56 protein-coding genes and 1 pseudogene (1 of these 57 cut by a window edge) are annotated in these 56,686 nt (G+C 68.1%); 24 read left to right on the forward strand and 33 right to left on the reverse strand.

Annotated elements, in window-relative coordinates; genetic code table 11:
• The 4 genes from NY1_RS36835 to rimP all read right to left on the reverse strand — a co-directional run.
• Positions 1-300, reverse strand: a 300-nt coding sequence (locus tag NY1_RS36835) for a translation initiation factor IF-2 N-terminal domain-containing protein (protein ID WP_174567258.1), incomplete at its 3' end; no start/stop codon positions are given.
• A 106-nt stretch (positions 301-406) separates the two neighbouring features.
• On the reverse strand, positions 407-760 hold the full coding sequence (locus NY1_RS42415) for a YlxR family protein (protein WP_157762717.1): 354 nt from the start codon (positions 758-760) through the stop codon (positions 407-409).
• Between the two features lie 123 nt (positions 761-883).
• The gene (gene nusA, locus NY1_RS36840; protein WP_067721831.1) at positions 884-1,912 is read right to left on the reverse strand and encodes a transcription termination factor NusA; all 1,029 of its coding nucleotides are present in this window, start codon (positions 1,910-1,912) and stop codon (positions 884-886) included.
• Positions 1,909-2,535, reverse strand: a complete 627-nt coding sequence (gene rimP / locus NY1_RS36845; RefSeq protein WP_067721837.1) for a ribosome maturation factor RimP — start codon at positions 2,533-2,535, stop codon at positions 1,909-1,911. Before rimP ends, nusA begins: the two co-directional genes overlap by 4 nt.
• Positions 2,536-2,846: 311 nt before the next feature.
• Between rimP and NY1_RS36850 the strand changes: the two genes are divergently transcribed.
• The 5 genes and pseudogenes from NY1_RS36850 to NY1_RS36865 all read left to right on the forward strand — a co-directional run bounded on the left by NY1_RS36850 (position 2,847) and on the right by NY1_RS36865 (position 6,066).
• A complete protein-coding gene (locus NY1_RS36850; protein ID WP_233434649.1) occupies positions 2,847-3,494 on the forward strand; it encodes a hypothetical protein in 648 nt (215 codons plus the stop codon).
• The gene (locus NY1_RS36855; protein WP_067721838.1) at positions 3,491-3,925 is read left to right on the forward strand and encodes a ferritin-like domain-containing protein; all 435 of its coding nucleotides are present in this window, start codon (positions 3,491-3,493) and stop codon (positions 3,923-3,925) included. Before NY1_RS36850 ends, NY1_RS36855 begins: the two co-directional genes overlap by 4 nt.
• A gap of 238 nt (positions 3,926-4,163) precedes the next feature.
• A complete protein-coding gene (locus NY1_RS36860; RefSeq protein ID WP_067721839.1) occupies positions 4,164-4,472 on the forward strand; it encodes a Uma2 family endonuclease in 309 nt (102 codons plus the stop codon).
• Between the two features lie 142 nt (positions 4,473-4,614).
• A pseudogene (locus NY1_RS45585) lies at positions 4,615-4,800 on the forward strand (three-helix bundle dimerization domain-containing protein); the annotation flags it as partial.
• Between the two features lie 129 nt (positions 4,801-4,929).
• On the forward strand, positions 4,930-6,066 hold the full coding sequence (locus NY1_RS36865; RefSeq protein WP_067721938.1) for a hypothetical protein: 1,137 nt from the start codon (positions 4,930-4,932) through the stop codon (positions 6,064-6,066).
• Here the strand turns inward: NY1_RS36865 and NY1_RS36870 are convergent.
• Positions 6,059-7,630, reverse strand: a complete 1,572-nt coding sequence (locus NY1_RS36870) for an MFS transporter (RefSeq protein ID WP_218028537.1) — start codon at positions 7,628-7,630, stop codon at positions 6,059-6,061. The genes NY1_RS36865 and NY1_RS36870 overlap by 8 nt on opposite strands.
• Positions 7,631-7,699: 69 nt before the next feature.
• Here NY1_RS36870 and NY1_RS36875 point away from each other — a divergent pair, with 69 nt between their 5' ends.
• On the forward strand, positions 7,700-8,149 hold the full coding sequence (locus tag NY1_RS36875; RefSeq protein ID WP_067721844.1) for a MarR family winged helix-turn-helix transcriptional regulator: 450 nt from the start codon (positions 7,700-7,702) through the stop codon (positions 8,147-8,149).
• Here the strand turns inward: NY1_RS36875 and NY1_RS36880 are convergent.
• The 3 genes from NY1_RS36880 to NY1_RS36890 form a co-directional block, all read right to left on the reverse strand.
• On the reverse strand, positions 8,132-9,097 hold the full coding sequence (locus NY1_RS36880) for a sigma-70 family RNA polymerase sigma factor (RefSeq protein WP_067721846.1): 966 nt from the start codon (positions 9,095-9,097) through the stop codon (positions 8,132-8,134). The genes NY1_RS36875 and NY1_RS36880 overlap by 18 nt on opposite strands.
• A 110-nt stretch (positions 9,098-9,207) precedes the next feature.
• The gene (locus NY1_RS36885; RefSeq protein ID WP_067721848.1) at positions 9,208-10,644 is read right to left on the reverse strand and encodes a DHA2 family efflux MFS transporter permease subunit; all 1,437 of its coding nucleotides are present in this window, start codon (positions 10,642-10,644) and stop codon (positions 9,208-9,210) included.
• Between the two features lie 156 nt (positions 10,645-10,800).
• Positions 10,801-12,558 carry a proline--tRNA ligase gene (locus NY1_RS36890; protein WP_067721850.1) on the reverse strand — a complete coding sequence of 586 codons (1,758 nt, stop codon included), beginning with the start codon at positions 12,556-12,558 and terminating at the stop codon, positions 10,801-10,803.
• 58 nt (positions 12,559-12,616) lie between these two features.
• Between NY1_RS36890 and yaaA the strand changes: the two genes are divergently transcribed.
• Together yaaA and NY1_RS36900 are read left to right on the forward strand one after the other, a co-directional pair.
• Positions 12,617-13,360: a peroxide stress protein YaaA gene (yaaA, locus tag NY1_RS36895; protein WP_067721851.1), complete on the forward strand. Its 744-nt coding sequence runs from the start codon at positions 12,617-12,619 to the stop codon at positions 13,358-13,360.
• Positions 13,361-13,387: 27 nt separating this feature from the next.
• Positions 13,388-13,762 carry an ankyrin repeat domain-containing protein gene (locus NY1_RS36900; protein ID WP_067721852.1) on the forward strand — a complete coding sequence of 125 codons (375 nt, stop codon included), beginning with the start codon at positions 13,388-13,390 and terminating at the stop codon, positions 13,760-13,762.
• An 83-nt stretch (positions 13,763-13,845) separates the two neighbouring features.
• On the opposite strand, the gene NY1_RS36905 is transcribed toward NY1_RS36900, so the two are convergent.
• From NY1_RS36905 to NY1_RS36915, 3 genes are all read right to left on the reverse strand, one after another.
• Positions 13,846-14,337 carry a carboxymuconolactone decarboxylase family protein gene (locus NY1_RS36905; protein ID WP_067721854.1) on the reverse strand — a complete coding sequence of 164 codons (492 nt, stop codon included), beginning with the start codon at positions 14,335-14,337 and terminating at the stop codon, positions 13,846-13,848.
• Positions 14,334-15,407 (reverse strand): NAD(P)H-dependent amine dehydrogenase family protein, encoded by a 1,074-nt coding sequence (locus tag NY1_RS36910; RefSeq protein WP_067721856.1) that lies wholly within the window; start codon positions 15,405-15,407, stop codon positions 14,334-14,336. Before NY1_RS36910 ends, NY1_RS36905 begins: the two co-directional genes overlap by 4 nt.
• Positions 15,408-15,487: 80 nt before the next feature.
• Positions 15,488-16,240 carry a sporulation protein gene (locus tag NY1_RS36915; protein WP_067721858.1) on the reverse strand — a complete coding sequence of 251 codons (753 nt, stop codon included), beginning with the start codon at positions 16,238-16,240 and terminating at the stop codon, positions 15,488-15,490.
• A gap of 70 nt (positions 16,241-16,310) precedes the next feature.
• On the opposite strand from NY1_RS36915, the gene NY1_RS36920 reads away from it, so the two are divergent.
• Positions 16,311-16,790: a nuclear transport factor 2 family protein gene (locus NY1_RS36920; RefSeq protein ID WP_067721939.1), complete on the forward strand. Its 480-nt coding sequence runs from the start codon at positions 16,311-16,313 to the stop codon at positions 16,788-16,790.
• A 94-nt stretch (positions 16,791-16,884) separates the two neighbouring features.
• On the opposite strand, the gene NY1_RS36925 is transcribed toward NY1_RS36920, so the two are convergent.
• The 5 genes from NY1_RS36925 to NY1_RS36945 form a co-directional block, all read right to left on the reverse strand.
• A complete protein-coding gene (locus tag NY1_RS36925; protein ID WP_174567256.1) occupies positions 16,885-17,334 on the reverse strand; it encodes a nucleoside deaminase in 450 nt (149 codons plus the stop codon).
• Positions 17,335-17,339: 5 nt separating this feature from the next.
• Positions 17,340-18,728, reverse strand: a complete 1,389-nt coding sequence (locus NY1_RS36930; RefSeq protein WP_067721866.1) for a purine-cytosine permease family protein — start codon at positions 18,726-18,728, stop codon at positions 17,340-17,342.
• 15 nt (positions 18,729-18,743) lie between these two features.
• A complete protein-coding gene (locus NY1_RS36935; protein ID WP_067721867.1) occupies positions 18,744-20,261 on the reverse strand; it encodes an APC family permease in 1,518 nt (505 codons plus the stop codon).
• Positions 20,262-20,451: 190 nt separating this feature from the next.
• The gene (locus tag NY1_RS36940) at positions 20,452-22,350 is read right to left on the reverse strand and encodes a glycoside hydrolase family 5 protein (RefSeq protein WP_084536057.1); all 1,899 of its coding nucleotides are present in this window, start codon (positions 22,348-22,350) and stop codon (positions 20,452-20,454) included.
• Between the two features lie 75 nt (positions 22,351-22,425).
• Complete coding sequence (locus tag NY1_RS36945) at positions 22,426-23,010, reverse strand: TetR/AcrR family transcriptional regulator (RefSeq protein ID WP_218028538.1); 585 nt, start codon at positions 23,008-23,010, stop codon at positions 22,426-22,428.
• A gap of 73 nt (positions 23,011-23,083) precedes the next feature.
• Between NY1_RS36945 and NY1_RS36950 the strand changes: the two genes are divergently transcribed.
• Positions 23,084-23,542 (forward strand): cupin domain-containing protein, encoded by a 459-nt coding sequence (locus tag NY1_RS36950; protein ID WP_067721868.1) that lies wholly within the window; start codon positions 23,084-23,086, stop codon positions 23,540-23,542.
• 12 nt (positions 23,543-23,554) lie between these two features.
• Here NY1_RS36950 and NY1_RS36955 read toward each other — a convergent pair whose 3' ends face one another.
• On the reverse strand, positions 23,555-23,752 hold the full coding sequence (locus tag NY1_RS36955; protein ID WP_067721869.1) for a hypothetical protein: 198 nt from the start codon (positions 23,750-23,752) through the stop codon (positions 23,555-23,557).
• Between the two features lie 142 nt (positions 23,753-23,894).
• Positions 23,895-25,487, reverse strand: coding sequence for a PucR family transcriptional regulator (locus NY1_RS36960; RefSeq protein WP_067721874.1), 1,593 nt, complete (start codon positions 25,485-25,487; stop codon positions 23,895-23,897).
• A 331-nt stretch (positions 25,488-25,818) separates the two neighbouring features.
• Between NY1_RS36960 and NY1_RS36965 the strand changes: the two genes are divergently transcribed.
• The 8 genes from NY1_RS36965 (at position 25,819) to NY1_RS37000 (ending at position 36,157) form a co-directional block, all read left to right on the forward strand.
• Complete coding sequence (locus tag NY1_RS36965; RefSeq protein ID WP_067721876.1) at positions 25,819-27,309, forward strand: CoA-acylating methylmalonate-semialdehyde dehydrogenase; 1,491 nt, start codon at positions 25,819-25,821, stop codon at positions 27,307-27,309.
• Between the two features lie 11 nt (positions 27,310-27,320).
• On the forward strand, positions 27,321-28,685 hold the full coding sequence (locus tag NY1_RS36970) for an aspartate aminotransferase family protein (RefSeq protein WP_067721878.1): 1,365 nt from the start codon (positions 27,321-27,323) through the stop codon (positions 28,683-28,685).
• 112 nt (positions 28,686-28,797) lie between these two features.
• A complete protein-coding gene (locus NY1_RS36975; RefSeq protein ID WP_067721880.1) occupies positions 28,798-30,285 on the forward strand; it encodes a gamma-aminobutyraldehyde dehydrogenase in 1,488 nt (495 codons plus the stop codon).
• A 212-nt stretch (positions 30,286-30,497) separates the two neighbouring features.
• Positions 30,498-31,691 (forward strand): ABC transporter substrate-binding protein, encoded by a 1,194-nt coding sequence (locus tag NY1_RS36980; protein ID WP_218028539.1) that lies wholly within the window; start codon positions 30,498-30,500, stop codon positions 31,689-31,691.
• Between the two features lies 1 nt (position 31,692).
• Complete coding sequence (locus NY1_RS36985) at positions 31,693-32,778, forward strand: ABC transporter ATP-binding protein (RefSeq protein WP_067721884.1); 1,086 nt, start codon at positions 31,693-31,695, stop codon at positions 32,776-32,778.
• Complete coding sequence (locus tag NY1_RS36990) at positions 32,778-33,677, forward strand: ABC transporter permease (protein WP_067721887.1); 900 nt, start codon at positions 32,778-32,780, stop codon at positions 33,675-33,677. The genes NY1_RS36985 and NY1_RS36990 overlap by 1 nt, the downstream gene beginning before the upstream one ends.
• A gap of 1 nt (position 33,678) precedes the next feature.
• Positions 33,679-34,554, forward strand: coding sequence for an ABC transporter permease (locus tag NY1_RS36995; RefSeq protein WP_218028540.1), 876 nt, complete (start codon positions 33,679-33,681; stop codon positions 34,552-34,554).
• Between the two features lie 184 nt (positions 34,555-34,738).
• Positions 34,739-36,157, forward strand: coding sequence for an NAD(P)/FAD-dependent oxidoreductase (locus NY1_RS37000; protein WP_067721889.1), 1,419 nt, complete (start codon positions 34,739-34,741; stop codon positions 36,155-36,157).
• 38 nt (positions 36,158-36,195) lie between these two features.
• On the opposite strand, the gene NY1_RS37005 is transcribed toward NY1_RS37000, so the two are convergent.
• A complete protein-coding gene (locus NY1_RS37005; protein WP_084536059.1) occupies positions 36,196-36,609 on the reverse strand; it encodes a winged helix-turn-helix transcriptional regulator in 414 nt (137 codons plus the stop codon).
• A gap of 69 nt (positions 36,610-36,678) precedes the next feature.
• On the opposite strand from NY1_RS37005, the gene NY1_RS37010 reads away from it, so the two are divergent.
• Complete coding sequence (locus NY1_RS37010; protein WP_067721890.1) at positions 36,679-37,149, forward strand: luciferase domain-containing protein; 471 nt, start codon at positions 36,679-36,681, stop codon at positions 37,147-37,149.
• Positions 37,150-37,179: 30 nt separating this feature from the next.
• On the opposite strand, the gene NY1_RS37015 is transcribed toward NY1_RS37010, so the two are convergent.
• Positions 37,180-38,307, reverse strand: a complete 1,128-nt coding sequence (locus tag NY1_RS37015) for a metallophosphoesterase (protein WP_067721891.1) — start codon at positions 38,305-38,307, stop codon at positions 37,180-37,182.
• Positions 38,308-38,390: 83 nt separating this feature from the next.
• On the opposite strand from NY1_RS37015, the gene NY1_RS37020 reads away from it, so the two are divergent.
• Entirely contained in the window at positions 38,391-38,876 is a 486-nt protein-coding gene (locus NY1_RS37020) for an Lrp/AsnC family transcriptional regulator (protein ID WP_067721892.1), read from the forward strand.
• A 3-nt stretch (positions 38,877-38,879) separates the two neighbouring features.
• Here the strand turns inward: NY1_RS37020 and NY1_RS37025 are convergent, their stop codons facing one another.
• The 3 genes from NY1_RS37025 to NY1_RS37035 all read right to left on the reverse strand — a co-directional run bounded on the left by NY1_RS37025 (position 38,880) and on the right by NY1_RS37035 (position 40,852).
• The gene (locus NY1_RS37025) at positions 38,880-39,569 is read right to left on the reverse strand and encodes a hypothetical protein (RefSeq protein ID WP_067721894.1); all 690 of its coding nucleotides are present in this window, start codon (positions 39,567-39,569) and stop codon (positions 38,880-38,882) included.
• Between the two features lie 114 nt (positions 39,570-39,683).
• Entirely contained in the window at positions 39,684-40,196 is a 513-nt protein-coding gene (locus NY1_RS37030) for a nitroreductase/quinone reductase family protein (protein WP_067721896.1), read from the reverse strand.
• A gap of 20 nt (positions 40,197-40,216) precedes the next feature.
• The gene (locus NY1_RS37035; RefSeq protein WP_067721950.1) at positions 40,217-40,852 is read right to left on the reverse strand and encodes an HD domain-containing protein; all 636 of its coding nucleotides are present in this window, start codon (positions 40,850-40,852) and stop codon (positions 40,217-40,219) included.
• Positions 40,853-41,006: 154 nt separating this feature from the next.
• On the opposite strand from NY1_RS37035, the gene NY1_RS37040 reads away from it, so the two are divergent.
• A complete protein-coding gene (locus tag NY1_RS37040; RefSeq protein ID WP_067721898.1) occupies positions 41,007-41,927 on the forward strand; it encodes an SMP-30/gluconolactonase/LRE family protein in 921 nt (306 codons plus the stop codon).
• Between the two features lie 48 nt (positions 41,928-41,975).
• Here NY1_RS37040 and NY1_RS37045 read toward each other — a convergent pair whose 3' ends face one another.
• Both NY1_RS37045 and cobA read right to left on the reverse strand, forming a co-directional pair.
• Positions 41,976-43,457, reverse strand: coding sequence for an MFS transporter (locus NY1_RS37045; protein WP_233037505.1), 1,482 nt, complete (start codon positions 43,455-43,457; stop codon positions 41,976-41,978).
• Between the two features lie 89 nt (positions 43,458-43,546).
• Positions 43,547-44,803 carry a uroporphyrinogen-III C-methyltransferase gene (cobA, locus tag NY1_RS37050; protein WP_067721902.1) on the reverse strand — a complete coding sequence of 419 codons (1,257 nt, stop codon included), beginning with the start codon at positions 44,801-44,803 and terminating at the stop codon, positions 43,547-43,549.
• A 196-nt stretch (positions 44,804-44,999) separates the two neighbouring features.
• Between cobA and NY1_RS37055 the strand changes: the two genes are divergently transcribed.
• Entirely contained in the window at positions 45,000-45,965 is a 966-nt protein-coding gene (locus tag NY1_RS37055) for a poly(ethylene terephthalate) hydrolase family protein (protein ID WP_067721904.1), read from the forward strand.
• Positions 45,966-45,983: 18 nt separating this feature from the next.
• On the opposite strand, the gene NY1_RS37060 is transcribed toward NY1_RS37055, so the two are convergent.
• Complete coding sequence (locus NY1_RS37060) at positions 45,984-47,336, reverse strand: DoxX family protein (RefSeq protein ID WP_067721907.1); 1,353 nt, start codon at positions 47,334-47,336, stop codon at positions 45,984-45,986.
• A gap of 329 nt (positions 47,337-47,665) precedes the next feature.
• Between NY1_RS37060 and NY1_RS37065 the strand changes: the two genes are divergently transcribed.
• Together NY1_RS37065 and NY1_RS37070 are read left to right on the forward strand one after the other, a co-directional pair.
• Positions 47,666-48,793 (forward strand): phosphotransferase family protein, encoded by a 1,128-nt coding sequence (locus NY1_RS37065; protein WP_067721909.1) that lies wholly within the window; start codon positions 47,666-47,668, stop codon positions 48,791-48,793.
• A gap of 14 nt (positions 48,794-48,807) precedes the next feature.
• Positions 48,808-49,908 carry an Rv3169 family protein gene (locus NY1_RS37070; RefSeq protein ID WP_067721952.1) on the forward strand — a complete coding sequence of 367 codons (1,101 nt, stop codon included), beginning with the start codon at positions 48,808-48,810 and terminating at the stop codon, positions 49,906-49,908.
• Positions 49,909-50,017: 109 nt separating this feature from the next.
• On the opposite strand, the gene NY1_RS37075 is transcribed toward NY1_RS37070, so the two are convergent.
• From NY1_RS37075 to mqo, 7 genes are all read right to left on the reverse strand, one after another.
• A complete protein-coding gene (locus NY1_RS37075; RefSeq protein WP_084536061.1) occupies positions 50,018-50,476 on the reverse strand; it encodes a cobalamin biosynthesis protein in 459 nt (152 codons plus the stop codon).
• Entirely contained in the window at positions 50,473-51,897 is a 1,425-nt protein-coding gene (locus tag NY1_RS37080; protein WP_067721911.1) for a cobyrinic acid a,c-diamide synthase CobB, read from the reverse strand. Before NY1_RS37080 ends, NY1_RS37075 begins: the two co-directional genes overlap by 4 nt.
• Positions 51,891-52,511, reverse strand: a complete 621-nt coding sequence (gene cobO / locus NY1_RS37085) for a cob(I)yrinic acid a,c-diamide adenosyltransferase (protein ID WP_067721912.1) — start codon at positions 52,509-52,511, stop codon at positions 51,891-51,893. The genes NY1_RS37080 and cobO overlap by 7 nt, the downstream gene beginning before the upstream one ends.
• Before the next feature lie 98 nt (positions 52,512-52,609).
• A complete protein-coding gene (locus tag NY1_RS43415) occupies positions 52,610-52,768 on the reverse strand; it encodes a hypothetical protein (protein ID WP_157762719.1) in 159 nt (52 codons plus the stop codon).
• Positions 52,769-52,812: 44 nt separating this feature from the next.
• Positions 52,813-54,975, reverse strand: a complete 2,163-nt coding sequence (locus tag NY1_RS37090) for a VWA domain-containing protein (protein WP_067721956.1) — start codon at positions 54,973-54,975, stop codon at positions 52,813-52,815.
• 205 nt (positions 54,976-55,180) lie between these two features.
• On the reverse strand, positions 55,181-55,630 hold the full coding sequence (locus NY1_RS37095; protein ID WP_067721914.1) for a GNAT family N-acetyltransferase: 450 nt from the start codon (positions 55,628-55,630) through the stop codon (positions 55,181-55,183).
• Between the two features lie 18 nt (positions 55,631-55,648).
• Positions 55,649-56,686 carry the 3' portion of a malate dehydrogenase (quinone) gene (mqo, locus tag NY1_RS37100; RefSeq protein ID WP_233434650.1) on the reverse strand. The gene runs 429 nt beyond the window's last position, so only the last 1,038 of its 1,467 coding nucleotides appear in the window; the start codon falls outside the window, past its right edge — the gene reads right to left on this strand; it ends in the stop codon at positions 55,649-55,651.

Genomic DNA, 56,686 nt, shown 5'->3' on the forward strand with positions numbered 1-56,686 from the left:
GGGGGCCGGGGCCGGAGCCGCCGGACGCGGACCCGGACGCGGACCGGCACCCGGGGTGGCCGGCTTGGCGGCCGGACGGGGGGTGCTGTCACCGCTGGGCTTGGGGGCCGCCGGCTTGGCGGCACCGGACGGGGCGCTCTTGGGTGCGAGCGACTCCCGCAGACGACGCGCGACGGGTGCTTCCACCGTCGAGCTCGCCGACTTCACGAACTCGCCCTGCTCCTTGAGCCGCGCGAGTAGTTCTTTGCTCGTGACACCGAGTTCTTTTGCCAACTCGTGCACGCGGGCCTTGCCTGCCACTGCTCTCCTCACTCAGAGGTCGAGCGTGGCAGCCCCTGAGGAAGGGTTACCCGCACGACCTCGACTAATTCCGATGGCCGATCATCGCTTGGACTTCACGGTTTGCTCATGAGTGCTCGTGCCTGTTCTCTACGTAATGCTCCAGGGCTGAGATATCCAGATGTCCGGACACTCGTAGTGCTCTGCCGAATGCTCGGCGCCGAACTGCTTGGCTCAGACAAGACGAAGTGGGGTGCAACCAGGCACCCCTTCCGGGAAGTCTGTGCCGCGGATCCGGAACGATCGCAATGCTCTGCCCTTCGGCTTCACCTTGCGCCACGACCCGCATCAGATCGGCGGTCAGCTCGCGTTTCCGACATCCTACGCAGGTCCGGACGGGTGCTGATCTTGTTTGCACCCGCTCGGCGCGCAGAGAATCTGGAGACTCGCGCTGAGCCTGCGTCCACTCTACCGCTCCCACGTCCCGATCTCCGCATCCGTACCCATTGGAAGTTACCAAGCTGTCATCCGAAGGGTCTGTTTCACAAATTTCGGGACCGACCGGGGCGGACCTTTTCAGCAAGATCAGCCCCGGGCCGGTGGATCAGCTCCGATGCGCTTCGGTGCGTACGGAACCGGCCACATCGGGGGCCGCATCACTGCGAATGTCGATCCGCCAGCCCGTGAGCCGGGCCGCCAGCCGGGCGTTCTGCCCTTCCTTGCCGATCGCCAGCGAGAGCTGGAAGTCCGGCACCACGACGCGCGCGGCGCGCGCCTCGGGGTCGACGATCGTGACGGATACAACTTTCGACGGGGACAGCGCATTCCCGACGAAGGCGGCCGGATCCTCGGCGTAATCGATGATGTCGATCTTCTCGCCGGCCAGTTCGCTCATCACATTGCGCACGCGCTGGCCCATCGGGCCGATGCAGGCGCCCTTGGCGTTCACGCCCGGCACCGTGGACCGCACCGCGATCTTGGACCGATGCCCGGCCTCGCGCGCCACCGCCACGATCTCCACCGAACCGTCGGCGATCTCGGGGACTTCGAGGGCGAACAGGCGGCGCACCAGGTTCGGGTGGGTGCGCGACAGGGTGATCTGCGGACCGCGCGGGCCCCGGCTGACGCCGACCACGTAGCACTTGATGCGATCGCCGTGCTCGTAGGTCTCGCCCGGCACCTGCTCGGCGGGCGGGATGACGCCTTCGGCCCCATTGGCTTCCGAGCCGATGCGCACCACGACCGTGCCGCGGGCGTTCATGCGGGCGTCGCGTTGCACGACGCCGCCGACGATATCGCCCTCGTGCGTGGAGAATTCGCCGAAGCTCTTCTCGTTCTCGGCGTCGCGCAGGCGCTGCAGCACCACCTGGCGGGCGGTGGTGGCGGCGATGCGACCGAAACCCTCAGGCGTGTCGTCCCATTCGGAGATGACATTGCCGTCGGCGTCGACCTCGCGGGCCATCACCCGGACCACGCCGGTCTTCTGGTTGATATCGATACGCGCGTTGGGCTGATGCCCCTCGGTGTGCCGGTACGCGGTGAGCAAGGCGGACTCGATCGCGGAGATCACGGTCTCCATCGAGATCCCCTTGTCGGCGACGATCGCGCGCAGGGCTTCGATTTCGATGTTCATTCCACGATCCCTTCGGTCGGTGAATCGGACGCTGCGTCAACTTCTTCTGCTCCGGGAACCTCCTGGGCGCCCGGCTGGGGGCGGCCCGGCGCCACTCCCCCCGCCAGTTCCAGTTCGGCGGCGCCGGGCGGATTGAACTCCACCTGCACCACCGCGGACTGGATGTCGGCCAGCGGCACCGTCACCCGGTGTGGCTTCCGCTTGCCGCCGAGGACCAGCGCCACCTCCGCCTCGGAGAGGACGCCCACGCGGGCCTCGAACGCGGGTTTGCCCTTCTCCTCCGGTGATTCGGCGCCGGGGCGTAGGACGATCTTCACCTTGCGGCCCTGGGCGCGTAGCCAGTGCCGGGGCAGGGTGAGGGGGCGATCGATGCCGGGGGTGGTGACCTCCAGGAGGTAGGGGGTCTCACCGAAATCACCGGCCTCGTCGAGGGCTTCGGAGATATCCGAACTCAGATCCGCGACGGCGTCCAAACTCGCGGAGCCGTCACTGTCCACCGTCACCTTCACCTTGGCATGCTCGGTACCGGCAGCCGAAATCGCGACGCCTTCGAGGTCGAATCCTCGGCGTTCGACGAGCTCAGCAACTAGCTGGCTCACCCTTTCCTCGGTCGGCATCGGCATGTGGGGCGGCTCCTGGTTCAGTTGTGACGGGTTGAGTTGTCGGTATCGATCCTGGTCGGGCACGGTCGGCGGGCCGGGACGCACCCGTTGCCGGGCACGGTCGGCGAAATACCGGTCCGAAGGTCTAGCGTAACGCGCTGAAAGAGTGTAAAGGACCAGCCAACCTGCTCGAGTTCCGCATGGTCGGCTCGGCGGCCCCGGCGGCGTGTCCAGCGGCGACGCGCCCAGGGCGCGGGGCATCGACCGAGATCACAGCCTATCCGACGGCCCTGACGCGGCGAACCGGTCGCGACGGCTGGCACGATGTAGCCGTGTCCAGCGTGCAGAGCGGCCAGCGTGCCGGTGTCGGGGTCCCCGGGGACCGAACAGGGGTGGGCGAGTTCACCGTGGCGGTTGCCGCGCGACGTGCGGACGGGCGCGCGCGTGGCGCCGGTCTGGCGGGCGGGCGTGCGCACGCCGCCGGCGGCTCGGGTCACGCGGTCGATCGCCGGGGCATGTTCCGGCTGGCCGGCGGGGGCGCGCTGGCCGTCGCCGCGGTGGGCACGCTGAGCGCCTGCGCCGAGGACCACACCCCGGACACGCCGGATCCCCTGCTCGCGCAAGAGGAATCGGCTCGCTACGACGCGGCCGCCGCGACGGCCGCCATCGCCACCACCCCCGATCGCGCGGGCGCGCTGCAGACCATCGCCACCCAGCGCACCGCCCACGCCGATGCCCTGCGCACCGAAATCGACCGCGCCATCGGCGTTTACGGTGACGGCACCACCCCCAGCTACCGCGTCGCCCCGGTCACCCCCGTCATCACCGCGCCGCCCTCGGTCGCCGACCTGCGCACCCGCCTCACCACCGCCCAGCGCTCCGCCACCGACCTGGCCGTCCAGCTCTCCGGTTACCGCGCCGGCCTGCTCGGTTCGATCAGTGCCGCCTGCGCCACCCACGCGGGGGTCCTGCTCGCATGACCAATACCGATCAGCAGGCGCTCACCGACGCGTTGAGCGCCGAATACTCCGCGGTCTACGCCTACGGCGTCATCGCCGCCTACGCCAACCACGACCGCGACCGCCTGGTAGCCGAGTACACCGCGGCCCACCGCGCCCGCCGCGACGCCACCATCGACGCCCTGAAGAACCTCGGCGCCCCCGTCCCCGCCCCCGACGCCGCCTACACCACCCCCTTCGTCGTCGACGACCCCATCCCCGCCGCCAAACTCGCGGTCACCGTCGAATCCGACACCGCCGTAGCCTGGCACTCCCTCGCCGAACGCGCCGACTCCCCCGACCTCCGCCGCACCGCCATCGAAGCCCTCACCGAATGCGCTGTGCGCCTGGCCACTTGGCAATCCATCCTCGGCACCAACCCGGCGACCGTCGCATTCCCAGGCAAGGCCTGACCGGTCTGGTTCGATCCATCCGAATCGTTGTGACGAATCCCCCTGCGGTGGCGTTCCATCCGATCCGAGGGGGATTCGATGACAAGCAGCGAACGACGGACCGATTCGGCGTTCGCCGTCGGTAGCATGACCGATATGCCGACCCCGCCCGTCGAGCGACCCGACCTTCCGGAGTACATGACCTGGGAGCAGCTCGAGCGACTTCCTGAGGAGATCGCAGGGGATCCGAGCCTCCGACGTGCTGATCGCGGGAGAGGTCCTGTCGCCCTCGAATACGGAGCGCGACATCGAAGCCAAGAAGGCGCGCTACGCGCGAGCAGGCATCCCGTGGTACTGGGAGGTAGCGCTCGGGCGCAACCCACGTCGCATCGCGAGCGTCCGCGCCTACGCCCTGGAGGTCGGCCACGGTCAGCTTCCGCTGGGTGTCGCGCCGCTGCGACCAGCCAACTACATCATCGCGGGCGAATGGAAACAGCCTGGCACAGAAGCCATCAGCATCGACCACCCGTTCCCCATCCAGATCCCTTGGGCCGAGCTCGAATTCTGAACCGGGCTGCGGGACGGAGCCGGCGGACTGGGATATCGGATTGCTCGGCTGAATTCTTTTCGTAATTCCCGGTATGGTTGGTTCGGCGCAGCGGTGAGCGGATTGTTCTGGTGCGCAGTCAATTCCGGTGTGAATCGAGGAGATGCTGGTGGCTGTCGATGCGGCCCGGGAGGAAAAAGCACTGTCGCAGGCGAAGGATCGCCTGGTGGACGCCTATGCGGAGGCACATACGACGGAGCAGGTGGAGGCTGTTTTCGGGGCGGCTCGGAAGCGGTTCGACGGGCACAGGATTCGGGAATTCATTCCGATTCTGGTGGAGCGGATTGTGCGCCGGGAACTCGAACCGGGCGGTACGGATAATGTTGTGACGCAGGTCGATTCCGTGAATTCGGAAACAATTCCTGCGGGGGACGATTCGAATTCGAATTCTCGTCACCTGGACGCAACCTTCGGCCGGATGGGATTGGCTGCGCGGCAGTATCTTCCGGAGGCGCTGACGCGGCGGAAGTGGGCGCTGCCGGCGCTGGCGGGCGGCGTCGTGGTGCTGGTGGTGGCGGGGCTCGCGATCGCGGGCGGCGGGTCGGATTCGACGCCCGCGCCGGTCGCGGGGTCCACGGCGGTCACCACGGTGCAGGGTGTGGTCGGCTCGGAGAAGCTGGCGTTCTTCAATGATCCGAAGGTGGCGGAGGCGCTGGCCGAGCACGGCCTGAAGGTGGAGGTCGAACCGGCCGGGTCGCGGCAGATCGCCACCACCGTCGATCTCGGCAAATACGACTTCGCGTTCCCGTCGAGTGCTTCGGCCGCGGAACGGATTCAGCGGCAGCGCAATGTGAGCGCCAAGTACACGCCGTTCTCCTCCCCCATGGCCGTCGCCACCTTCAAGCCGATCGTGGAGCTGCTGACCGCGGCCGGTGTGGTCAAGCCCGGAGCCACCCCGACCCTCGATGTGGAGAAGTACCTGGCGCTCGCCGAGCGGGGCGTGCAGTGGGATCAGCTGGAGGGCAACACCAGCTACCCGGTGAAGAAGAACGTGCTGGTGTCCACCACCGATCCCCGCACCTCCAACTCCGCGGCCATGTACCTGGCGGTGGCGGCCTACGTCGCCAATGACAATGCGATGGTGCGCGGCGCCGCGGCGGAAGACCATGCGGTGGCCCGGGTTTCGCGCCTGTTCACCCGCCAGGGTTACACCGAGAACAGCACCGACGGCCCGTTCAAGGAGTACCTGGCCAATGGCATGGGCCCGACGCCGATGGTGTGGATCTACGAGGCCCAGTACGTGGACGCCGCCGCGCACGGTCAGCTGAAGCCGGACATGGTGCTGATGTATCCGTCGCCGACCGTGCTGTCGCAGCACACGGTGGTGCCGTTGAACGGCAATGGCGATCGCCTCGGCAAGCTGCTCGCCACCGACGCCGACCTGCAGCGGCTGGCCGCCGAGCACGGGTTCCGCCCGAACGACGCGAGCCTGTTCACCAAGGTGGCGACCCAGGCTCAGGTGCCCGTGGTGCCGAATCTGATCGACGTGGTGGACGCGCCGAACTACGACACCCTGGAGCACCTGCTGGACGGGGTGGCGAAAGCCTTCAACTGACCGGTAGCGGTTCGGGTTCCGGTGCGGCGGTGACTCGTTCGGGGCGCAAGGCCACGGCGAGCACCGCCGCACCCGTCAGCGCGAAGGCCATGGTCCACAGCGCGCCGACGTGCAGGGCGTGGATGAAGGCGTCGTTCGCGGCGACCGTCAGTTCCGGCCGGTGCAGCGTGGTCGCGGCGTGCCGGGCGAGTTCGGCGGAGGTCGCGGCCGGTTCCCGTGCCGCCGTGGGCAATCCGGGCAATGCGGGTTCGATGGCGCGCCGGTACACGATCGACATGATGGTGCCGCCGATGGCGATGCCCAGCACGCTGCCGGTCTGGCGCACCGTATTGGTGACCGCCGATCCGGCCCCCGCGCGTTCCAGCGGCAGGGTGGCCATGAGCGCGGCCATGAGCGAACCGATCACCATGCCGATGGCCGAACCCTGCACGATGAACACCACTTCCAGCCAGGCGATCGGCGTGTGCAGGCCCATGAGGGCGTAACTGCCCATGGCGAGCGCGGCGACGGTCAGCGCGGTCGAGGTGACCGTGCGCAGCGAGTAGCGCCGCGTCAGCCGTACCCCCAGCGGCCCGCCGATGATGACGCCGAGCGCGCTCGGTGCGGTGGCGAGTCCGGCGTCCAGGGCCGAGAATCCGCGCGCGCCTTGCAGATAGAACGCGCCGTAGAACCCGGCCGCGGTCATGGCGAGGAAGAGCAGTCCGAGCGCCGCGCTGCCGCCGCCGAAGACGCGCTCGGCGAGCAGGCGGGGATCGAAACTCGGCTGGGCGCTGCGGAGTTCGACGAGCACGAACGCGCCCAGCCCGAGCAGCCCGCCCGCGATGGGCAGCCACACGTCCGGGCGGCCCCAGTCGGCGACCTGTCCGGCGCGGATCAACCCGTAGGCCAGTGCGCCCAGTCCGGTGATGGACAGCAGCAGTCCGGCCGGGTCGAGCGGCCGCCGCACCGGGCTGCGGAAGTTGGGCACCAGCGCGGCGATTCCGGCCAGTGCGATCGCGACCACGGGAATGTTCACCAGGAAGATCGAGCCCCACCAGAAGTGGTCGAGCAGTACGCCCGCGAGCAGCGGCCCGGCGGCCAGCCCGACTCCGGCGGAGGTGGAGAACAGTCCGATGGCGGTGGCGCGGGCCGGTCCGGTGAAGGTCCAGGTGATGATGGCCATCGTGGGCGGCATGATGAGCGCGCTGCCCGCCCCCATGACGGCGCGCGCGGCGATGAGCTGCCCGGCGTCGCCGGAGTAGGCGGCCCAGACCGAGGCGGCGGCGAAGACGAGCAGTCCGGTGACCAGCACGGTGCGATGCCCGAATCGGTCGCCGAGCGCGCCTGCGGCGAACATGAGCGCGGCGAAGACGAGGGTGTACGAGCCGGTGGCCCATTGCAGTTGGGCCGGTCCCGCGCCGAGTCCGCGCACCGGATCGGCGAGGGTTTCCAGGGCGGTGCCGAGAATGGTGTTGTCGAGCCAGATGAGCAGGGAGGAAAGCAGGAGGACGGCGAGGATGAGCTGCTGCCGGGATTTGGGCAGCGTCGCGGGCGCGGTCATGAGCACCTTCGATATGATTGGCAAGAACCTGACAATCCACAGCATGGATGATTGTCAGGTACCTGTCAATTCTCTGGAGAGAGGTTGCGCGCGTTGGGGTCCCATCGTGGTGAGATCGGTTCGCTGACCTTCCTGGTCCGCAGCGTGTGGCTGGGCATGCGCACGGCCATCGCGGAGGTGCTCACCGAATTCGGGCTGTCCACCTCGCAGTTCGCGACCCTGATGATGGTCACCAAGCACCCGGGCATGTCGGTGTCCGATATCGCCCGCGAGGTGGGCAGCACCCGGCAGGCCGCCAATGAGATGCTCGGCGGCCTGGAGGCGGAGGGGTTGATCGAGCGGCGGCCCAACCCCGCCGACAAACGCAGTCATCAGATCCATCTCACCGCGGCGGGCCGGGAACGGTTCGCCGCGGCACAGGTGTCGGTGACGCGCCGCGAAGCGGAGCTGGAAGCCGGACTGGCGCCCGAGCAGCAGGCCGCCATCCGGTCCTGGATGACCGGGATCGCGGCGGCCTGCGCGGCGTCAGAAGACCGGCGGTAAACCGAAGGGGCGGAACAGGTCCGGGCCGCCCAGGAACACGGTGACCTTGTCGATGAACGAACCGTCCAGGGTCAGTACGTGAATCGAGTGCGGCCGGTGCACGCCCTCCTCGTCGCGCAGGTAGAACGCCACGGCCGGTTGGGTATTGGCGGCCGTGGGCACGCTGCGCCAGCGGTCCGGATCGACGCAGATCTTGGACGCGAAGAAGGTGATGACGTCGTCGCGGCCCGCGAACCACACCAGGGCGGGCGGCATCTCGAGCACGGCGTCATCGCGCAGCAGGGCGGCCAGTTCGTCCATATCGGCCTTGCCGAACACGTCCATGTACCGGTCGACGACGGTCCGCTCGGCAGGGCTCAGGGTTTCGGTCATGCGATCGAGCATCGGTGCCGCCTTGTCGAGTTGCGCGTGCGCGCGTTGCAGTGCGCTGTTCACCGCGGCGGGTGAGGTTTCCAGCAGGTCGGCGACCTCGGCGGCGGACCAGGCGAGCACATCGCGCAGGATCAGCACGGCGCGCTGCCGGGCGGGGAGCAGTTGCAAGGCGGCGACGAATGCCAGCCGCACTCCGCTGCGCGCCGCCACCACCGCCGCCGGATCCGCCGAATTGCCCAGCAGCGCATCGGGAATGGGTTCCAGCCAGGTGATCTCCGGATGTTTCTGCGGACGTTCGATCATGGTTTCGCTGGGTCCGACCAGCCCGGTCGGCAGCGCCCGCCTCCCCCGCTGCTCGAGCGCCGTCAGGCAGACATTGGTCGCGATGCGGTACAGCCAGGTCCGCAGCGATGCGCGGCTCTCGTCGAACTTGTCCGCCGCTCGCCACGCTCGCAGCAGGGTTTCCTGCACCAGGTCCTCGGCATCGTGAATGGATCCGAGCATGCGATAGCAGTGTGCGAGCAGCTCGGGCCGATGCACCTCGGTGCGAGTAGTGAAATCAGTTCCGGCGCTCATGGACCGCGAATCTACCGAGGATGCGGCGCGGTGGGGGTCGGTGACGCTCATGCGAAAGCTCCCGGGGAAGGTCGGATCGGTCGGCGAACAGGGCGATTCCCGGTCCCCGCTCACGCGGTCACGCTCGGTTCGTTCGCTGGAACGGGGCGCGGCGGAGCTACGCCGGGCGGGCTCGTGGCGGCCGGTGCGCCGGACGGGATCAGAGCGCCGATGATCGAGCCCAGCAGCGCGAGCAAGGCGGCGGCGGTGATCGCGGCGGCGAAGCCGTCGGTGAATCCGGCGGGTGAGGACATGGCGCCGACGGACGCGAAAACCGCTGCGGGGACGGCGATTCCGAATGCGCCGCCGAGCTGTCGGAGCGCACTGTAGGTGCCGGAGGCCGCGCCGACCGCGGGCATGGGGACCGCGCGCAGAACGGCACTCTGGGCGGCCGGAATCGCCATGGAGACGCCGACCCCGGAGAGTACGAACGGGGCGATGAGGGCCGGGTACGGCAGGTCCGGGCGGGCCATGAGCGCGATCCAGGCGTAGCCGAGCGCGTGCATGAGCAGGCCGAGCACGACCAGCGGGCGCTCACCGAAGCGGTTGACCTGCCGGCCCGCGATCGGGGCGACCAGGAACAGGGTCACCGTCCACGGGGCCAGGCAGAGGCCGGTGCCGAGGGGGCCGTAGCCGAGCACCACCTGGAGGTATTGGGCGAAGAAGAAGGCGCCCGCGAAAATCGATGCGGCGAGCAGGAATCCGGCCGCATTGCCCGCCGAGAAGGCGCGGGCGGCGAAGAAGCGCATGGGAATCAGCGGCGCGGGAGTGCGCAGTTCCCAGCGCACGAACCCGAGTAACGCCGCCGCGCCGAGGATGAACGCGGTCAGGACTTCAGCACTCCCCCAACCGGATTCGTTCCCCCGGATCAGGCCCCACACCACACCGAAGGCGGCGATGCTGACCAGCGCGATCCCAGCGTAATCCAATCGCCTTGCCTCCCCGAAGCTTTCGGAGAGCCGAGTCAGCACCAAAGGCACCAGCACCGCCCCGATCGGCACGTTCAGCCAGAAGATCCACTGCCAAGCCAGCCCCTGCGTGATCGCGCCACCGACGAGCGGGCCGCCCAATGTGGCCAATCCGGTGACCGCCGCGAAGATGCCGAGCGCCCGCGTCCGCTGCTCCGGCGGGAACGCCGCCGACAGCACGGCGATGGCCACCGGCATGACGGCGGCCGCGCCGATCCCCTGCACGGCCCGCGCGGTGATCAACCACCCCAGGCTCGGAGCCAGCGCGCAGCCCGCCGAAGCGACCGCGAACACCGTGAGCCCACCGGCGAGTATTCGCCTGCGCCCGTACCGATCCCCCAGTGCCGCCCCGGCCATCAGCAGCACCGCGAAACTCAAGTTGTAGGCATTGACGGTCCACTCCAGTTCCCCGAGCGAAGCGCCCAAATCCAATTGAATGGCATGCGTAGCCGTGGTGACGACCAGTGCGTCGAGCACGATCATCAACCCGGCGAGTGAAGTCAGCGCCAATACCCAGCGCTGCGAAGCGGTCATGGTCATGTCGGAAGTCCTCCTCCGAAGGGTGTCGGAGGTACATACCGGCGACCTCGCCGCGATTCATCGCAGTGGGAGCAGATTTCCGTATTCGCCTGTCATCCCGGAATGACGAGAGGGCCGGGCACCTATAGGTGCCCGGCCCGGATCGCTTTCGAAGGGTCAGCCGCGAATCTTGGCGACCACGTCGGCGACGGCGGTCTCGGCCGGGAGTTCCTCGGCGGTGCCGGCGAACCGGTCGCGGAGTTCGATCTTGCCGTCGGCCCAGCCGCGGCCGACGACCACGACGTAGGGCATGCCGAGGAGTTCGGCGTCCTTGAACTTGACGCCCGGGGAGGCGGTGCGGTCGTCGAGCAGGACCTCGAGGCCCATGGCGTCGAGTTCGGCGGCGACCTGTTCGGCGCCGGCGCGGGCGCCTTCGTCCTTGTTGGCGATGACCACGTGGACGTCGAACGGGGCGACTTCGCGGGGCCAGCGCAGGCCCTTCTCGTCGTGCATCTGCTCGGCGAGGACGGCGACCATGCGGGAGACGCCGACGCCGTAGGAGCCCATGGTGAGGCGGACCGGCTTGCCGTTCTCGCCCAGCACGTCGACCTCGAAGGCGTCGGTGTACTTCTGGCCCAGCTGGAAGATGTGGCCGATCTCGATGCCGCGGGCGGCCTCCAGCACGCCGCGGCCGTCGGGCGAGGGATCGCCGTCGCGGACCTCGGCGGCCTCGATGGTGCCGTCGGGGGTGAAGTCACGGCCGGCGACCAGGCCGACGTAATGCTTGCCGGGCTCGTCCGCGCCGGTGATCCAGGCGGTGCCGGACACCACGCGCGGATCGACCAGGTAGCGAACACCGTTGGCCTGCAGCGCCTTCGGGCCGATGTAGCCCTTGACCAGCCACGGGTTGGCCTTGAAATCGGCTTCGTCGAGCAGTTCGACCTCGGCGGGTTCGACGGAGGCGCCCAGGCGCTTGTCGTCGACCTCGCGGTCGCCGGGGACGCCGATGCCGAGGATCTCGGTCTTGCCGTCGGGGTAGCGCAGCTTGACCATGACGTTCTTGAGGGTGTCGGCGGCGGTGACCGGACGGCCCAGCACCTTGTCGATGCCCGCGCCATTGGCCCAGTCGACCAGGGTGGCGATGGTCGGGGTGTTGGGGGTGTCGTGCGCGACGGCCTCGGCCTGGCCCTCGATGGGGAGTTCCGGCGGCGCGGCGGTGACCACGGCTTCGACGTTGGCGGCGTAACCGGATTCGCGGCAGATGACGTAGGTGTCCTCGCCGACGGGGCTGTCGGCCAGGAACTCCTCGGACGCCGAACCGCCCATGGCGCCGGAGGTGGCGGCCACGATCACGTACTTCACGCCCAGGCGATCGAAGATCTTCTGGTACGCCTCGCGGTGGGCGTTGTAGCTCTTCTTCAGGCCGTCTTCGTCGAGATCGAAGGAGTAGGAGTCCTTCATGATGAATTCGCGCCCGCGCAGGATGCCCGCGCGCGGGCGGCCTTCGTCGCGGTACTTGGTCTGGATCTGGTACAGCGTGACCGGCAGGTCCTTGTAGGAGTTGTACTCGCCCTTCACGGTGAGCGCGAACAGCTCCTCGTGGGTGGGGCCGAGCAGGTAGTCCTGGCCCTTGCGGTCCTTCAGGCGGAACAGGCCGTCGCCGTATTCGGTCCAGCGGTTGGTGGTCTCGTACGGTTCGCGCGGCAGCAGCGCCGGCAGCGAGATCTCCTGCGCGCCGATGGCGTTCATCTCGGCGCGCACGACATCCTCGACCTTGCGCAGGGTGCGCAGGCCGAGCGGCAGCCACGAGTACACGCCCGGGGCGATGCGACGCACGTAACCGGCGCGGACCAACAGCTTGTGGCTGGGCACCTCGGCGTCTGCGGGGTCGTCACGCAGGGTGCGCAGGAACAGGTGCGAGAGACGGGTGATCACGGCTGAACAGCGTAGCCGCTGTTCGCGGCATATCCGAAAGGCATTACTGTTTCGCCTCGTGCTGGTGCTGCTGCCTCCTTCCGAAACCAAGTCCGACGGTGGCTCGGGCGGTCCGCTGGATCTGGATTCGCTGTCGATGCCGCAGCTCACGGCGGTGCGCGAGAGACTCGTCACGCAATTGACGAAACTCGCCGCCGATCCCGACGCCTCGCGCACCGCGCTGGGTCTGGGCAAGGGGGCTGACGCGGAGATCGCGCGCAATGCCGCGCTGCGTTCCTCTCCGACGCGCCCGGCGCTGGATCGCTATACCGGGGTGCTCTACGACGCCCTCGACGCCGCCTCGTTCACGAAGGCGCAGCGCGCCAAGGCCGAAGCGCGGCTGGGCATCGGCTCGGCGCTGTTCGGCGTGGTGCGCGCGGGCGATCCGATCCCGGCGTATCGCCTGTCCGGCGGCTCGAAGCTGCCCGGTCTGCCCACCTTGCAGGCGGTCTGGAAGGAAGTGCTGCCCGAGGCGCTGCGCGCCGAGACCGGCGACGAGCTGACCGTGGACCTGCGCTCGGGCACCTACCAGAACCTGGGCCGCATCCCCGGCGCGGTGACCGCGACCGTGCTCACCGAACGCCCCGACGGTTCGCGAACCGTGGTGAGCCACTTCAACAAACACCACAAGGGCCTGCTGGCCCGCGCCCTGGTGCTGTCCCGCAGCGAACCCGCCGATATCAAGGGCCTGGCCAAGATCGCCGAAAAATCCGGTCTCCGAACCGAGATCGCTTCCCCCACCGAGCTCCTCATCCTCACCTGAGCCTGGTAGAAGTGAAGCGTGGAACCCATGGATCCTGAACTGGTCGAGCTGGCGAGCAAGATCTTCGACCTGGCTCGCAGCGGTGACGCGGTCACCCTGGCCCAATACCTCGACGCCGGCGTACCGGTGAACCTGACCAACGAGAACGGCGACACCCTCCTCATGCTGGCGGCGTACTACGCCCACCCCGCAGCGGTGAACGTGCTCCTCGAACACAAAGCCGACCCCAACTTCGGCAACGACAAGGGCCAAACCCCACTCTCGGGCGCGGTCTTCAAGGGCGAAGACGAAATCGTCAACGCCCTCCTCGCCGCCGGCGCCGACCCGAACGCCGGCGCCCCCTCCGCCCGCGACGCCGCCGAAATGTTCGGCCAAACCAAATACCTGAAGCTCTTCGGCTAGCCACGATCCGGCCGGATCGCCTGTGACACGCGGCTTTTCATCGATCCGCCGCGTGTCACCGACAACGTGAAATCAGGCCCCGGTCACTTGCCGGCCGCGTGGCTCGGCAGGACGCAGACGGCGTCCAGGCCGAGGACGTGGTTGAGGCGGCCGAAGGCCAGCCAGGAGCCGAGGCACATGGAGAGTTCGACGACTTCGGTTTGGGTGTAGTGCTTCAGCATGCGCTCGAAGAAGGTGTCGTCGAGGGAGTGGTGGTCGGTGGCGTAAAGTTCGGCGTATTCGGCGGCCAGGCGGGTGCGGTCGTCGAAGTTTTCGGTTGTGCGCCAGTTGGTTACGTCTTCTTCGAAGGATTCCTCGACTTTTTCGCCGTTGCGGTCGGTGCGCCAGTCGAGGCAGAAGAGGCAGCCGTTGATCTGGGCGATGCGCAGGCGGGCGGCTTCGAATTCGCGCAGGCCGAGGGTGGTGTGCTCGTAGACGGCGAGGGAGAAGCCCGCGGCGGCCACGCCGATGCCGGGGACCATTTCGCCCCAGACGTAACCGATCGGGTCCTTGCCCTCGGGAATGTCGATGATCATGGGTGGCTCCTGTCGAGTGTGCCGAAGGGCAGTGGGACGTCCAGGGCGTCGTAGAGCCCTGGTTCGGCAGTGGTCAGCCAGGGGATGGCCCCGGCCAATCTGCCTACGGCGGTGGCGTTTCCGCCCGCGGAGTGATTGCCGCCCTCCGCGGTGGCCTGGATGGTGACCTCGATGCGCGGGCTGCCCTCGATGATCACGCGGTGCGCGCCCGCGCCGGAATGCGGCAGCGGCCAATCGGTGGCGCAGGAGGCGTGAATGCGGGTGACGTGCTCGATGACGATGCGGGCCCGGCCGTCCACGATGCCCTGCACCTCGAAGCGGATGGCGCCCTGGCCGCCGGCTTCGAACTTGCCCATCAGCTCGGTCTCGACGGTGGTTTCCAGCGGACGGCGTTCCACCACCTCGCGGATCTCCTCCACCTCGACGCCGAGACCGCGCGCGATGAGCCGAATCTGCCCGCCCCACACCATGGTCGGGATACCGGGCGCGAGCATGGGCGGCTCGTAGTCCATCGGCTGGCCCATACCGACCAGCCAGCGCACCGAATCGGGCTGATCGTAGGTGGTGTAGTCGAAGATCTCCTGGCACCGCACCACGTCCACGGTGCTGCCCAGTCCGGTCATCAGCAGCGGCAGCACGTCATTGCCCCAGCCCGGGTCGATGCCGGAGACGAACAGCGAACCACCGCCCTCCGCAATGGCTTTCAGCACCGGCTCGCGCATTTCGGCGGGGGCGTTGCGCTGGTCGTAGAGCGGGTAGAGCGCCGGGGTCACCACCACCGCGCCCGCGCCGACCGCGCGCACGATATCGGCGAGCGCGTCGTCGGGACGGATATCGCCGGAGGCCGCGTACACCACGGCGCGCGGCCCGGCGGCGAGGACGGCGGCGATATCGTCGGTGGCCGCCACGCCCAGCACGGTGTCCAGCCCGGCCAGTTCGCCGGCGTCGCGGCCGACCTTGGCGGGATTGCTGACCAGCACGGCGCTGAGTTCGAGGCCGGGATGTGCCGTGACGGCACGGATGGCGGCCCGGCCGACGTTGCCGGTCCCCCATACCACGGTGGAAATCATGGCGGGAGGGTAGCAAGTGCTTGGTAGGTTCCGGGCGAGATTCGGATACTCGCCCGGACACCATTCCAGCGGCCGCCGGATCAGTGCGAAACGAAGCCGATCAGGGTCCGGTGCAGCACGTCGGTCCAGTCGACGTGATCCACCTCGTGATGGCCCACGCTCAGCACCTGATACCCCTCGCCGCCCCGCTTCTTGTCGATCTCGAGCAGCACTTCCACGCCCTGTGGGTGGGCCACGAAAGTGATCTCGACGGAATCGAATTGCGGATAGTTGCGCGAACGGCCGAACTCGATCTCCTGATAGAACGGCAGCTCGTGCTCGATGCCGCGCAGTTTGCCCCATTCGCAGTCGGCGGCGTGCAGCGGGAAGCCGAGTTGCTCCATGGCCGCCAGGATCACGTGCTGGGCGGGCAGCGCGCCGATGCCGACCGGATCGCTGTCCCCGGCGTCGACCGCGCCGGCGATCTCCACCACCGTGCGGATCGCGACGTGCATCCCCGGCAGCTGGCGGCCATTGAAGAAAGTGATCGGCGCTTCCAGTGGCGTGTACAGGGCGAACGGAATGTCGAAGTGCGCGTGCGCGGGCAGCTGGAAGGGCCCGTGGATATCGGTGAGATAGAAACCGCGGTCGCGCTGGTACTCGTCCTCGGTGTGCTCGAACTCGACCCGGGTGACGAATTCCAAGGCCACGCGGGAGATGTCCTGCGGCACATCGCCGCCCCGCAACCGGATCACACCGTGCACCGTGCCGCCGGGCTGCACGCCCGGCGTGTGGAGTTCGGTGTCGACCTCGGCCCCGCCCACCCCGACGGCTGCCAGCAATTTTCTGAACATCCCCCCAGTCTGGCCGCTGATCGGACGATGTGATTCCGGATTATTCGCCGCTGTGGTCCAATTCATCGGTATGGACGTCGTTGCATCAGAACTGATCCGCGCACTCAAGCACCGCTACCTGCGCACCCTCGACCTGAAGCGGTGGGAGGAGTTCGCGGACACGCTGACCACCGATGTCGTCGCCTCCTACGGCTCGCCCTCCGGTGACCTGCCGCCCGAGTTCCACGGTCGCGAGGCGGTCGCCGAGTACATGCGAAACGCCCTGAGCGGCAATATCATCACCGTGCACGTGGCCACCCACCCCGAGATCCAGGTGGACGGCGACACCGCGACCGGCAGCTGGCTGCTCGAGGACACCGTCATGATCCCCGACTACAACCGGGTCATCCGCGGCGCGGCCTACTACAACGACACCTACCGCCGCGAGAACGGCGTCTGGCGCATCGCCACCACCGGCTACCAGCGCATCTTCGAAGCCGTCATGGGCACCGACGCCCTCCCCGGCTTCACCCTCACCGCCAACCGCTGGGCCGAACCCGCCCCGCACTGACCCGCACCGCCGCGCGGCATTCGTCCCCGCAGCCGCCGGCATTGCGACGGCCGCGGGAACCCGCCGGATGGTCCAGGTGAGTGCCAGTGGGGGGCTACTCCGCCACGCCGATGTCCTCGTTCCACAACTCGGGGCGTTCGGCGATGAACTTCGTCATCATGTCGACGCATTCCTGATCGTCGAGCAGGGTGATCGAAACACCGTGTTCCGCAAGCCATTCGTGGCCGCCGCTGAAGGTGCGCGCCTCTCCCACCACCACCGCGCCGATGCCGAACTGGCGGACCAGGCCGCTGCAGTACCAGCACGGGGACAGGGTGGTGACCATGATGGTGTCGCGATAGTCGCGGCGGCGGCCGGCATTGCGGAAGGCGTCGGTTTCGGCGTGCAGGCTGGGGTCGCCGGCTTGGACGCGGCGATTGTGGCCGCGGCCGAGCAGGTTGCCGGCGCTGTCGAACAGGGCCGCGCCGATGGGGATTCCGCCCTCGGCGAGACCGAGCTGAGCTTCGGCGTAGGCGGTGGTCAACATTTCCTCGGCAGTGATCATGGTGATCATGCTGGCACCGCCTCCCGGGTGATCCGGGCCCGGGCGAGCAGCAGGTAGGCCGCGCCGGAGATCAGGAAGCCGGCGAAGAAGGTGATGTCGCCGAGTTCGGGGACCTGTTTCGCGGCATAGCCGACGAACTTGGCCTGGTTGGAGAACAACAGAACCGACACGATCAGCCCCAGCGCGAAGGCGAGTACGCCGCTCCAGTTGGAATACGTCTTGTCGTAGAGCAGATGGTCCACGCGCTGCCCGCGCCGCAGGTACTCGTCGGCGAAGACCACGCCCAGCCACGGGCCGATCCAGTACGCGACGATGAGCAGGAACGCCTCGTAGCTGGCGGCCGCGTCGGCGAGCGCCCACCAGGCGACCAGGAAACCGATCACGCCGAAGGCGATCGAGACCAGCGCGCGCTGGGTGCGCACCGGCAGCTTGAAGCCCATGGTCACGAAAGCCATTGCGCCGGAATAGACATTGAGCGCATTGGCCGCCACCGCACCGACCGCGATGGCCAGCAGCGTCAGCTTCGCCAGCAGATCGGGAAGGTTGGCGGTGAACACATCGGTCGGACTGCCCTGCACCGTGCTCGCCACGGTCGCCGAGGCCGCGCCGAGCACGGTCAGCCACAGGCAGGACAGGAACAGCCCGGCCGAGGCGTACAGCCCGGTGGCGGTCTTGGATACCGAGGACGGCAGATAGCGGGAGTAGTCCGCCGCGTAGGGATTCCAGCCCGCGGCGTACCCGAAGGCGGTGCCGACGGTGAGCAGGAACCCGCCCATTCCGCCGATGCCGCCGGCCGGTGCGGGTGCGCCCGGATCGGCCTTGCTGAAGATCACCACCGTGACGATGGCGAACACGATCGCCAAGAGCGGGAAGGCGATCCGCTCGAACGCCTGCACCAGATTGTGGCCGAAGAAGGCGAAGGCCGTCTGCGCCACCACGATCACCAGCAGCGCCGGGACCTTGGGCAGCCCGGTCAGCGAGTTCAAGGCGAACGCGCCGCTCACGCTGTTGGTGGCGAACCAGCCGACCCCGCACATGATCGACATGAAGCCGGCGGGCAGTACATTGCCGCGGTAGCCGAAGCCCAAGCGCCCCAGCACCATTTGCGGGACGCCGTGCAGCGGGCCGCGCGCGGACAGCAGATAGTGCGCCGCCGCGCCGACGCCGATGCCGAGTGCGAGACCCAGGCTCGCCTGCCAGAAGTTCATCCCGTAGACGCTGACGGCGAGCACGCCGACGAAGATGGTCGCGAACTCCAGGTTCGGTGACATCCACGTCCAGAACAGGGTGCGTGGCGTGCCGTGCCGGGCGTCCTCGGGGATGTAGTCGTCGCCGCCGGGTTCGACGGCGATCACTCGATCACGGTAGGTGGTCCGGGTCTCGCTGTCCGTCAATGCTTCTCAGCCCTCTCAGCGCTCGTGGGTCTCTTCCAGCACCGTGCGGCCCAGCAGGGCGTAACGGTCCGGATCGGTCTTCTTCAGATAGGTGGCGTAGCCCAGGCCCGCCGCGGCGACGGCGGCCACCAGCCACGGGGTCGCCTTCAGGATCAGCGATCCGGCCTCGGTTCCGGCGGCGGTGTCCATGTTGGTGACCAGCAGCAGCACCACCCCGAGCATGGCGACGCCGCCGATGAGCGGAGCCAGGAAGGTCTTGAACCAGTGCCGGGATTCGGGATGGTTGTGGCGGAAGTAGTTCATGACCGCGAACGAGGTGACGGCCTGCACGACCAGGATGGCCATGGTGCCGAGCACGGCGAGCAGGGTGTAGAGGCCGGTGTACGGATCCTTGCCGGCCAGTGCGAACGCGAGCACCAGCACCGCGGCGACGCCGGTCTGCGCCAAACCCGCGATGTGCGGCGAGCCGTGCTTGGGATGGGTGCGGCCGACGGTGTTCTTGAGGCCGGGGATGACGCCTTCCCGGCCGAGCGCGTACAGGTAGCGCGCGGCGCAGTTGTGGAAGGCCATGCCGCAGGCCAGCGATCCGCTGATCATCAGCCACTGCATGGTGGTGACGGCCCAGTGCCCGACATAGGACTCGGTGGGCGCGAAGAAGACGTCCATCGGATTGGCCGAGCCCGCGTATTCGAGGGCCTTGTCCTTACCGCTGCCGGAAATGGCCATCCAGGAGACGAAGACGTAGAACACGCCCACGCCGAGCACCGCGATCATGGTGGCGCGCGGGATGATCCGCTTCGGGTCCTTGGACTCCTCGCCGTACATGGCGGTCGATTCGAAGCCGACCCAGGACCAGAAGGCGAAGAACAGACCCAGGCCCGCGGACGCCGCACCACTGAAGGCATTGACCGGATTGACCGGTTCCAGGGTGATGCCGTCCGGGCCGCCGCCATGGAAGAGCACCGACACCGCCATGATGGCCAGCACCGTCACCTCGGTCACCAGCAGGCCGATCAGCAGCCGCTCGGCGACCGCGATGCCGAACCAGGTGCCGAGCGCGTTGATCGCGAGCATGAGGATCGCGAACACCCACCAGGGCACGTCGGTGCCGAGCTGATCGAGCACCGTGGTGTGCGCGAAATAGGAGAAGATGCCGATCAGCGACGGCTCGAACACCATGTAGGCGAAGGTCGCCAGCAGTCCGGCCGCCAGGCCCGCGGTGCGCCCGAGCCCGAACGAGATGAAGCCGTAGAAGGCGCCGGTCGCGGTGATGTGCTTGGACATGGTGGTGAAGCCCACCGAGAAGATGGCCAGCACCACCATGGCGATCAGAAAGGCTGCGGGCGTGCCGATTCCACTGCCCGACGACATCATGAACGGCACGTTGCCGGTCATGGCCGTAATGGGCGCTGCCGTCGCGACGGCCATGAACACCACGCCGAGCAAGCCGACGACATTGGGTTTGAGCCGCGAGACATCGCTGCCGGACGGCTCGGATCCCCCCGAAAGTACGGTCGACGTACCCGGTTCCATAAGTCACTCCTCATCTAGGTCGCATGACACTTGGTCGCATGACCTGTGAGGGATTGTGCGGGGCGGTTTGTTGCCTGGATATGAAACGGAGTTACCAGCAGGAACCAGAATTGTGACTCAGGTCACTATTCTTACACTTCTCGGAAAATCCGGTGCCCGGCTTTACAGTTCGTCCGCCCCGCACGGCCGCTCAGCCGAGCTTGCGGCAGTACAGCGCGTCCGGATGGCCGCCGCGGTACCAAACCCGTGAGAAGGCGATGCCCGCGGCGTATTCATCGGCCTCGCACTGGGCCTTGTAGAAGCCCTCGGCGTAGTCGCCGCCCTCGCCGGAGGCCGGACGGTTGTCGCCCTTGTCATCCCAGAGGGTGCGACCGGCTCCGGCCAGCGGCACGCGACCGGTGGCGCAGAGGATCGCGGACATGGCCTCGCCGCGCAGGCTGTAACCGATCATGAACTGGCCTGCGGCGCACTGATATTTGGTGAAGCCGCCCGCCCAGTCGGTGGTGACCTGCTCCTTGTCGACCTTGACCGCGGTGGTTCCGGACTGCCAGAGGTCCGCGATGCCCGCATCGGTGCACAGGCCGCGGAGATCGCGGGAGCTGATGCCGATCAGCCGTTGATCATCGGGGCAGACCACCTTGTTCGCCCCGGCATCCCAATCGCCCGCGCCGCGCAGTGAGGCATTGTGCGTGCCGTGCTTACCGTCCAGCGCCGACCAGGTGCGCACCGGATCCACCTGTCCGGTTCGGCCGTTCGCCGCCAGCAGCCGCTGGAAGTGCGGGCCGCGCCAGTCATCGGCGTCGGCGATGCTGCGGAGGCTGCCGTCCGTGTCGTAGCGCAGCAGCGCCCACTGATTGCCCTGGTCCCCGTGCTGGAATCCGACGCCGGGCCAGTAGGCGAAGTCCAGATCGCGTTCGATCAGATAGTCGATCATGTTCGGGAACCAGGCGCGGTCCTTGTCGCCGGCGTCCTTGCCGATGCCGAACTCGCTCACCCAGACCGGCGCGGTGAAGTGGCGGTCCGGGGTGGTGGCGACGAAACCGGCGAGTTCGTCCATGGCCTTGAACAGGTCCGGGCGTGACAGATCGCGGAAGCGCGGATCGTGGGTTTCGCCGAGCCCGTCCGCGCCGGTGTGGTTCGGGCCGATGTAGCCGTAGAAGTGCGCGGCGTAGACGACCTTGTGCGAACGCACCAGCGTCGGCGTCAGGGTGCGCGCGGGCTTCAGGATCGGGCGGCCGTGCGAGGTCAGGTCGGTCGGGATGCCCTGCCAGTTGATGCCCTCGATCATGATGAGCAGATTCGGGTTGGCGTCCTTCAGGATTCGATCCCCGGCCTGCTGCGCGGCGGCCTCCCAGTCGTGTTCGTCGCCCCGGCCCCAGTTCGGGTCGTTCCAGGTGTCGCGGCGCACCTCGTTGCGCAGGTCCGCGCCGACGACGCCCGGGTCGTCCCGGTAGCGGGCCGCCATGAACGCCCAGTCCGACACCCATTTCGCGGTGTCCTGACCGGAGTTCCAGCGTTCGTTGCCGTCCACCGCGCAGCACCAGCGGGTGGAGGTGGTGTGGTTGTTGAGGATGACGCCGAGACCGGCGTCGGTGAGCGCTTTCACGGCCCGGTCGTAGACCTCCAGGGGTTTCAGGCCGTTCAACGCCGGGTTGGCGGTGAGACCCCGGACCGGGCGGCTGTCGGTGATCATCTCGTTCGAGAAGGGCAGCCGAATACTGTTGAGGCCCAGGGCTTTGAAGTCGGCGACGAGTTTCGTCATCGGCACCCGGTCCAGACCCAGCGGGGCGCGATGACCGGTCTCCTGGGCGAAATTGTTCGCCGGGTCCTCGTCGTCGCCGCTGCCGTTCCAGGTGCCGCTGGAGCCGTGCCAGTTACCGGATTTCAGTTTCACCCGATTGCCGGCGGCATCGACGATGTAGCGGCCGCGGGTGCTCAGCGGTCCGTGGAGGCCGGCCGGATCGGCTCGGGCTTCGGGAGCGAAGTGGACGGCGGGCACGGTGAGCAGACCGGCGGCGAGGGCCGCGGCAATGGCGAGAACCGTTGTGCCACGGGCTAAGTGCCGGAGCCGCCGGGGATGCATGTCCATGCCGCGGGAGTTTAAGGCCGAATCACTATCTGAAACATGTTAATTTCAGATAACCGGTAATTCGCCTCAGGCGCACTACTCGCGACCGGCAGGGGTTTGAATGCCGGTGAGCGTCAGCTCGAGCAGACGCCGCCAGTCACCGGAGCCGGTGCGGATCGCAGCGGAGAGCGCACCGACCAGGAGGTAGATGTCGGCGGGGGTGAGGTCGGGGCGGAGTGCGCCTGCGGCACGGTCGGATTCGATGAGCAGGGCGAGCGCGTCGGCGAGACGGGTCAGGGTGTCGCCGCGAGGTTCGCTGGTGGTGGTGCGCCGGCTGGATTCGATGGCGGCGGACAGGCCCCGATCGGCGGCCAGGAGTTCGCCGACATGCGTGAGATAGGTGCGGATGGCGTAACCCGGTGCGGCGCGCAGGCATTCGGTGCGCGCGAAGGCTTCGATCTCGGCGAAGCGCTGTTCGGCGGCGGCCTCGATGAGATCGGACTGTGCCGGGAAATGCCGGTACACGGTGCCGATGCCGACCCCGGCCGCGCGCGCCACCTCGGGCAGCTGCACCTGACTTCCCCGCTCCGCGAACAGGTTTCGCGCCGCCTCGAGAATCCGATCCCGATTCCGCGAGGCATCGGCCCGCGCCCGCCGGGGCGCCGAATCCGGTCTTGACACTGCGATCGCCTTTCGTCCTACACTCTAAACGGAGTCGGATTCCGGTTCCGTTTCCTTCGAAAGGATATCAGCGATGACCCACGATCGCTTCCTGTTCCTCTCCCCCGGCGAAGTCCGCCCCGGCCGCGTCCCGCTGCCGCCCGCCTTCGCCGTCAAAGCCACCACCGCCGACACCGGCGGCCGCTTCTCCCTGCTGGAAGTGACGCTGGCGCGCGACATTCCGCGGCACACCCACCAGATGGCCGACGAATGCGTGTACGTACTCGACGGCACCTTGGAGGTGGAGTTCGACGATCGGGTCGAGCGAGCCACGGCCGGCATGTTCGTCCTACTGCCGCAGGGCATTCCGCACGCCCTGCGCTGCGCCTCCACCCCGCCGCCCCGGGTCCTGCAGATCTCCTCGCCGGGCGGCTGGGAGTGCTATCTGGAGGACCTTTTCGAGGCGGGCCCGGCGGTGCTGACCGCCGGCGCACTGGACCCGGCCAAGATCAATCCGATTGCCGCGAAATACGGCATTCGCTACCAGGAATAGCGCCCGCGCCGCTCAGGCGGACTTGGGCTGCACCGCGAACAGGCCCTCGCGGATGCGATCGATCAGGCCATTGACCGCCGCGAGCGAGGACCAATGGTCGTGATGCACCACGCCGGGATACTGATCGGAGTGCGCGACGAACGCATCGTCCAGGTCGGACCAGTGCACATGCACGGCGGACAGCCGGACCTCACGCTCGAAGTCATTCATCGCCAGCCTCTTCTCGACGGGTGCGACGGCGGGCCGATCACACGCCGTCGCACGATTACTACATAGAGTAGTTTCCAAAGCCGCCGGGCCGGGAGTGACTTTCGGCGGAAGCCGTGTGAGATCCGTCAAGATCGGGCGGCGCTCACAGGTTGGCGGTGAGGTCGCGGATGAGCAGGGCAGTGTGCAGGGAGGTGCGGGTTTCGCCGTCGTCGAGGTCCACGTCGAGGATGCGTTCGATGCGGGAGAGGCGGTCGTAGAGGGTGGGGCGGCTGATATTGAGGCGTTTGGCCAGTTCGGTTTTGTTGCCGGCCAGGTCGAGGAAGTGGCGGAGGGTGCGGGTGAGGTCTGCGGCCTGGCGGATGTCGTGGCGGAGCAGGGCGCTCAGTTCGGTTTCAGCGAAGCGCTGCACGCCGGGTTCGTCGCGGATGAGGGCGAGCAGGCCGCGCAGGCGGACGTCGCCGCTGCGGTAGTAGGGGCGGGGGTAGGAAGTGCCCAGGGCGAGTGCGACTTCCGCGACGTGGGCGGCTTGGGCGAGTTCGCGGGCGGCGTCCAGGAGGGAATCGGAGTCGGCGCCGACGCCGATGACGGCGTGCTCGACGCCGGCGACGCGGCGGATCTCGCCGAGCATGGCGGTGCAGACGACGGTGAGGGTTTCGTCGACCTCGCCGGTTCGGGAGACGGCCAGGACCAGGTTGACCCGATTGCCGTGATCGGGTGCGGCCAAGGCGGTTACGCGAGCCAGCTGCACGCCGTGCATGGCGGCGTCCAGGATGGCGGCGGTACGGCGCTGATGGGCCACCGGATCGGCTTCGATGGGCGCGCGCACGTCGATGGTGAGCGGAATGTAGCGGGAGCGGCGGGCCAGCCCGAGGGCGGCGGCGAGCGCGACGGCATCGCGTTCGTCGGTGAGCCGCCCGGTGATCATGTCGTCGATGAGGCCGGTCTGGGCCTGCCGGTGCAGGCCGAAGCGGTCGCGTTCGATCATGCGATGCAGGGTCAGAGTCTGCGCGGCGCGTTCCAGGACCATGCGGGCGCGCGCGTTCGGGACGCGGCTGGAGCGCAGGATGAGCCGCCCCCACCGTTGCGTATGCGGCCCCACCGGAACCACATTCGCATCGTGATCGGCGAGCATCCGGGAGGTCGTCTCCCAGTGCTCGAGCAGCGTGGAGGTGGCGGTGTGGCGCGCGGTCGAGGCCAGCACCCGGTGGGTGAGGTCCTCCAGCACCACCGACGCGTCCAGCATGCCCGCCGCGGTCTTGACGATCTCGGCCAGCGAGGCCCGGCGCACGCTCAGCGCCGTGAACGTCTCGTGCACCGTGCGCGCGAATTCGAGCTCGGCGTACTGATCCGCCACGATCACGCGATGCACGGCCTCGGTGACTTCCACGAATCGCACCACCCGCCGCAGCGCGACCACGGGCAGCGCGAGCCGATCGGCCGTCTCGGCCACCACCGGCGGCAATTCCCGCACATAGGTGCCCAATTCGACCACCAGCCCCGAAACCCCGGCGGCGGACAGCGATTCCAGATACTCGACGGTGGCCGCGTCCCCGGCGGCCAGCGCCTGCCCGGTAGTGAGAATCAATTCCCTACCTACCAGCAGTTTCGCGACGTCCGGCAGTTCGCTCACGTGCACCCACCGCACCGGCCGATCCAAGGATCCGCCGCCGACGACTTCCGGCTGCCCGGCGCGCACCACGGGCATCGCCAGAATTTCGGCGACAGACAGGAGCACCGACGAATCGTAATACGAAAACGCGAATCGCGTACAGATCGTCGGGATGCAAACGAGACTGAAAGGTGCAGAGTAGTAGCCGGGCCACCGCAGTCCCGCCGTGCGGGTGCCGCAGCACGCCCTCCTCGGTCCGTCCCCTCGTGCCGGCGACGGGACGGACCACTCGGCGGATCGAGGCGAGTAGCCGCACGTGACAACTGATTTCGCAAGGTCGGGGTGACTCCCCGGGTACGCCCAGAAAGTTTCGGCATCCGGCCACCGGCACGGGTGCCCAACCCGCAACGGCTCGCAGCCGCCCGCTGACTACGCGGAGCGGCGGAACAGAGGAGATATGGCGACCATCGCACACTGGCTCGACGGGAAGTCCTTTGCCGGCTCCAGCGCCGCTACCGCGCCCGTCACCAATCCCGCCACCGGGGTGGTGACCGGTCAGGTCGCGCTGGCGAATGTGGCCGACGTGCGAACCGTCGTCGATGCCGCCGCGGCGGCGTTCCCGGCCTGGCGCGACGCCTCGCTCGCCAAGCGCACGCAGGTGCTGTTCAAGTTCCGGGAGCTGCTCAACGAACGCAAGGAAGAGCTGGCGGCCATCATCACCGCCGAGCACGGCAAGGTGCTCGCGGATGCGCTGGGCGAGGTGACGCGCGGCCTGGAGGTCGTCGAATTCGCCTGTGGCGTCCCGCATCTGCTCAAGGGCGGGTACACCGAGAACGCCTCCACCAAGGTGGACATCTTCTCGGTGCGGCAGCCGCTGGGACCGGTGGCGATCATTTCGCCGTTCAATTTCCCGGCCATGGTGCCCATGTGGTTCTTCCCGCTGGCCATCGCCGCCGGAAACACCGTGGTGCTCAAGCCGAGTGAGAAGGATCCGTCGGCCGCGCTGTGGATCGCGGAACTGTGGGCCGAGGCCGGGCTGCCGGACGGCGTGTTCAACGTGGTGCAGGGCGACAAGGTCGCCGTCGACGAGCTGCTGGAGAATCCGGCCATCAAGTCGGTCTCGTTCGTGGGTTCCACGCCGATCGCCAAGTACGTGTACGAGCGCGGCACCGCGCACGGCAAGCGCGTACAGGCCCTCGGCGGGGCCAAGAACCACATGGTGGTGCTGCCGGACGCGGATCTGGATCTGGCCGCCGACGCGGCGGTGAACGCGGGCTTCGGTTCGGCGGGCGAACGCTGCATGGCGATCAGCGCGCTGGTCGCGGTGGGCGATATCGCCGACGATCTGGTCGCCCGGATCGCGGAGCGCGCCAGGACGATTCGCACCGGCGACGGCACCAAGGGCACCGATATGGGTCCGCTGGTCACCCGGCAGCATCGCGACAAGGTGGCGTCCTACATCGACGCGGGCGAGTCGGCCGGCGCGAAGGTCGTGCTCGACGGCCGCACCGTGGACGCCGACGGCGCGGCGGACGGGTTCTGGCTCGGCCCCACCATTCTCGACAATGTCACCCCCGAGATGACCGTCTACACCGACGAGATCTTCGGCCCGGTGCTGTCGGTGGTGCGCGTGGAGAGCTACGACGACGCCCTCGCGCTGATCAACGCCAATCAGTACGGCAACGGCACCGCCATCTTCACCAACGACGGCGGCGCGGCCCGGCGCTTCCACAACGAGGTCGAGGTCGGCATGGTCGGCATCAATGTCCCGATCCCGGTGCCCATGGCCTACTACAGTTTCGGCGGCTGGAAGAACTCGCTCTTCGGCGACTCGCATGCGCACGGCATCGACGGCGTGCACTTCTTCACCCGCACCAAGGCCGTCACCACCCGCTGGCTCGACCCCAGCCACGGCGGCCTGAATCTCGGCTTCCCGCAGAACAACTGATTGGACCTGCGATGACCCTGCCCAATGGATTGACCCCCGAGGTGGCGCGCGACGAAGCGGCCCGCGCCTACGAACTGGATCGCAAGCACGTCTTCCACTCCTGGTCGGCCCAGGCGACGCTGAAGCCGATGGTGGTGACCGCCGCGCAGGGCTCCTACCTGTGGGACGGGGACGGCAACCGGCTGCTGGACTTCTCCTCGCAGATGGTGAACACCAATATCGGGCACCAGCATCCGAAGGTGGTGGCCGCCATTCAGGCGCAGGCGGCCAAGCTGTGCACCATCGCGCCCCCGCACGCCAATGACGCGCGGTCGGAGGCGGCCCGGTTGATCGCCGAGCGCACGCCCGGCGAGCTGGACAAGATCTTCTTCACCAATGGCGGCGCGGACGCCGTCGAGCACGCCGTGCGGATGGCGCGGCTGCACACCGGGCGGTACAAGGTGCTCTCGCGCTACCGCTCGTATCACGGCGGCACCGAGACCGCGGTCAATCTGACCGGTGATCCGCGGCGCTGGCCGAACGATCACGGCAATGCCGGAATCGTGCACTTCTTCGGGCCGTTCCTGTACCGCTCCCGGTTCTATGCCGAGAACGAGGAGCAGGAATCGCAGCGCGCCCTCGAACATCTCGAGCAGACCATCCAGTTCGAGGGGCCGAGCACCATCGCCGCCATCATTCTGGAATCGGTGCCGGGCACGGCCGGAATCATGGTTCCGCCGCCGGGTTACCTGGCCGGGGTGCGCGAACTGTGCGACAAGTACGGGATCGTGTTCATCGCCGACGAGGTGATGGCCGGGTTCGGGCGGACCGGAAAGTGGTTCGCCATCGACAATTTCGGCGTGGTGCCGGACCTCATCACCTTCGCCAAGGGCGTCAACTCCGGTTACGTCCCGCTGGGCGGTGTGGCTATCGCGCCGCATATCGCCGCCACCTTCGACGATCGCGTCTATCCGGGCGGGCTCACCTACTCCGGGCATCCCCTGGCCACGGCCGCGGCGGTGGCGACCATCACTGCGATGGCCGAGGAGGGCATCGTCGAGAACGCGGCCGCGATCGGCGCCGAGGTGATCGGTCCCGGCCTGCGTGAACTGGCCGAACAGCATCCGAGCATCGGCGAGGTGCGCGGGCTCGGGGTGTTCTGGGCGGTCGAACTGGTGAAGGATCGCGGCACCCGCGAACCGCTCGCCCCGTACGGCGGCACCAGCCCGGCCATGGCCGAGACGGTCGCGGCCGCCAAGGCTGCCGGGTTGTTGCTGTTCGTCAATTTCAATCGCCTGCACGTGGTGCCGCCGTGCACCGTCTCCGAGGCCGAGGCCAAGGAAGGCCTGGCCATCCTGGATCAGGCGCTGACCGTGGCCGATAGCCATCTGGCCTGAATGAGATCCGCATCCTTCCCGCTCACCGGACACTCCTCGGGATGCGCGGTAGCGGAAAGGATGCGAACGTCTCATGCACAGCCGGTGAACACGACACAACACGAGGAGCGCAGTGAGTCCCCAAGATCTGCAATTCATCGGGGGTGAGCGCCGCGCCGGGTCGGGTGACCCGCTGGAGATCACCGCCCCCGCGACCGGCGCGGTCATCGCCGCCGGCGCGGGTGCGAACGCCGGCGATGTGGCGGCCGCCGTGGCCGTCGCGCGCGCGGCCTTCCCGGGATGGGCGGGCGCGACGCCCGGCGCCCGATCCGACATCATGCACCGCTGGGCGCAGCTGCTGCGCGAGCGCGCCGAGGAGTTCGCGGCGGTCGAAAGCCTGAACGCGGGCAAGCCGATTCGGCTGGCCAGTGAATTCGACGTGCCGGGCACCATCGACAACACGGCGTTCTTCGCCGGGGCGGCCCGGAATCTGGAGGGCAAGGCGGCGGCGGAGTACTCCGGCGACCACACCTCCTCGATCCGCCGGGAGCCGCTCGGCGTGATCGGGTCCATCTCGCCGTGGAACTATCCCCTCCAGATGGCGGCCTGGAAGATCCTGCCCGCCATCGCCGCCGGAAACACGGTGGTGCTCAAGCCTTCCGAGCTCACGCCGCTCAGTTCACTGCTGTTCGCCGAGACCGCCACCGCGGCCGGCGTCCCGGCGGGCGTGATCAATGTGCTCACCGGGCTCGGCGCGACCGCGGGCCAGGCGCTGGTGGAGCACCCGGACGTGGCCATGGTGTCGTTCACCGGTTCCACGCTCGTGGGCCGCCGGGTCGCCGCCACCGCGGCGGGTTCGGTGAAGCGGGTGCATCTCGAATTGGGCGGCAAGGCCCCGTTCGTGGTCTTCGACGACGCCGACCTCGAAGCCGCCGCGCGCGGTGCGGTGGCCGGTGCGCTGATCAATAGCGGCCAGGACTGCACCGCCGCCACCCGCGCCTACGTGCAGCGTCCGCTCTTCGACGAATTCGTGGGCCGGGTAGCGGATCTCATGGACCAGGTCACGCTGGGACCGGTGGAGGATCCGGACACCGATCTGGGCCCGCTCATCTCGCTACCGCATCGCGACAAGGTGCGCGGCATGGTGGACCGGGCCCGCGACGCCGGGGCGAAAGTCGTACGCGGCGGGCGGATTCCGGAGCACACCGATCCGGGCGGCGCGTACTACGAGCCGACGCTCATCACCGGCGCCGCCCAGGATTCGGAGATCGTGCAGCAGGAGGTCTTCGGCCCGGTACTGGTCGTGCTGCCCTTCGACACCGATAACGAGGCCATCGCCCTGGCCAATGACACCGCCTACGGACTGGCCGCCTCGGCCTGGTCCCGTGATGTGTACCGGACCGGCCGCGCGTCCCGCGAAATCCAGGCCGGTTGCGTGTGGATCAACGATCACATTCCGATCATCAGCGAAATGCCGCACGGCGGCTACAAAGCCTCGGGATTCGGAAAGGACATGTCCACCTACGCATTCGACGAGTACACCAATATCAAGCACGTGATGTTCGATATCACCGCCGCCGCGCACAAACCGTGGCACGACGTGATCTTCCGAGCTCAGTAGCGTTCCGCACCCGCGAGGGCGGATGCCATCCGGCATCCGCCCTCATTGGCATGCCCGCAGCAATTCACAAGTGAAACAACTAAATCCGTCGCATAACACGAATTTTTCAATGGAATCCCTTGCCGGAAAAGAACTTTGTGGGAATATCTTCTTGACGCCGCGGCACCGCCCGCCGCGCTCCCCGTCTCAGTCTGGTGAAGGTGCGAACCCCCATGAACATGCCACCCCCCGAAATGCGCGGCCTGCGCTCCAGCCGTCGCGGCTTCCTCAAGGCCGGCGCAATGCTCGCGGTAGGCGGTGCCCTCGCCGCTTGCGGCACCAAGGGCTCCACCAAGACCGGCGACCTGGCCTGCAGCGTCCCCGCCGACACCTCGGCGACCGACAAGACGCTGAACTTCTCCAACTGGCCCGGCTATATGGACGAAGCCGCCGGGAATGCCGAAGTGCATCCCACCATGGCCGAATTCACCGCCAAGACCGGCATCAAGGTCGACTATGTCGCGGATATCAATGACAACAACGAATTCTGGGGCAAGGTCGGCGCGCAGCTGAGCTCCTGCAAGAGCATCGACCGCGATATCACGGTGTTCTCCGATTCCACCGCGGTGCGCATCGTGCGGCAGGGCTACTTCCAGAAGCTGGACGTGTCCAAGATGCCGAACTTCGTCAAGAATCTGCATCCCATGCTGCGCGGGCACGATATCGATCCGGCCAACGACCGCATGGTGCCGTGGCAGTCCGGGCTGGTCGGCATCGGCGTGAACACCGAGGTGACCGGCGAGGTCCGCAGCGTCGAGGAATTGCTCACCCGGGCCGATCTCAAGGGCAAGGTCACCGCCCTGACCGAGATGCCCGACACCATGGGCCTGATGCTGCACGCCATCGGCAAGAGCGCCGCCAAGTTCAGCGACGACGATTACGCCAATGCCCTGGACCGGTTGCAGAAGGCGGTGTCCTCCGGGCACGTTCGCAAATTCACCGGCAACGAATACGTCCAGGATCTGGCCAAGGGCGATATCGCCGCCTGTATGGCGTGGTCCGGTGACGTCATCCAGTTGCAGAACGAGAATCCGAAGATCAAGTTCATCAGCCCGGCCGAAGGCCCGATGCTGTTCTCCGACAATGCCCTGCTGCCGGTGACCTCCTCGAAGGCCACCAATGCCATGGCACTGCTGGACTATTACTACGATCCCGCCGTCGCCGCGAAACTGGCCGCCTTCGTGAACTATGTGTGCCCGGTCGCCGGCGCGCAGGAGGAAATGGCCAAGTTCAATCCCGAACTCGCCCAGAACCCGCTCATCTTCCCGAGCCTCGAGATGCAGAAGAAGCTCGAGATCTTCATGTCGCTCACCGAGGCCCAGGAGAAGGATTACCAGAGCAAGTTCCAGGCCCTGACGGGAGCGTGATATGACCACGCAGGACCTGCGCCTGGAGGGTGTGACCAAGAGTTTCGGTGCGTTCACCGCGGTCGACAACCTCGAATTGACCATTCCCGACGGCTCGTTCTTCGCCGTGCTCGGCGCGTCGGGCTGTGGGAAGACCACCACGCTGCGCATGATCGCCGGGCTGGACGAACCCAGTTCGGGCCGGATCATGCTGGGCGACAAGGACATCACGCATCTGCGGCCGTATCGGCGGCCGATCAATACGGTGTTCCAGAGTTACGCGCTGTTCCCGCATCTGACCGTCGAGGACAATGTCGGATACGGGTTGCGGCGCAAGGGCATCGGCAAGACGCAGGCGCGGCAGCAGGCCGCGCAGATGCTGAAACTGGTGCAGCTGGAGGGTTTCGCGAGCCGCAAGCCCGCCCAGCTCTCCGGCGGGCAGCAGCAGCGTGTCGCCCTGGCTCGCGCGCTGGTCAACCATCCCGAGGTGCTGTTGCTCGACGAGCCTTTGGGCGCATTGGATCTCAAGCTGCGGCGGCAGATGCAGCTGGAGCTCAAGCGGTTGCAGACCGAGGTCGGGATCACCTTCGTGCACATCACGCACGATCAGGAAGAAGCCATGAGCATGGCCGATACCGTGGCGGTGATGAACGGGGGCAAGCTGGAGCAATTCGGTGCGCCGCAGGACATCTACGATTTCCCGGCCAGCGCGTTCGTGGCGAATTTCCTCGGGCAGTCGAATCTGATCGAGGCCACGGTCACCGGCAGCGGGGATCAGGTGAGCCTCGAGGCGCAGGGGCATCGGCTGGCCTTGCCCGCGGCGCGCTGCCGGGTCGCCGGCGGCGCGGCGCTGCTCGGCATCCGGCCCGAAAAACTCGGCATCGCAACCGATCCCGAGCAGGTGCCGGACGGGCGGGCGAGCGTGTCCGGCGTGGTCACCGACGCCATCTTCCTGGGCGTGTCCACCCAGTACCTGGTGCAGGCCGGCTGGGGACAGGAGCTGACCGCGCACGTGCCCAATGCGGGTCACGGCGAAATCATCAGCCCCGGAACGCAAGTGGCGCTGCACTGGAACCCGGATCACGCCTTCCTGCTCGGGAGGTCGTGATGCCCGCGCTGCTACCGGCCGCCGCCACCGGCGCGCCGGTCACCGAACCCGGCCGCAAACGCGGTCTCGCACCGTATCTGCTGCTCGCGCCGGGCATGCTGTTCCTGCTGGTGTTCTTCGCGGTGCCGACGGTGCAATTGCTGGCGGCGAGCATGTACGACCGGTCCGGATCGATCGAAACCGGGTACGCGCAGACGTTTTCGCTGGACAACTTCAGCTACGCCTGGGAGACCTATCATCCGCAGATTCTGCGGTCGCTGGGGTATTCGCTGATCTGCACCGTGCTGTGCGTGGTGATCGGGTATCCGCTCGCCTATGCGATCGCTTTGAAGGGCGGGCGGTGGAAGAACCTCATGCTGGTGGCGGTGATCGCGCCGTTCTTCACCAGTTTCCTGGTGCGCACCTTCGCGTGGAAGGCGATTCTGGCCGATACCGGTGAGCTGGTGGGGTTCTTGCGCGCCATTCATCTGCTCGGGCCGGACGGGCGGTTGCTGGCAACGCCTTTCGCGGTGATCGCGGGGCTGGTCTACAACTTCCTGCCGTTCATGGTGCTGCCGTTGTTCACCAGTCTCGACAAACTGGATCCGAAACTGCTGGAGGCGTCGGCCGATCTCGCGCACGGGCCGGTGCGGACGTTCTGGCGGGTCACGCTGCCGCTCACCATGCCCGGGATCGTGGCGGGCACGCTGCTCACCTTCGTGCCGGCGACCGGTGATTACGTCAATGCCCAGCTACTGGGAAACACCAATACGACCATGATCGGCAATGTGATTCAATCGCGGTTGCTGGTCGTGAAGGACATCCCGACCGGTTCCGCATTGTCCGTGGTGCTGATGGTGGCCATCCTGGTGCTCGTCATCCTGTACCTGCGTAAGACCGATACCGACGAGGTGGTGTGAAGTGGACCAACTCTCGGAACTCTCAGGGGCTTCGCCCCTGAAACCCCAGAAGCCGCAAAGATTCCGGTGGCTGCGCACCAACTGGGTGCTGTTGCTCGGCTATCTGGTGCTGGCCTACATGCTCGCGCCCATCGCCGTCATCCTGCTGCTGTCGTTCAATCAGCCCGGCAGCCGCAACACCACCTACATCCTGGATTTCGACGACTTCCATTTCACCTGGCACAACTGGACCGATATGTTCGGCCCGGCGGGGCTGCGCGACGCGCTCGGCATGAGCCTGCTCATCGGCGCGCTGTCCGCGCTGGTGGCCACCGTGCTGGGCACCGGAATCGCCTTCGCGCTGGCGCGGTATCGGTTCCGCGGGCGCTCCACGGTGCAGGCGCTGATCTTCCTGCCGATGGCCACGCCCGAGATCGTGATGGGCTCGTCCCTGCTGACACTGTTCATCGGGTTCGGGATCCCGCTGGGTTTCTGGGCTATCCTCATCGCACACGTGATGTTCTGCCTGTCGTTCGTGGTCGTGACCGTCAAGGCCCGGCTGGCAGGACTCGACCCCCGGCTGCAGGAGGCCGCGATGGACCTCTACGCGACGCCCTTCCAGGCGTTCCGGTCCGTCGTGCTCCCCCTGGTCTGGCCCGGCATCATGGCGGCGGCGCTGCTCGCGTTCTCGCTGTCCTTCGACGATTTCGTCGTCACCAATTTCACCGCCGGACAGGCGCAGACCTTCCCCATGTACGTCTGGGGCATCAATCTGCGCGGTATCCCGCCGCAGGTGAACGCGGTCGCCTCCGCGACCTTCCTGATCTCGCTGGTCTTCGTCATCGCCGGGCAGCTGCGCATGCGCCGCCGCTCCGACGACCGCGCCGCCACCAGCTGATTCCCCCGGCAGCCGCCGGTCGTCGCCCCATGCGCGGATCGACCGGCGGTTTTTCGCCATACCCACTCGGGGCTTTCGCGTATCCGCGCACCGGCCGCCCGGCCGGGAACATCACAGACCAACACGTCAGTAGTTGGGCCGGATCGGCTGGACCGTCCGGCAAGAGAGAAGGAGGAGATCGGCCATGCAGGCTAAAGGAAGCAAACTGTGGGCGTCGGCCCTGAACGATGCAGCGCCGACGCCGTTTTGGACCGACCGGCCCGAGCGGCCGACCCCCACGGACCCCTTGACCACCGCGACCCAGGCCGATCTGGCCGTCATCGGCGGCGGTTACAGCGGACTGTGGACGGCGCTCTTGGCCAAGGAACGCGATCCCGGCACCGATGTGGTGCTGGTCGAGTCCGCCCTGTGCGGGCACGCGGCCTCGGGCCGCAACGGCGGATTCTGCGCCGCCAGCCTCACCCACGGGCTGGCCAATGGCATGGAACGGTTTCCGGACGAGATCGCCCAGCTGGAACGCATGGGCCGGGACAACCTCGACGATATCGAGGACGCGATCCGCCGCTACGGCATCGACTGCGATTTCGAGCGCACCGGGGAAATGGAAGTCGCCACCGCGCCGCACGAACTCGAATGGCTGCAGGAAAGCCACGAGGGGGCGGTCGAACTCGGTTATCGCAGTGAGCTGTTCGATGCCGGGCAGGTGCAGAACATGGTGCACTCGCCCACCTATCTCGGCGGCTGGTGGGATCGCGACGGCGTCGCCATGCTCGATCCGGCGCGGCTGGCGTGGGGATTGCGGCGGGCCTGCCTGGAGGCCGGCGTGCGCATCTATGAAGGCACTCCGGTGCAGCGCATCTCGAAGTCGCACGGCGGCGCGCTGACCCTACACACCCCGCACGGTGAAGTCCGCGCCCCCCGGGTCGCCTTGTGCACCAGCGCTTTCCAAGGCCCTCTCGCCAAGGTGTCGCGGCACGTGGTCCCCGTCTACGACTATGCCCTGATGACCGAGCCGCTCACCCCCGAGCAGCTCGATTCCATCGGCTGGGGCCGCCATCGCATGGGCCTGGGCGACGCCTCCTACCGGTTCCACTACTACCGGTTGACCGGCGACAACCGCATCCTCTTCGGCGGTTACGACGCCATCTACCATTTCGGCGGACGCGTCTCCCCGAGTCTGGAGTACAACGAAGCCACCTTCGAAACCCTCTCCCAGCACTTCTTCCAGACCTTCCCGCAATTGGACGGCCTGCGCTTCACCCACCGCTGGGGCGGCATCATCGACACCTGCGGCCGCTTCTGCGCCTTCTTCGGCTCGGCCTACAAAGGCCGCCTGGTCTACGCCGCCGGCTACACCGGCTTAGGCGTAGGCGCAACACGTTTCGGCGCCGAAGTAATGCTCGACCAGCTCTACGGCCTCGACACCGAACGCACCCGCCTCCGCATGGTCCGCTCCCGCCCCCTCCCCCTGCCCCCGGAGCCCCTCCGCTCCGCAGGCATCAACCTGACGCGCTGGTCCCTGGCCCGCGCCGACAGTCACCAGGGCCGGCGCAACCTCTGGCTGAAGGCAATGGACGCCACCGGCCTCGGCTTCGACAGCTGACCGGCGCGCCCGCGCGCATCGAAATGCGCGCGGGCGCTTCAGCCTTCGGATCGCGCGGCGTCGTAACGGCGCCGCGCACCCGCGATGTATTCCCGATGCCCCTCGGCCCAATCGATAAGTGCGTTCACCTGACCGGACAGGGTCGCGCCGACCGGGGTCAGGCGATAGTCGACGCGGGGCGGGGACGTCGGGGTGACAGTACGTTCGATGAGGCCGTCGCGTTCCAGGCTGCGCAGGGTGAGGGTGAGCATGCGCTGGGAGATGCCGTCGATGGCGCGCTGGAGTTCCGAATAGCGCTGGGAGCCATCGGTCAGCAGGGACATGACCAGGACGCTCCATTTGTCGCCGACCCGGTCGAGGACGTCGCGCAATTGGCACACGGTGTGATCCGCGCCGACCTGGGGACGCACATCGGTGTTCGGTAGGCGGGGCAAAGTGCCTTCTTCCGTCATGGGTCCATGGTGATCGACACTCGGTACACGCACAAGAAGTACCTAACGAACAGAAAGTGCGGTGTAGCAATGGAAGTCGAGACGCTCACCTTCCCGGCTCGGACGGGGATGCGGCCGTTGACCACCGGGCGGGCGATTCCGCACGACCAGCTCGATCAGTTCTCGCCGCCGGAGATCCGGGGTGCGCTGGTGAAATTCGCGCAGGGACTGCCGGGGGTGTTCACCGGGCCCAGTCAGGTGTCGGAGCCGGCTTCGCTGGCCTTGCGATTGCGGGAGCCGCGGGGGCCGTGGGCGGCGTTCCTGCATCCGAGTCCGGATGAGTTCGGGCATATTCATCGTGGTGGGTTCATGCATTTGACCGTGCCCGACGCTTATGTCGCGCCATTGCTCGAATCGGGCTGGGCCGAACCGCATCCGATCAGCAGGCGACCGGAGTGGCCGGACGGCATCGTCATGTTCTACGCGCCGCGCGATGCTGCCGAACTGCGGATCGCCGAGACGGTGCTGCGGGCCTCCTGGGCGCGGGCCGCCGGGCTGTGAGGTCGGCGGCCATCACAATCCATCGAATTGTCAGGCGGGGCTGCGCAATACCAGGACGGTGATCTCACTCGGGGCGAAGAGGCGTAGTTGGGGGCCCCAGAAGCCGGTGCCGCGGCTGGTGTAGAGCTGGGTGTGGTCGCCGTGGCGGCTCAGGCCGGCTACTACCGGTTGATCCAGGCGGACGAGGTAGTGGAAGGGCCAGATCTGGCCGCCGTGGGTGTGGCCCGAGATCTGGAGGGCTACACCGGCTTTCACCGCATCCGGAATCTGCTTGGGTTGATGGGCGAGCAGGATCACCGGGAGGGACGGGTCCGCGCCGGACAGGGCGGCCGGGAGGTCGGGGCCGTGGCCGGGGAGGGCGCGGCCGGTGGGGTCGTCGACGCCGGCCATGATCAGGCTGTCGCCGTTGCGGGAGATCACCTGGTGCTCATTGTGCAGGGGCTTCCAGCCGAGGCCGGACATGTGCTCGATCCAGCCGGGGGCATCGCCGAAGTACTCGTGGTTGCCGGTGATGTAGAAGCGGCCGTATTCGGCGTTCACCTTGCCCAGCGGATCGACCTGGGCGCGGCGGGCGGCCACCGAACCGTCCGCGAGATCGCCTGCGTGGCAAGCGATATCGGGGTTCAGATCGTTCACGATATCGACCACGCGCTCCGACCAGCGCAGGCGGTCCAGCGCCGCGTAATGGGTATCGGTGACGACCACCATGCGCAGTCCGTCCAGACCCTGACCCAGTCCGGGAATGGTGACCTCGACGGTCTTCACCCGGGGAATACGCCGGGCTTCGTAGATCGCCCAGGCCACCAGGACCGTCGAGATACCGAGTACGCCGAGCGCGGCGATCCGCGCCGCGTCGGGACCGGGCACACCCGCCAGCCGCAGCACGCCCCGCGCCACCGCGCCGAGCACCGACCAGCTGAACAGCACCCACATCACGCCGAGCAAGGTGTCGCCGAAGATCGACGCCGCATCGGACTGGCGCGGCCCGTGCCCGAGCAGCATGCCCGCGGGCAGCGCCAGGTAGCCGGCCACGAACAAGGCGGTTCCCGCCCAGAACGCCGCCCCGTGCAGGGGTCCCGCGACGAGTACGAACCAGGGGGCCAGGAACAGCAGGGCCGGAATCGCGAGAACGAATACCGCCCGTGGAACATGCTTCACCAGATCATCCTAGGGATTCCCGGCGCGCCCGGCCGCCCGTCTCGCTGTGGGCGAACCGGCGAACCCCCGATCCGGATGCGAGGATGGCCAGCGTGACCGACGTGACTTCCGGCCGGGGCGGCCCGCTGCTCGACGACATCTCCAAGCGCATCATCGCGCAGTTGCAGGAAGACGGACGCCGCGCCTACGCCACCATCGGCAAGGCGGTGGGCCTGTCGGAAGCCGCGGTCCGGCAACGCGTCCAGAAACTCTCCGACGCCGGCGTGATCCAGATCGTCGCCGTCACCGACCCTCTCCAGGTCGGGCTCTTCCGTCAGGCCATGATCGCCATCACCGTCGACGGTCCCGTGCAACCGGTCGCGGACGCGCTGGCCGCCATCGACGAGATCAACTACGTGGTGGTGGCGGCCGGCCGCTACGACATACTCTGCGAAGCCGTCTGCCCCGACGACGAAGCCCTGCTGGACCTGGTCTCCACCCGCATCCGCGCCCTGGCGGGCGTCCGGCACGCCGAGATCATGGTCTACCTGAAACTCCGCAAGCAGACCTACAAGTGGGGCACCCGCTGAGTTTCAGCGCCCGGCGGTGAGCACGGCGGCCTGATCGCCGGCTTGCCCCCACTGCGCGGGCGGCGGCCCGAAGCTGTTGCGGGCGTTGGTGACAACGGTCTTGGCCATGGCCCGGTTGCCGACGCCGCCGATCACCGCGCCGATACCGGCGGGCAGGGTCTTGCCGAAGAGCAGCACGGCGCGTTTGGCCAGGAACGACACGATGAACTTGCGGGCCAGCGCATTGTCGATATTGCGGATCACCGGGAGGTGGTCGGCGACGACGCTCGCCCAGTCGCGCGCGGATTGGCTGGCGTTCTTGCCGAGCATTTCGGCGCCAGCCTCACCGAGAACGACCGTCACCACCATGGCCCGGCGTTGTTTGGGCGGCAGGTTCTCGATGCCGTGCACGGTGCCCGCCGATACCGCGTACATCGCGGAGGCCTCGAGGAAGAAGACCGATTCGAAGCCGCTGACCACCAGGCCGATCAGGGTTCCCACACCGGGGACGGCAGCGCTCAGTCCGGCCAGCGCGCCGCTGATAGTCACGACTGTCAGATAGCGAGTTTCCAATCCCCCGGCGATATCGGCGGGACTGCGGTCGGGATGCAACCGGCGCAGGCGGCCGACGTACCGGGTGGCGAGCGGCACCTGCACGCTCGTTCCGCCCCGCAGTACGACCTCGACGGATTTCTGCAGCATCTTCTCGAACATCACCAGCCCCTTCGCTCGACCCGTCCGACCTTAGGCGTGCACATCGGTACTGGTACCCACTCGACACCTGGGTTAGCCAGTTCGTTACTGACATCACCCAGGCGCCGGGTGCGATCAGGCTTCGCGATCGAGGGTGAGCGTGACCAGCGGCAGCGGGCGGTCGACCTTGGACTGGTAATCGGCGAGCAGGGGATTGTCGGCCAGGACCCAGGCGGCGAACTCGTCGTAGGCGGCGCCTTCGAGGACCTTGCCGGTGGCCTGGTAGGTCTTGTCGCGCAGTTCGATGGTGACCTGCGGGTGAGCTTTGATGTTGTAGACCCAGGCCGGGTACTTGTCCTCGATGAAGGAGCTCACGTAGAGGGTGTCGCCCCGGTAGAGCGGACCGAGCGGGGTCGTGTGCTGTTTGCCGCTCTTGGCGCCGGTCGTGGTCAGCAGGATGAGATCGCCGCCGGCGTACGCGCCGCCGACCTGCCCCGCGTTCTCGCGGAACTCCTTGATCACGCCGTCGTTCCAGCCGTTGATGCTGCCCGCTTCGTCCCACGCCTGGTTCCAGGGCGCTTCCGGGTCGTCGTAGCTGGTGATATCGGTCCGATTCGACTGTGCCGCGGTGAATTCCGTTTCGCTCATGAGATGAGTATTTCCGGGGACTAGGTCAGATCATGTCCTAGTTCGGCGAGTTCTTGGGCGAGATTTTCGCGGGCCGCGGATTCGTAGCGGGCGCGGGCGGTGGGTGTACGGAAGAGGAATTCCTGCCCGGCCAGTCCCTCCAGCACCGCGGCGCGGCCGGGCCGGAAGAATTCGTCCGGGACATGGGCGTATTCGGCGCGGACGGCCGCGGCGTAGGCGGCGTAGGTGGGTTCGTCGGCGGCGAGGATGGCCAGATCGGCATCGCAGAGCACCGCGCCGTTGGCATCGGCGGGGTCGGGATGATGGCCCGCCGTGAGCCGCACCAGACGGCCCACCTCGGCCACCGTCGCCGGATCCACGCCCAGGCCGGGCAGCACCGCTTCGGCCAATCGCGCACTGCGCTCTTCGTTTTCGCCGCGATCCACCGCGTAGACGGCGTCGTGGAAGAACGCCGCATAGCGCACCGCGTCGGGGTCCTCGGCATCGGCGGCCAGATCGTCGATGACGGTGAGCATGTAGGCCAGGTGGTCGACCGTGTGATAGCGGCGGTGCGGTTCCTGATAGCGGTGGATCAGGTCCTCCCCGATTTCGCGGGCGGCGGGACCGGCCAGTTCGATCCAGCGCTCCAGCAGTTCCGCGGCGGTGTTTCTCCCCATCCAGGCAGTGTGCCGAATCCCGGTCGCGGACAACAGGCTTTCGGGGGCGTGTGATTCGACACCGGCGCTACGGTGAGGCATGTTTATGCAGCCACGCCGATGGACGCCCCCGCGCGCCACGTCACGCACCCGGGAAAAGCGCAGTGTGCCGGCCATGCCGGAATTGCGGCGGATCGAACTGCCCGGACGTGGGCCGGAGGATGTGGTGATCGCGGCGGACGGGCGGGTGCTGACCGGTATCGACGACGGCGGGATACTGGCGGTGGATCCGGCGCTGGGCACCATCGAGCAGCTCGCGCGGACGCCCGGACGGCCGCTCGGGCTGCACGCGAATCCGGATGGGTCCGTGCTGATTTGCGATACGGTCGGCGGGCTGATGCGGCTGGAGAAGCCGGGCGGCAAGCTCGAAACCCTGGTGAACAAGATCGAGGGCGAGCCGCTGGAATTCCCGAGCAATGTGGTCGAGACCGCCGACGGGGTCGTCTATTTCACGCAGTCCTCGCGCCGCTGGCCGCTCGAACAGTGGATGGGCGACATCCTCGAGCACTCCGGCACCGGGCGGCTGCTGCGGCGCACCGCCGACGGGCGGGTCGAAATCCTGTTGGACGGCTTGAATTTCGCGAACGGGCTGGTCGTCGCACCCGATGGCGCGAGCGTGCTGGTCGCCGAGACCGGGGCCTACCGCATCACCCGGTACTGGCTGACCGGACCGCGCGCCGGAACCGCCGAACCACTGGTGGAGAACCTGCCCGGCTTCCCGGACAATATGCTGCTCGGCAGCGATGGGCTGGTGTGGGTTTCGATCACCTCACCGCGTAAACCGTTGCTGGACCTGCTGCTTCCGCTGCCGGGCCTACTGCGGCAGCTGACCTGGACGATTCCCGAAGCGCTGCAACCGAAGCCGGAGCGCACCGTCTGGGCGATGGCGTTCGGCCTGGACGGCACGCCGGTGCACGACCTGCAGCGCGAGGGCATCGACTACGCCATGGTCACCTCCGTCGCCGAACACGACGGGATGCTGTATCTCGGCAGCCTCAGCGAATCGGCCATCGCGGTCACGCACCTGCCCCGATAAAGCGAACGCCCCCTTCCGTTTCGGGAAGGGGGCGTCGTCGCAGCGAAGTCAGGACTTCTGCGCCTCGTCCTGCGCGTGCTGCGCCTGCGCCAGCTGCGCGGGCGTGTACCGCAGGGTGAGCGCGATCAACCCCATCACCGCGGTGCCGATCGCGCAGACGAACAGCACCAGCGTGTACCCGTTGCTCAGCGCGTCGATCTGGAGCGGCGACATATCGGTGATCTTGGTGCTGCCGCCGACCGCGAGCGTCCGCGAGGCCGCGACGGGGCTCAGCAGGCCGACCGCGAACGGCGTGCCCATGCTCATGAACATCTGCCCGACCGCCGAGAGCGGGCCGATATGCGCCATGTCCACGCCGACCAGCACGCACAGCGGCAGCACGCAGATGCCGATGCCGACCGCGAAGCCGACCACGGACAGCAGGATCAGCAGGGTCGGGAAGTATTCGGCCGAACGATCCAAAGTGGAGCCGAAGAACAGGCCGGCGGCCAGCAGCAGGGCGGCGCCGAACAGCAGCCAGCGGGCCCGCACCACCATGGCCGCCTTGGAGGCGACCGCGGTGCCGACGCCCGCGCCGAGGGTGAACGGAATACTGGCCAGACCGGCCATGAGCGGGCTGTAGCCCAGCACGTTCTGCAGGAACTGCGCGACGAAGAAGGTGGTCGCGCCGAGCACGCCCGATAGCAGGAAGATCGCCGCGAAGGTGATCACCCGGTCGCGGCTGTCGAACAGCGACCACGGCAGCAGCGGATTCTCCACATCGCGTTCGGCGAAGACGAAGACCACCAGCAGCAGCAGGCCGCCGATCACCGAACCGAGGATGATCGGGTTGTCCCAGCCCAGTTCGGGGCCTTCGGTCGCACCGAACACGATGGCCACGCAGGCGAGCGTGCCCAGCACCGCGCCCCGGATGTCCAGGCTGATGCGGTGGTGTTCGGTATCGCGCAGCTGATAGATGGCCCCGAGCACGATGAGAATGCCGATCGGGACGTTGATCCAGAAGATCCAGCGCCAATCCACTTCGGTCAGCGCGCCGCCGACCACCAGGCCGCCGACCGAGCCCACGCCCACCATCGACCCGAAGATCGCGACGGCTTGATTGCGCGCGGGTCCCGGCGCGTAAGTGCTTGCCACCAAAGCGAATGCGGTAGGCGCGGCGATGGCGGCGCCGGTGCCCTGCAGGGCGCGCGCCGCGATCAGCCAGGCTTCGTTCTGGGCGGTGCCGCACAGCGCCGACGCCAGCGTGAACAGGGCGACGCCGTAGATCAGCATCTTCTTCCGCCCGAACGAGTCGCCGAGCCGCCCGCCCAGCAGCATGAGCCCCGCGAACGGCAGCCCGTAGGCGGTCACCGTCCACGCACTGCCCGCACTGGACAGGCCCAGCTGCTCCTGAAGCCGCGGCAGCGCCAGAATCATGACGGTGCCGTCCAGCACCACCATCAGCTGCAACCCGCTCAAAACGAGAATCGCGAGCCCGAACGCCCGCTTGGTCACCGGATACTGCATCGTCGCAGCGGGGTTCTCGAGCACCCAGCCACTGTAATGGATGGTCTCACCGAACCCCCTCCCACCGAATCGCCCCGGACCATCATCCCAGCGTGCCGGGCAACCGGACCAGGTCAGGCCAGATCCGGTGCGCCCGCCGTGAATCCGGCGGTCGGGCCGATCACGATGATCGCGGGCGGGCGGATACCCTCGGCGCGCACCTGCTCGGCAATGGTGGCCAGATCGGCGCGCAGGATGCGCTGGGTGCGCAGGCTGCCTTCCTGGATGACGGTGGCCGGGGTGTCGGCGGCGCGCCCGCCCGCCATCAGGGCGTCGGCGAACTTCTCGATGCGCTCGACCGCCATCAGCAGGACGATGGTGCCGCGCAGCTTGGCCAGCGCGGGCCAGTCGACGAGGGAGTCCGGGTGGTCGGGGGCGACATGGCCGCTGACCACCACGAATTCGTGGGTGACGCCGCGGTGGGTGACCGGGATGCCCGCCAGCGCGGGCACCGAGATGGCGCTGGTGACGCCGGGGACCACGGTCACGGGGATACCGGCGTCCACGCAGGCTTCCAATTCCTCGTAGCCGCGGCCGAATACGTAGTTGTCGCCGCCCTTGAGCCGGACCACGAACTTGCCCGCCTTCGCCCCTTCGATGAGCGCGGCGTTGATGTGCTCCTGCGCCATCGCCCGCCCATAGGGGATCTTGGCGGCGTCCACCACCTCGACGTCGGGGCCGAGTTCGGCGAGCAGTTCGGGCGGCGCGAGCCGGTCCGCCACAACGAGATTCGCACGCGCCAGCAGCCGGCGGCCGCGCACGGTGATCAGATCCGGATCGCCCGGGCCGCCGCCGATGAGCGCGACGCCGGGAACCACCGGGGCCGAATCATCGGTCACCACACCGGATTGCAGCGCCTCGAGCAGCGCATTGCGCACCGCGGCCGACCGGCGGTGCTGCCCGCCCGCCAGCACGCCCAGGCTCATGCCGTCGTAGCGCGCGGTGGCGGGGGTGACGGCGGTGCCGAGGCGGGCGATATCGGCGCGCACGCAGAACACGCGGCGGCGGGTGGCCTCGGCGACCACGGCCTCGTTGGTGGCGGTCTCGTCGGTGCAGGCCATGGCGTACCAGGCGCCGTCCAGATCGCCGTCGGCGTACTCGCGAAGTTCCAGGGTGAGCTGCCCAGAGGTGGCCATGCCCTCGACGGCCGGGGTGACCTCGCGGCTGATCACGTGGACGTCCGCACCGGAGGCGATGAGCAGTCCGAGCCGCCGCTGGGCGACGGTACCGCCGCCCACCACGACGACGCGGCGGCCGTTCAGATCCAGGCCGACCAGGTAGTTCGGGTCGCCGGCGGGCTGTTCCTCGGAGGGGACTGACGTGTGCTGCACAAGGTTCGAGACTACGGCGTGGCGTCGGGCGCGCCGCAATCGACCGGCGTCCGTTCAGCAACTGATATCGAGCTCACGACGGCCGGCGCCCGGGTGCGCACGACCGGAAACACGGAAGTGGCCGCAGCGCGCGGGTTCTCGCCGTGCGCGCGCGGTTACCGGACATACCAACCGGACGTACTTATGCTTTTCCGCTATGGCTCGTCGCATTCTCGTCCTGCTCGCGGCCCTCTTCGCGCTGCTGCTCTCGATCACCGTGACTCCGCCGGCGCACGCCGAGTCCTATCGCGCCGCCGCCGGGACCGAGTCGAAGTACTCGCGACCGGGCCCGTGGAGCGTCATCGCGGAACAGGCCTTCACCTGCTGCGATTCGACGGGCGCGGCCTACGACATCTGGTATCCGGCCGACCTGGGCGCGGGCGGGTTCCGGCATCCGATCCTCACCTGGGGCGACGGCACCTGGGCACATCCGAATCAATACGACTACCTGCTCCGGCACCTGGCATCCTGGGGTTTCGTGGTGATCGCCACCGAGAACGCGCAGACCGGATCCGGGGTGGACATCGGCGGGTCGGTGGACGAGCTGATCGCGCTGGCCGCCGATCCGGGCAGCGTGTTCCACGGCAAGCTGGATACGGAAATGGTCGGCGCGATCGGGCATTCGCAGGGCGCGACCGGGGCGCTCAATGCCATGGCGCGGTCCGGGGGCGGCATCAAGACCGCGGTGCCGATCGAATTGCCCATCCAGGCGCTGTGCGCGACCGGATCGTGGTGCCCGGACACCGGCCGCCTCACCTCGGGATCGGTGTTCCTGGTCAACGGCTCGCAGGATGTGTTCATCTCACCCTCCGAACAGGCGCTCCCCGTGCAAATCGCCGGATTGCAGTCGGTGCGGGCGTATTACGAGGCGATCCCCGCCGGAATACCGAAGGTCTGGGGCACCCTGGTTGGCCCGAATCACAATGACGTCCAAGGCCAGCCGGATTGCGCCGCCGCGTCCTGGCCCTGCACGACCGGGGTCTACGGCTTCCTCGGCTACCCGACCGCTTGGCTGGCGGGCCACCTGCTCGGCGATGCCGACGCGCGGCGCGCCTTCGTACCCGGCGGCGAGTTCTATGCGCCGAATCCGCAGTGGGCCAACCAGATCGGATCGATCGGCTGACCCACCGCGGCCCGGACGCTAGCTCACGCCCCTCGGGTAGTCCTGCACCAGATGCAGACCGCCCTGCCGCACCGGCACCTTGCTCAGATCCGTCGCCGTCAGGGTGAGGACCACCGGATGCCCGTCCAGCTCGCCGGTGAGAATCAGGCGATCCTCCGACGGCCGTTCGAAGGTGAACGAGCCCAGGGTTTCCGTGCCTTCGGGCGGCGCCTTCAGCGTGATCCGGTGCGCGCCCGCGTCCAGATCGCTGAGCATCGGCACCAGCGCGCCATCCATGCGCTGATAGAACGCCATCTCCGGCCGCTCGAAAACCACCCGCTGCCAACGGGTCTCATCGGTGAGCAACGGCGGTACCGGCTGCCCGTCGCGCGTGAATTCACCGACCACCCAGATCCCGTACAGCTCCGACTTCGGCTGCCCCGGACCCCACTTGTGCCAGCCTTCCCAGCATTCGGCCACATTCGCGATGACGAACCAGACCGCCAGCACCGCACCCGTGATCGCCACGATGCGCTTGCCGCGCGGGGTGCGTCCCACCTCCGGCGTGGTCGACGGCCCGGTCGCGTGCCCGCTCAGCACCGTGAACAACCGGCGCGCGTCCGGGGCCAGCAGCACCAGGCTGATCAGCAGCAGGTGGAAGGACAGCAGCTTCACCGGCACGTCGAAGGTCATGTTCAGCACCCACACCTGGGCCATGCTCACCAGGCTCAGCAATACCCCGGCAAGCGCGGTGCGCGGCAGCAGGAGCAGCAGGCCGCCCAGCACTTCCGCGGCGCCGAGCAGCATTTCGTAGACCGGCGAGGCGCCGACCTGGTTCCACAGCACCGCCATATGGGTCAGGTCCCCGTACGGGGTGAGCAGGGTGGTCAGCGTGGGTTCGCCCATTTGCAGCGGAACCAGTTTGGCGAAGCCGTAACCCAGCATCTGCCCGGCCAGGACGAAGCGGAGGAACAGCAGGAACCAGGCGGCCACCCGCCGGTATTCGGTGCGCTTGCGATCCAGCACGCTCCACACCGCGGTCACCAGGACGGCGGTGATCAGAATGCAGAAGCACAGCACCCACAGATAGGTCTGATCGCCGCTGCCGGAATCCCATCGCAAGGTCGCGTCCACATCGAAGACGGTGCGGCCCACCCAGTGCACCGGGCTTTCCGGCCAGGTCACCATTTTCAGTTGCGCGTCGTCGGGCAACCATCTGGCGATAATGCCGAGAAAGGCGAAGATGGGCTGCGGGTAGATGACGCAGAACAAGGTCAGATAGCTGACCACGAAGCGGAATCCGATGCGCGCGAAGGGATTCCAAACCGGTTTCGGATCCTGCTCCGGCGCGCCGAGATCGTCGCCCGGATCGGCGATCACCTGTGTACTCATCCCGTCCTCTCCCTCACCGTTGCACTGACTCGACGGTAGAAAGCGGCGCCGCGCGGCACATCAGGCCGCAGCCCTGGTTTTTCCGGGCGCGCATACCTCGCAAGGACTACGTGCCAGCCCTACCACGGTCCTGTGCCTAGTCGAAATACCCCGGAAAAAACCACGTCTCGGTGACCGGTACTGAAAGTCCGAATCCCTGCACATTCGAATTGCAACAAGTTACATTTCTCACACCCGTGTAACCGGGGTCACAGCGGGCTGGACCAGGCCCGATACAGCTGCGACCCGCCGCTACACGCTCGACTCATGAGTGCGCAGGAGGCAACCGAATGTCGGCCGACGACCCCAACCAGAGATGGGAACTCACCGTCTCCGACGGCGACGACGCCGAGCTGGCGAGCAAACTCGCCCAATGGCTGGCGACCCGGGTCGATGCCGACGAACCGCCGCGGGTCACCTCGCTGACCAAACCGTCCACCGGCGGCATGTCCAGCACCACCCTGCTCTTCGATGCCGAATGGACCGAGCACGGGGAACCCGCGGGCGGTTCGTTCGTGGCCCGGATGCCACCGACCGAGAGCTCCTTCCCGGTCTTCGAGAAGTACGACCTGGCAACGCAATACGCGATCATGGCCGGGGTCGCCGAGCACACCGACCTGCCGATCCCGCCGCTGTGCTGGCTGGAGGAGGACGCGTCCGTGCTGGGCGCGCCGTTCATCGTCATGCGGCGGGTGAACGGCATCGTGTGCGAGGACAATCCGCCGTACGTGTTCTTCGGGTGGGTGTTCGACGCCACGCCGGAGCAGCGGCTGGCGATCACCCGGCACACGGTGGACGCCATCGCCAAGGTGCACGGGATCGACAAGCCCGCCGAGCGATTCCCGATGCTCGACGGTGAGGGTTCGGCGCTGCGGCGGCATTTCCAGGCGCAGAAGGACTGGTACGACTGGGCGCTGGCGCGCGACGGATTCCGGATTCCCGTGCTGGAGCGGGCCTTCGAGCATCTCGAGGCGAACTGGCCGGACGACACCGAACCGGATGTGCTGAACTGGGGCGACGCCCGCCCCGGCAACATCATGTTCGAGGACGGGAAGCCCTCGGCCGTGCTCGACTGGGAGATGGCCGCGCTCGGCCCGCGGGAGATGGATGTGGCCTGGCCGATCCTGATCCACCGGTTCTTCCAGGACATCGCCACCACCTTCGATCAGGCCGGGCTGCCGGACTTCCTGCGGCGCAGCGACGTCGAGAAGCTGTACGAGGAAGCCACCGGGCACGCCGTGCGCGACCTGGACTGGTACCTGATCTACGCGGCGCTGCGCCACGGCATCGTGATGGCCCGCATCCGCCGCCGCATGATCCACTTCGGCGAGGCCACCGACACCGACGACCGCGACGACTACGTGATGCACCGCAAGCTCCTCGAGGCTCTGCTCGACGGCACCTACGCTTGGGATTGAGAGAGATGAACTCCCTGATCGGACCGCTGGACGAATACCCCATCCACCAGGCCCCGCTGCCGGTGAACCGGGTCGTGCACAGCGACAAGAACTTCTACGACCGCAGCTACTTCAACGCCATCGACACCACCGGTGAGACCATGCTCATCACCGGATTCGGCGTGTACCCGAACCTGGGTGTGATCGATGCCTTCGCCACCGTGCGCAAGGGCGATACCCAACGCGCCGTGCGGTTCTCGGACGCGCTCGAACAGCGTTCGCTGAACCTGGCGGTCGGCGGCTACCGCATCGAGGTCATCGAACCGCTGCGGAAGCTGCGCGTCGTCTGCGAACACGACGACCTGTCGTTCGACCTGACCTGGGAGGGTTCCGGCCCCGCCATCCAGGAGGAACCGCACACCATCATCACCGGGATGAAGAAGGCGCTGATCGACGCGCAGCGCTTCGCGCAGACCGGTTCCTGGGCGGGCACTTTGCAGGTCGACGGCACCGATTTCACCGTCGATCCCGCCAGCTGGATGGGCACCCGCGACCGCTCCTGGGGCATCCGTCCCGTCGGCGACTCCGACCCCGCCGGGCGGGTGGCAGACGAGCCGTCCGAAGGCTTCTGGTGGCTGTATCTGCCGCTGCGTTTCGACGACTACTCGATCATCGTGATCCTGCAGGAAGAACCCAACGGCTTCCGCACCCTCAACGACGCCACCCGGGTCTGGAACGACGGCCGCGTGGAGCAATTGGGCTGGCCCCGAACCCATTTCACCTACAAGTCGGGCACCCGCATCCCCACCGGCGTCCGTGTCGACCTCACCGCCGCCGACGGCAAGCCGCTCGAGCTCGAGGTGGAAGCCGGCACCTTCATCGCCCTCAATGTCGGCTGCGGCTACGGCGGCGATCCCGACTGGCTGCACGGGCAATGGAAGGGCCGCAACTGGTCCGAGTCCAAGCTCTACGACCTCACCGACCCCGCCATCGCCGGCCGCATCCCGTTCGGCGTCATCGACCACGTCGGCAAGGCCCGCTGCGGCGACGACATCGGCTACGGCCTGTTCGAACACGGCTCCCTGGGCCGCCACGATCCCACCGGCTTCGCCGACTGGGGCTCCGTAGCGCCGTAACCCCCGATCAGCGGGCCTCCAACCCACGCGCAGGAGGCCCGCCCCGCCGCATCCGCCCACAACCCAACCAGTGGGCGGGTGCGGCGTCCTCGTTTCCGGACCTGGCCCGCTACGGACCCTGCGTCTTCGTGAAAATCGCTGCGGCAATGGTCATTCCGCCGACCACCCGCTTGGGAACCACCAGCGATCCGCCCTCCGCCGCCAGCAGGGCGGCAGCCTCCGCGACACTCGCGGTACCCACGGCGGCGGTGGTGCGCATCGAGGGGTTGGGCACCACCACCCCGGCCAGCTCCGCCGGCGTGAACGCGACGATCGACACCGCCAGCCGAGCGGCGGCAGCCGTCAACCCAGGTTCCCCGGCCCGCCGATCAACCGTCGCCAGAACACGAACCTTGCTGTCCCCCAGCACTTCCAGAATCGCCGCCAGCACCGAATCGGCAGCGACGCCCGGGCGCAGTCCCACCCCGACGGCATACTCACCGGGGGGCAAGGTGACGGCCGGAGCGCCGCGACTCAATTCCCATTCGCGTGTAGCGCCGTCGCTGTCGAGCTCCGGATCGCGATTCATGCCGGGACGTGGCCGCGGGCGAAATCGGCTGCGGCGGTGACGAAGCGCGCGATGGCGGCCGGGTTGCCGGCGGGGTGGGTGTGGAGGTAGGAGGCGTGGACCCGGTTGCGGATCGCGCCTTCGCGGACGGTTTCGCCGGACGGTGCGCGCCAGCCCCAGGCGAGCGGGTCCGTGCCGACCGCGGTCAGGCGGGTGCGGTGGAATTCGTGGCCGCGTACGCGTTCGCCTGCCGACCAGAGCGGAGAGTCGGTGAGGGCCACCGCGTCTCGGTAGCCGAGGGTGAGGCGGGGGCCGAATTCGGCTTCGGCGTCGATGACCCCGGCCATGCGGTGGCCGTCGAGGGAGCGGGTGAGGTAAAGCAGGCCCGCGCATTCGGCGTGGATGGGCAGACCCCGCGCCGCGCCTTCGGCGATCGCCTCGAGGAGGGCCGTGTTGGCGGCCAATCCGGCGGCGTGCTCTTCGGGGAAGCCACCGGGAAGGACCAAACCTGCAGTGCCGGAAGGCAGTACGTCACGCAGCGGGTCGAAGATCGCAACGCGGGCGCCCGCCGCTTCGAGCAGTTCGCGGTGCTCGGCGTACCCGAAGGTGAACGCCGCGCCGCCCGCCACGGCTATCACCGGGCCGGATCCAGCGAGCACGGTCGCCGACGCACCATCCGGCAGGCCCATACCCGCGTGGATTTCGGCAACCGGGTCCCACGCTGCACCGGCGGCACTCGGTGCGGCCAACGCCGCTATTGCCGCGAGGTCGATGTGCGCGGCGACCAGGTCGGTCATGGCGTCGACGGCCGAGCGGGCGGCTGCTCCGTGTTCGACGGCGGGGATGAGGCCGAGGTGGCGGGAGGGAACCTCCAGTTCGGCCAGGCGCGGGAGTGCGCCGAGGACCGGGAGGCCGACCCGGGTGCAGGCGGCGCGCAGGACCTGTTCGTGGCGTTCGCTGCCGACGCGGTTGAGAATGACTCCGCCCAAACGGATTCCGGTGTCGAAGGTGGCGAAACCGTGCAGGAGGGCGGCCAGGGATTGGCTGTGACCGCGGGCGTCCACGACCAGGATGACCGGGGCGCCGAGCATGGCGGCTATTTGGGCGGTGGAGCCTTCGGCCACGGGGGCCGTGTTGTTTTCGTCGATGCGGCCGTCGAACAGGCCCATGACGCCTTCGACCACGGCGAGGTCGCAGCCGCGGCTGCCGTGGTGGAACAGCGGCACCACGCGGTCCGCGCCCACCAGGACGGGGTCCAGATTGCGCCCGGGACGGCCCGCGGCGAGGCCGTGGTAGCCGGGGTCGATGTAGTCGGGACCGACCTTGAAGGGAGCCACGCGGTGACCGGCGCGGCGGAGCGCGCCGATCAAACCGGTTGCGACGGTGGTCTTTCCGCTGCCCGAGGCGGGCGCGGCGATGACCACGGCGGGGGTGGTCACCATTCGATGCCGCGCTGGCCCTTGCGGCCCGCGTCCATCGGGTGCTTGACCTTGGTCATCTCGGTGACCAGGTCGGCGGCGTCGATCAGGGCCTGCGGCGCGTCCCGGCCGGTGATGACCACATGCTGGTTGCCGGGCCGGTTGCGCAGGGTCTCGACGACCTCGTCGACGTCCACCCAGCCCCACTTCAAGGGGTAGGTGAATTCGTCGAGCACGTAGAAGCGGTGCTGCTCGGCGGCCAGGCGGCGCGCGATCTCCTGCCAACCGGCGAGCGCGGCGGCCGCATGATCCTCGTCGCTCCCCTGCTTACGAGTCCACGACCACCCTTCCCCCATCTTGTGCCATTCCACCGCTCCCCCGAGCCCCTTCTCCTCGTGCAGCGCACCGAGGGTACGGAAAGCGGCCTCCTCCCCCACCTTCCACTTGGCGCTCTTCACGAACTGGAACACCGCCACATCGAAGCCCTGGTTCCAGGCCCGCAACGCCATCCCGAACGCCGCGGTCGACTTCCCCTTGCCCGGTCCGGTGTGCACGGCCAGCACCGGCTGATTCCGCCGCTGCCGAGTCGTCAATCCGTCGTCCGGAATGCTCTCCGGCAGCGGAACACCCTGAGGCATCGATGAGCTCCTTTCGCGCCCGGCCGATCGGCCGTCCGACTCACGGTGCCATATGCCCCCACCGGCCTCGAAGCCGGGCACGGATCAACAGCGCGTCGTCACGGCAGCGCGTGCGCCACGGCGGACAGCAGCTTGCGGACGCCTGCGGCGATCAACCAGAACGCCCCCTCACCGGCCACTTCCATTCCGGCCTCGGCGGCCAAGCTCGGCTCGTTGTTCGCGCGCTGCTTGTTCTTCTTACGACGGAATATCCCCATGCCGGATCAACGGCGCCGCCGCCGCGCCGGTTCCGCGCCCGACCTCAGGCCGCACGCACGCCCGCGCGCACGACGCCCGCGACGGTTTCGCCGGTGAGTTCACCGAGTTGCAGGTAGCCGCCGCGGAGTTCGCGGGCGATGTCGCGGGCCAGGCCGAGGCGGATCATGCCGCGTTCGCAGTCGACGACCATCGAGGTGACCGAGTCGCGGGCCAGCAGGCGGGCGGCGGCGCGGGCGCGCGGGACGGGGTCGGTGCCGCCGGTGGCGCGGCCGTCGGTGAGGAGGACGACCATGGGGCGGCGGTGCGGGTCGCGGACGTGTTCGCGGTGGATGATCTCGCGGGCCTTCAGCAGTCCTTGGGCGAGCGGGGTTTTGCCGCCGGTGCGCATATCGGTGAGACGGCGGACGGCGATGTCGATGGAGTTGGTGGGCGGCAGCACCAGGGTGGCTTCCGCGCCGCGCATGGTGATGACGGCGACCTTGTCGCGGCGCTGGTAGGCGTCGCGGAGCAGGGCGACGATGGCGCCGGTGACGGCGGAGAGGCGATCGCGGGCGGCCATCGAACCGGAGGCGTCCACGACGAAGACGATCAGGTTCCCTTCGCGCCCTTCGCGATACGCGCCGCGCAGATCGTCGGCTTCGAAGGCGAGCGGCCCGGCGAGGCGGCCGCGCGCGAACTGGTGCGGGGCGGCGGCGAAGATGGTGCCGAGCAGATGCAGGCCGGCGCCGTGATCCTCGGTCGCGCGCACCACCCGCCCTTGCCGGGTACGCGCACGGGAGCGGCGGCCGGGCGCGCCCTCGCCGACTCCGGGGACTTCCCAGCGCGGCGGTTTGGGCAGGACTCCGGCGGGAGCCGCGACCTGGCCCTCGCGGGCAGCCGCCCCGCCCCGGCCGTCCTCGGAACCGGTTGACTCCGAACGCAATCCGCGCAGCAGATCCTCGTCTCGTCGCGGATCGAGGAAATCGGCGCGGGGGTCCGGCGCATCGGCGGGATCCGAGGCGTCGGCCGAGTTTTCCACGGCCGGGTCCGGCCCGGAACCATCGGATCCGGAGACCTCCGGCGCGTTCGCTTGTTCGCCCGGTCCCGGGCCGCCGTCCGCGCCTTGCGGCGAATCCTGCCCGCCCCCGGGCGAATCCGGCCCACCGTCCGGATCGTCGTCCGATCCGTCCCCGGTCTCGTTCAGCGGTCCCGCAGTCTCGTCCTGCGGGACCGCATCACCTTTTCCCGAGTCGTCACCACCCTGACGCGCCTGCTCGTCGGCCTGCCGCATCGCCTCGTCGAGTTGTTCCGGACTGATGCCCGGTTCATCGAACGGGTCTCGCCGACGCCGATGCGGCAGCGCGAGTTCCGCGGCGATCCGCACATCGGCTTCGGTCACCTCGGCCGCTCCCCGCCAGGCCGCGTGCGCGGTCGCGGTGCGCGCCACCACCAGGTCCGCGCGCATGCCGTCCACGTCGAAGGCCGCGCACAGGGCGGCGATCCGCCGCAGCTCCACATTGTCGAGGGCAACCTCGGCGAGCCGGTCGCGCGCGGTCAGAATCCGTTCGGCCACTTCACGATCCGCGGCGGCGTAGCGGTCGGCGAAGGCCGCGGGATCGGCCTCGTAATCGAGCCGCCGCCGCACCACGGCCATGCGCACGTCCACATTCCGCGAAGCCACCACGTCCACGGTCAGGCCGAACCGGTCCAGCAGCTGCGGGCGCAGCTCGCCTTCCTCCGGGTTCATGGTGCCCACGAGCACGAATCGCGCCGGGTGGGTGTGGGATACGCCGTCGCGCTCGATGTGCACGCGCCCCATGGCCGCGGCATCGAGCAGCACGTCCACCAGATGATCGTGCAGCAGGTTCACTTCGTCCACGTACAGCACGCCGTGATGGGCGGCCGCCAGCAAGCCCGGTTTGAACGCCTGCTCGCCGTCGCGCAGCACGCGTTCGAGATCCAGCGACCCGACCACCCGGTCCTCGGTCGCGCCGACCGGCAGCTCCACCAGCCGCGCCGGGCGCGCGCCGCTCTCGTCCACCACCGGCGGCAGCAGCTGCGCGAGCGCGCGCACCACCGTGGATTTCGCCGTCCCCTTCTCGCCCCGCACCAGCACGCCCCCGATACCGGGGTGCACGGCGCTCAGCACCAGCGCCAGCTGCAATCGCTCCTGCCCGACCACCGCCGAGAACGGAAACCCCGCCTCCTCACCCGAGGAACCGGTCAGCTGTGCGGATTCGAAATGCGCGGTCGCAGAGGAAACGGACACGCCCCAACTCTAGGCCCGCCCTCCTCGCCCCGAAGATCCACCCCGAACCAGCACCCCGGCGCTCCGCCCGGCCCCATGATCAACGGAGCCTGCGCGCGCGGCGACCGGCGCCGGAAACAACACAGCCCCTGGCAATCGGCCAGGGGCTGCGGGACAACAGTTATCAGCCGCGACGCATCGGGATGTGCGGGATCCCGTCCTCGATGTACTCCGGCCCGTCGAGCTTGAAGCCGTGCTTGGTGTACATGTCGACCAGGTAGGTCTGGGCGTTCAAACGCACTGTCGCGGAACCGGCTTCGGCCAGGGCCGCCTGGAGCAGGCGGGTGGTGTAGCCGTGGCCGCGTGCCTCGGGGGCGGTGCACAGGCGGCCGATGCGGAACGACTTCACGCCGTCGTTGTGTTCTTCCAGCAGGCGCAGGGTGCAGATCACGTCACCCTCGTCGTCGAGCCAGAAGTGCCGGGTTTCCGGGAGCAGATCGAGACCATCGAGCTCGGGGTACGCGCACTTCTGTTCGACGACGAACACCTCGACACGAAGTTTCAACAGCTTGTACAGCGTCGCGGTATCGAGATCCTCGGCCCACGACCGTTTGAGAGCAACCGTTGACATCATCGAGTCTTGCTATCACAACTACGCGTGAGAAGCGACCCCCGAGTGCTTCGGCGTGTTGTTGCCGTCCAGCCGCAGCGCCTGCTGCGACCAGTCCCAGACCTCCTTGAACAGGGCCTGGTTCTCCGAGAGCTTGACGCCGAGCGAGGGCACCATCTCCTTGAGTTTCGGCTCCCAGGAACCGAATTCGCGCGGGAAGCACTTCTGCATGACGTCGAGCATGGCGCTCACGCAGGTCGACGCGCCCGGGGAGGCGCCGAGCAGACCGGCGATGGAGCCGTCCTCGGCCGCGATGACCGCGGTGCCCAGTTCCAGCACACCGCCCGCACCCTTGCGGCGAATGATCTGCACCCGCTGACCGGCGATGATCAGCTCCCAGTCCTTGCCGTCGGCGCGCGGAATGAACTCCTCCATGGAGTCCACGCGACCGGCCTGCGACTTGAGCAGCTCCTCGACCAGGTACTTGACCAGACCCATCTCGGTGACGCCGACGCCCAGCATGGAGAACAGGTTGTTGGGCTTCACCGACTTGATCAGATCGGTGTACTTGCCGTCCTTGAGGAACTTCGGCGTCCAGCCGGCGTACGGGCCGAACAGCAGGCCGCGCTCACCGTTGATGACGCGAGTGTCCAAGTGCGGCACCGACATCGGCGGCGCGCCGACCGACGCCTGGCCGTACACCTTGGCCTCGTGCTGGGCGACCAGCTCCGGGTTGGTGGCGCGCAGGAACAGACCCGACACCGGGAAGCCGCCGAAGCCGGCGATCTCCTTGATGCCCGACTTCTGCAGCAGCGGCAGCGCACCGCCGCCCGCGCCGACGAACACGAACTTGGCGTTCACGACGCGCACTTTGCCGGTGCGCTCGTTGCGGACCTTCACCAGCCACGAACCATCGGACTGCTTGGTCAGGTTCAGCACCTGGTGCCCGAAGGCGATATCCGCGCCGGACGCGCCGAGGTAGGCCAGCAGCTCCTTGGTCAGCTCACCGAAGTCGATATCGGTGCCGTAGTCGGTCCAGTTCAGGGCGACCGGATCGGAGAAGTCACGGCCCTTGGCCAT

The organism is Nocardia yamanashiensis NBRC 100130, assembly GCF_001613325.1.
Classification (GTDB): domain Bacteria; phylum Actinomycetota; class Actinomycetes; order Mycobacteriales; family Mycobacteriaceae; genus Nocardia; species Nocardia yamanashiensis.

Bases quoted from the DNA above. Each gene is read 5' to 3' on its own strand.
- nusA (WP_067721831.1), bottom strand. From the start codon at position 1,912: ATGAACATCGAAATCGAAGCCCTGCGCGCGATCGTCGCCGACAAGGGG.
- rimP (WP_067721837.1), bottom strand. From the start codon at position 2,535: ATGCCGATGCCGACCGAGGAAAGGGTGAGCCAGCTAGTTGCTGAGCTC.
- NY1_RS36855 (WP_067721838.1), top strand. From the start codon at position 3,491: ATGACCAATACCGATCAGCAGGCGCTCACCGACGCGTTGAGCGCCGAA.
- NY1_RS36865 (WP_067721938.1), top strand. From the start codon at position 4,930: ATGGGATTGGCTGCGCGGCAGTATCTTCCGGAGGCGCTGACGCGGCGG.
- NY1_RS36880 (WP_067721846.1), bottom strand. From the start codon at position 9,097: ATGAGCGCCGGAACTGATTTCACTACTCGCACCGAGGTGCATCGGCCC.
- NY1_RS36885 (WP_067721848.1), bottom strand. From the start codon at position 10,644: ATGACCATGACCGCTTCGCAGCGCTGGGTATTGGCGCTGACTTCACTC.
- NY1_RS36900 (WP_067721852.1), top strand. From the start codon at position 13,388: ATGGATCCTGAACTGGTCGAGCTGGCGAGCAAGATCTTCGACCTGGCT.
- NY1_RS36905 (WP_067721854.1), bottom strand. From the start codon at position 14,337: ATGATCATCGACATTCCCGAGGGCAAGGACCCGATCGGTTACGTCTGG.
- NY1_RS36910 (WP_067721856.1), bottom strand. From the start codon at position 15,407: ATGATTTCCACCGTGGTATGGGGGACCGGCAACGTCGGCCGGGCCGCC.
- NY1_RS36915 (WP_067721858.1), bottom strand. From the start codon at position 16,240: ATGTTCAGAAAATTGCTGGCAGCCGTCGGGGTGGGCGGGGCCGAGGTC.
- NY1_RS36920 (WP_067721939.1), top strand. From the start codon at position 16,311: ATGGACGTCGTTGCATCAGAACTGATCCGCGCACTCAAGCACCGCTAC.
- NY1_RS36925 (WP_174567256.1), bottom strand. From the start codon at position 17,334: ATGATCACTGCCGAGGAAATGTTGACCACCGCCTACGCCGAAGCTCAG.
- NY1_RS36935 (WP_067721867.1), bottom strand. From the start codon at position 20,261: ATGGAACCGGGTACGTCGACCGTACTTTCGGGGGGATCCGAGCCGTCC.
- NY1_RS36940 (WP_084536057.1), bottom strand. From the start codon at position 22,350: ATGGACATGCATCCCCGGCGGCTCCGGCACTTAGCCCGTGGCACAACG.
- NY1_RS36950 (WP_067721868.1), top strand. From the start codon at position 23,084: ATGACCCACGATCGCTTCCTGTTCCTCTCCCCCGGCGAAGTCCGCCCC.
- NY1_RS36955 (WP_067721869.1), bottom strand. From the start codon at position 23,752: ATGAATGACTTCGAGCGTGAGGTCCGGCTGTCCGCCGTGCATGTGCAC.
- NY1_RS36965 (WP_067721876.1), top strand. From the start codon at position 25,819: ATGGCGACCATCGCACACTGGCTCGACGGGAAGTCCTTTGCCGGCTCC.
- NY1_RS36970 (WP_067721878.1), top strand. From the start codon at position 27,321: ATGACCCTGCCCAATGGATTGACCCCCGAGGTGGCGCGCGACGAAGCG.
- NY1_RS36980 (WP_218028539.1), top strand. From the start codon at position 30,498: ATGAACATGCCACCCCCCGAAATGCGCGGCCTGCGCTCCAGCCGTCGC.
- NY1_RS36985 (WP_067721884.1), top strand. From the start codon at position 31,693: ATGACCACGCAGGACCTGCGCCTGGAGGGTGTGACCAAGAGTTTCGGT.
- NY1_RS36990 (WP_067721887.1), top strand. From the start codon at position 32,778: ATGCCCGCGCTGCTACCGGCCGCCGCCACCGGCGCGCCGGTCACCGAA.
- NY1_RS37000 (WP_067721889.1), top strand. From the start codon at position 34,739: ATGCAGGCTAAAGGAAGCAAACTGTGGGCGTCGGCCCTGAACGATGCA.
- NY1_RS37005 (WP_084536059.1), bottom strand. From the start codon at position 36,609: ATGACGGAAGAAGGCACTTTGCCCCGCCTACCGAACACCGATGTGCGT.
- NY1_RS37010 (WP_067721890.1), top strand. From the start codon at position 36,679: ATGGAAGTCGAGACGCTCACCTTCCCGGCTCGGACGGGGATGCGGCCG.
- NY1_RS37020 (WP_067721892.1), top strand. From the start codon at position 38,391: ATGGCCAGCGTGACCGACGTGACTTCCGGCCGGGGCGGCCCGCTGCTC.
- NY1_RS37025 (WP_067721894.1), bottom strand. From the start codon at position 39,569: ATGTTCGAGAAGATGCTGCAGAAATCCGTCGAGGTCGTACTGCGGGGC.
- NY1_RS37030 (WP_067721896.1), bottom strand. From the start codon at position 40,196: ATGAGCGAAACGGAATTCACCGCGGCACAGTCGAATCGGACCGATATC.
- NY1_RS37035 (WP_067721950.1), bottom strand. From the start codon at position 40,852: ATGGGGAGAAACACCGCCGCGGAACTGCTGGAGCGCTGGATCGAACTG.
- NY1_RS37040 (WP_067721898.1), top strand. From the start codon at position 41,007: ATGCCGGAATTGCGGCGGATCGAACTGCCCGGACGTGGGCCGGAGGAT.
- NY1_RS37055 (WP_067721904.1), top strand. From the start codon at position 45,000: ATGGCTCGTCGCATTCTCGTCCTGCTCGCGGCCCTCTTCGCGCTGCTG.
- NY1_RS37060 (WP_067721907.1), bottom strand. From the start codon at position 47,336: ATGAGTACACAGGTGATCGCCGATCCGGGCGACGATCTCGGCGCGCCG.
- NY1_RS37065 (WP_067721909.1), top strand. From the start codon at position 47,666: ATGTCGGCCGACGACCCCAACCAGAGATGGGAACTCACCGTCTCCGAC.
- NY1_RS37075 (WP_084536061.1), bottom strand. From the start codon at position 50,476: ATGAATCGCGATCCGGAGCTCGACAGCGACGGCGCTACACGCGAATGG.
- NY1_RS37080 (WP_067721911.1), bottom strand. From the start codon at position 51,897: ATGGTGACCACCCCCGCCGTGGTCATCGCCGCGCCCGCCTCGGGCAGC.
- cobO (WP_067721912.1), bottom strand. From the start codon at position 52,511: ATGCCTCAGGGTGTTCCGCTGCCGGAGAGCATTCCGGACGACGGATTG.
- NY1_RS43415 (WP_157762719.1), bottom strand. From the start codon at position 52,768: ATGGGGATATTCCGTCGTAAGAAGAACAAGCAGCGCGCGAACAACGAG.
- NY1_RS37095 (WP_067721914.1), bottom strand. From the start codon at position 55,630: ATGATGTCAACGGTTGCTCTCAAACGGTCGTGGGCCGAGGATCTCGAT.